At 43.6% G+C, this 57,671-nt stretch carries 48 protein-coding genes and 6 pseudogenes (1 of these 54 cut by a window edge); 7 read left to right on the top strand and 47 right to left on the bottom strand.

Going from position 1 to position 57,671, the window contains the following annotated elements; all coding sequences use genetic code 11:
* Positions 1-761: 761 nt before the first annotated feature.
* The 4 genes from BXP28_RS04070 to BXP28_RS04055 all read right to left on the bottom strand — a co-directional run bounded on the left by BXP28_RS04070 (position 762) and on the right by BXP28_RS04055 (position 5,479).
* Entirely contained in the window at positions 762-2,012 is a 1,251-nt protein-coding gene (locus BXP28_RS04070) for an NAD(P)H-hydrate epimerase (RefSeq protein WP_023484809.1), read from the bottom strand.
* 15 nt (positions 2,013-2,027) lie between these two features.
* Complete coding sequence (locus tag BXP28_RS04065; RefSeq protein ID WP_024094216.1) at positions 2,028-2,987, bottom strand: phosphatidylinositol-specific phospholipase C/glycerophosphodiester phosphodiesterase family protein; 960 nt, start codon at positions 2,985-2,987, stop codon at positions 2,028-2,030.
* Between the two features lie 209 nt (positions 2,988-3,196).
* Entirely contained in the window at positions 3,197-4,285 is a 1,089-nt protein-coding gene (locus BXP28_RS04060) for a M24 family metallopeptidase (protein ID WP_036656585.1), read from the bottom strand.
* Positions 4,286-4,480: 195 nt separating this feature from the next.
* On the bottom strand, positions 4,481-5,479 hold the full coding sequence (locus BXP28_RS04055; protein ID WP_023484806.1) for an inorganic phosphate transporter: 999 nt from the start codon (positions 5,477-5,479) through the stop codon (positions 4,481-4,483).
* Between the two features lie 333 nt (positions 5,480-5,812).
* Here BXP28_RS04055 and BXP28_RS04050 point away from each other — a divergent pair.
* Both BXP28_RS04050 and BXP28_RS04035 read left to right on the top strand, forming a co-directional pair.
* Positions 5,813-6,366: pseudogene (locus BXP28_RS04050) on the top strand (NAD(P)/FAD-dependent oxidoreductase); the annotation flags it as partial.
* A 780-nt stretch (positions 6,367-7,146) separates the two neighbouring features.
* The gene (locus BXP28_RS04035; RefSeq protein ID WP_023484804.1) at positions 7,147-7,479 is read left to right on the top strand and encodes a DUF4064 domain-containing protein; all 333 of its coding nucleotides are present in this window, start codon (positions 7,147-7,149) and stop codon (positions 7,477-7,479) included.
* Between the two features lie 390 nt (positions 7,480-7,869).
* Here BXP28_RS04035 and BXP28_RS23165 read toward each other — a convergent pair whose 3' ends face one another.
* Positions 7,870-8,133: an anthrax toxin lethal factor-related metalloendopeptidase gene (locus BXP28_RS23165; RefSeq protein ID WP_036654075.1), complete on the bottom strand. Its 264-nt coding sequence runs from the start codon at positions 8,131-8,133 to the stop codon at positions 7,870-7,872.
* A 54-nt stretch (positions 8,134-8,187) separates the two neighbouring features.
* Between BXP28_RS23165 and BXP28_RS04025 the strand changes: the two genes are divergently transcribed.
* Positions 8,188-9,233 (top strand): IS630 family transposase gene (locus BXP28_RS04025; RefSeq protein ID WP_104932612.1). Its coding sequence is split into 2 segments (ribosomal slippage): positions 8,188-8,691 and positions 8,694-9,233, totalling 1,044 coding nucleotides; the frame shifts between segments, so codons are not numbered across the junction.
* A 3-nt stretch (positions 9,234-9,236) separates the two neighbouring features.
* Here the strand turns inward: BXP28_RS04025 and BXP28_RS04020 are convergent.
* From BXP28_RS04020 to BXP28_RS23840, 4 genes and pseudogenes are all read right to left on the bottom strand, one after another.
* On the bottom strand, positions 9,237-10,277 hold the full coding sequence (locus BXP28_RS04020; protein ID WP_036654074.1) for an ADP-ribosyltransferase: 1,041 nt from the start codon (positions 10,275-10,277) through the stop codon (positions 9,237-9,239).
* Between the two features lie 330 nt (positions 10,278-10,607).
* The gene (locus BXP28_RS23850) at positions 10,608-12,215 is read right to left on the bottom strand and encodes an RICIN domain-containing protein (protein ID WP_257125665.1); all 1,608 of its coding nucleotides are present in this window, start codon (positions 12,213-12,215) and stop codon (positions 10,608-10,610) included.
* Positions 12,182-12,693 (bottom strand): annotated as a pseudogene (locus BXP28_RS23845) (binary toxin-like calcium binding domain-containing protein); the annotation flags it as partial. The pseudogene BXP28_RS23845 and the gene BXP28_RS23850, both read right to left, overlap by 34 nt.
* Entirely contained in the window at positions 12,657-13,643 is a 987-nt protein-coding gene (locus BXP28_RS23840; protein WP_235430752.1) for a binary toxin-like calcium binding domain-containing protein, read from the bottom strand. The gene BXP28_RS23840 and the pseudogene BXP28_RS23845, both read right to left, overlap by 37 nt.
* 257 nt (positions 13,644-13,900) lie before the next feature.
* On the opposite strand from BXP28_RS23840, the gene BXP28_RS04010 reads away from it, so the two are divergent.
* Complete coding sequence (locus BXP28_RS04010; protein WP_023483236.1) at positions 13,901-15,124, top strand: IS256 family transposase; 1,224 nt, start codon at positions 13,901-13,903, stop codon at positions 15,122-15,124.
* Positions 15,125-15,144: 20 nt separating this feature from the next.
* On the opposite strand, the gene BXP28_RS04005 is transcribed toward BXP28_RS04010, so the two are convergent.
* The 3 genes and pseudogenes from BXP28_RS04005 to BXP28_RS03995 form a co-directional block, all read right to left on the bottom strand.
* Positions 15,145-15,810, bottom strand: coding sequence for a hypothetical protein (locus BXP28_RS04005; RefSeq protein WP_077584896.1), 666 nt, complete (start codon positions 15,808-15,810; stop codon positions 15,145-15,147).
* Positions 15,811-15,906: 96 nt separating this feature from the next.
* Positions 15,907-16,299, bottom strand: coding sequence for a hypothetical protein (locus tag BXP28_RS04000; protein ID WP_036654071.1), 393 nt, complete (start codon positions 16,297-16,299; stop codon positions 15,907-15,909).
* Positions 16,300-16,439: 140 nt separating this feature from the next.
* Positions 16,440-17,664 (bottom strand): annotated as a pseudogene (locus BXP28_RS03995) (IS256 family transposase).
* 313 nt (positions 17,665-17,977) lie between these two features.
* On the opposite strand from BXP28_RS03995, the pseudogene BXP28_RS25500 reads away from it, so the two are divergent.
* From BXP28_RS25500 to BXP28_RS03980, 3 genes and pseudogenes are all read left to right on the top strand, one after another.
* A pseudogene (locus tag BXP28_RS25500) lies at positions 17,978-18,407 on the top strand (IS30 family transposase); the annotation flags it as partial.
* A gap of 673 nt (positions 18,408-19,080) precedes the next feature.
* Positions 19,081-19,284, top strand: a complete 204-nt coding sequence (locus tag BXP28_RS03985; protein ID WP_036656580.1) for a YqaE/Pmp3 family membrane protein — start codon at positions 19,081-19,083, stop codon at positions 19,282-19,284.
* A gap of 201 nt (positions 19,285-19,485) precedes the next feature.
* Positions 19,486-19,917 carry a universal stress protein gene (locus tag BXP28_RS03980; RefSeq protein ID WP_051427803.1) on the top strand — a complete coding sequence of 144 codons (432 nt, stop codon included), beginning with the start codon at positions 19,486-19,488 and terminating at the stop codon, positions 19,915-19,917.
* Positions 19,918-20,155: 238 nt separating this feature from the next.
* Here BXP28_RS03980 and BXP28_RS03975 read toward each other — a convergent pair whose 3' ends face one another.
* The 35 genes and pseudogenes from BXP28_RS03975 to BXP28_RS03805 all read right to left on the bottom strand — a co-directional run.
* Positions 20,156-21,457, bottom strand: a complete 1,302-nt coding sequence (locus BXP28_RS03975; protein WP_051427802.1) for an LCP family protein — start codon at positions 21,455-21,457, stop codon at positions 20,156-20,158.
* 487 nt (positions 21,458-21,944) lie between these two features.
* Positions 21,945-22,367, bottom strand: coding sequence for a YlbF/YmcA family competence regulator (locus BXP28_RS03970; RefSeq protein ID WP_172423310.1), 423 nt, complete (start codon positions 22,365-22,367; stop codon positions 21,945-21,947).
* Between the two features lie 31 nt (positions 22,368-22,398).
* Positions 22,399-23,880: a tRNA (N6-isopentenyl adenosine(37)-C2)-methylthiotransferase MiaB gene (gene miaB / locus BXP28_RS03965; RefSeq protein WP_036654069.1), complete on the bottom strand. Its 1,482-nt coding sequence runs from the start codon at positions 23,878-23,880 to the stop codon at positions 22,399-22,401.
* Between the two features lie 131 nt (positions 23,881-24,011).
* Entirely contained in the window at positions 24,012-24,581 is a 570-nt protein-coding gene (gene pduL, locus BXP28_RS03960) for a phosphate propanoyltransferase (protein WP_036654067.1), read from the bottom strand.
* A 123-nt stretch (positions 24,582-24,704) separates the two neighbouring features.
* Complete coding sequence (locus BXP28_RS03955; RefSeq protein ID WP_036654066.1) at positions 24,705-25,571, bottom strand: 2-oxoacid:ferredoxin oxidoreductase subunit beta; 867 nt, start codon at positions 25,569-25,571, stop codon at positions 24,705-24,707.
* Positions 25,559-27,307: a 2-oxoacid:acceptor oxidoreductase subunit alpha gene (locus BXP28_RS03950; protein WP_036654064.1), complete on the bottom strand. Its 1,749-nt coding sequence runs from the start codon at positions 27,305-27,307 to the stop codon at positions 25,559-25,561. The genes BXP28_RS03955 and BXP28_RS03950 overlap by 13 nt, the downstream gene beginning before the upstream one ends.
* A gap of 204 nt (positions 27,308-27,511) precedes the next feature.
* Positions 27,512-28,447 carry a dipeptidase gene (locus BXP28_RS03945; RefSeq protein WP_024094233.1) on the bottom strand — a complete coding sequence of 312 codons (936 nt, stop codon included), beginning with the start codon at positions 28,445-28,447 and terminating at the stop codon, positions 27,512-27,514.
* A gap of 156 nt (positions 28,448-28,603) precedes the next feature.
* Positions 28,604-28,864, bottom strand: a complete 261-nt coding sequence (locus BXP28_RS03940; protein ID WP_005550495.1) for a stage V sporulation protein S — start codon at positions 28,862-28,864, stop codon at positions 28,604-28,606.
* Positions 28,865-28,976: 112 nt separating this feature from the next.
* Positions 28,977-29,771: a TIGR00282 family metallophosphoesterase gene (locus tag BXP28_RS03935; protein ID WP_036654061.1), complete on the bottom strand. Its 795-nt coding sequence runs from the start codon at positions 29,769-29,771 to the stop codon at positions 28,977-28,979.
* Between the two features lie 107 nt (positions 29,772-29,878).
* Positions 29,879-31,420 carry a ribonuclease Y gene (gene rny / locus BXP28_RS03930; protein ID WP_077584894.1) on the bottom strand — a complete coding sequence of 514 codons (1,542 nt, stop codon included), beginning with the start codon at positions 31,418-31,420 and terminating at the stop codon, positions 29,879-29,881.
* 495 nt (positions 31,421-31,915) lie between these two features.
* Positions 31,916-32,572, bottom strand: coding sequence for a RecX family transcriptional regulator (locus BXP28_RS03925; RefSeq protein WP_023484653.1), 657 nt, complete (start codon positions 32,570-32,572; stop codon positions 31,916-31,918).
* A gap of 98 nt (positions 32,573-32,670) precedes the next feature.
* A complete protein-coding gene (recA, locus tag BXP28_RS03920) occupies positions 32,671-33,714 on the bottom strand; it encodes a recombinase RecA (RefSeq protein ID WP_036654057.1) in 1,044 nt (347 codons plus the stop codon).
* Positions 33,715-33,903: 189 nt separating this feature from the next.
* Positions 33,904-35,160: a competence/damage-inducible protein A gene (locus BXP28_RS03915; RefSeq protein ID WP_023484655.1), complete on the bottom strand. Its 1,257-nt coding sequence runs from the start codon at positions 35,158-35,160 to the stop codon at positions 33,904-33,906.
* Positions 35,161-35,289: 129 nt separating this feature from the next.
* Positions 35,290-35,868, bottom strand: coding sequence for a CDP-diacylglycerol--glycerol-3-phosphate 3-phosphatidyltransferase (gene pgsA, locus BXP28_RS03910; protein WP_024094239.1), 579 nt, complete (start codon positions 35,866-35,868; stop codon positions 35,290-35,292).
* A complete protein-coding gene (gene rimO / locus BXP28_RS03905; protein WP_023484657.1) occupies positions 35,865-37,193 on the bottom strand; it encodes a 30S ribosomal protein S12 methylthiotransferase RimO in 1,329 nt (442 codons plus the stop codon). Before rimO ends, pgsA begins: the two co-directional genes overlap by 4 nt.
* A gap of 142 nt (positions 37,194-37,335) precedes the next feature.
* A pseudogene (locus BXP28_RS03900) lies at positions 37,336-37,826 on the bottom strand (YajQ family cyclic di-GMP-binding protein).
* Between the two features lie 28 nt (positions 37,827-37,854).
* On the bottom strand, positions 37,855-38,862 hold the full coding sequence (locus BXP28_RS03895; protein ID WP_023484659.1) for a helix-turn-helix domain-containing protein: 1,008 nt from the start codon (positions 38,860-38,862) through the stop codon (positions 37,855-37,857).
* A gap of 52 nt (positions 38,863-38,914) precedes the next feature.
* Positions 38,915-39,679 (bottom strand): DUF3388 domain-containing protein, encoded by a 765-nt coding sequence (locus BXP28_RS03890; RefSeq protein WP_023484660.1) that lies wholly within the window; start codon positions 39,677-39,679, stop codon positions 38,915-38,917.
* Positions 39,680-39,781: 102 nt separating this feature from the next.
* Complete coding sequence (locus tag BXP28_RS03885) at positions 39,782-40,645, bottom strand: hypothetical protein (protein ID WP_023484661.1); 864 nt, start codon at positions 40,643-40,645, stop codon at positions 39,782-39,784.
* Positions 40,646-40,748: 103 nt separating this feature from the next.
* Positions 40,749-41,000, bottom strand: a complete 252-nt coding sequence (locus BXP28_RS03880) for a DUF3243 domain-containing protein (protein ID WP_023484662.1) — start codon at positions 40,998-41,000, stop codon at positions 40,749-40,751.
* Positions 41,001-41,133: 133 nt separating this feature from the next.
* Complete coding sequence (gene ymfI / locus BXP28_RS03875; RefSeq protein ID WP_023484663.1) at positions 41,134-41,886, bottom strand: elongation factor P 5-aminopentanone reductase; 753 nt, start codon at positions 41,884-41,886, stop codon at positions 41,134-41,136.
* On the bottom strand, positions 41,886-43,172 hold the full coding sequence (gene yfmH / locus BXP28_RS03870) for an EF-P 5-aminopentanol modification-associated protein YfmH (RefSeq protein WP_023484664.1): 1,287 nt from the start codon (positions 43,170-43,172) through the stop codon (positions 41,886-41,888). Before yfmH ends, ymfI begins: the two co-directional genes overlap by 1 nt.
* Complete coding sequence (gene yfmF / locus BXP28_RS03865; RefSeq protein WP_023484665.1) at positions 43,169-44,455, bottom strand: EF-P 5-aminopentanol modification-associated protein YfmF; 1,287 nt, start codon at positions 44,453-44,455, stop codon at positions 43,169-43,171. Before yfmF ends, yfmH begins: the two co-directional genes overlap by 4 nt.
* A gap of 166 nt (positions 44,456-44,621) precedes the next feature.
* The gene (gene sleB, locus BXP28_RS03860) at positions 44,622-45,422 is read right to left on the bottom strand and encodes a spore cortex-lytic enzyme (protein ID WP_023484666.1); all 801 of its coding nucleotides are present in this window, start codon (positions 45,420-45,422) and stop codon (positions 44,622-44,624) included.
* A 248-nt stretch (positions 45,423-45,670) separates the two neighbouring features.
* Positions 45,671-48,172, bottom strand: a complete 2,502-nt coding sequence (locus BXP28_RS03855) for a DNA translocase FtsK (RefSeq protein WP_023484667.1) — start codon at positions 48,170-48,172, stop codon at positions 45,671-45,673.
* 92 nt (positions 48,173-48,264) lie between these two features.
* Positions 48,265-48,501 (bottom strand): YlzJ-like family protein, encoded by a 237-nt coding sequence (locus BXP28_RS03850; RefSeq protein WP_036654048.1) that lies wholly within the window; start codon positions 48,499-48,501, stop codon positions 48,265-48,267.
* Positions 48,498-49,235: a ClpP family protease gene (locus BXP28_RS03845; protein WP_036656571.1), complete on the bottom strand. Its 738-nt coding sequence runs from the start codon at positions 49,233-49,235 to the stop codon at positions 48,498-48,500. The genes BXP28_RS03850 and BXP28_RS03845 overlap by 4 nt, the downstream gene beginning before the upstream one ends.
* A gap of 176 nt (positions 49,236-49,411) precedes the next feature.
* Entirely contained in the window at positions 49,412-51,088 is a 1,677-nt protein-coding gene (locus BXP28_RS03840; protein WP_023484669.1) for a ribonuclease J, read from the bottom strand.
* Between the two features lie 190 nt (positions 51,089-51,278).
* Entirely contained in the window at positions 51,279-52,142 is an 864-nt protein-coding gene (gene dapA, locus BXP28_RS03835) for a 4-hydroxy-tetrahydrodipicolinate synthase (protein WP_024094248.1), read from the bottom strand.
* 27 nt (positions 52,143-52,169) lie between these two features.
* Positions 52,170-53,386: pseudogene (gene dapG / locus BXP28_RS03830) on the bottom strand (aspartate kinase).
* 47 nt (positions 53,387-53,433) lie between these two features.
* Positions 53,434-54,474 (bottom strand): aspartate-semialdehyde dehydrogenase, encoded by a 1,041-nt coding sequence (locus tag BXP28_RS03825; protein WP_023484672.1) that lies wholly within the window; start codon positions 54,472-54,474, stop codon positions 53,434-53,436.
* 103 nt (positions 54,475-54,577) lie between these two features.
* Positions 54,578-55,174, bottom strand: coding sequence for a dipicolinate synthase subunit B (locus BXP28_RS03820; RefSeq protein ID WP_023484673.1), 597 nt, complete (start codon positions 55,172-55,174; stop codon positions 54,578-54,580).
* A 1-nt stretch (position 55,175) separates the two neighbouring features.
* Positions 55,176-56,072, bottom strand: a complete 897-nt coding sequence (dpsA, locus tag BXP28_RS03815; protein WP_023484674.1) for a dipicolinate synthase subunit DpsA — start codon at positions 56,070-56,072, stop codon at positions 55,176-55,178.
* Between the two features lie 177 nt (positions 56,073-56,249).
* Positions 56,250-56,636, bottom strand: coding sequence for a dUTP diphosphatase (gene dut, locus BXP28_RS03810; protein WP_023484675.1), 387 nt, complete (start codon positions 56,634-56,636; stop codon positions 56,250-56,252).
* A gap of 58 nt (positions 56,637-56,694) precedes the next feature.
* Positions 56,695-57,671: the 3' portion of a M16 family metallopeptidase gene (locus BXP28_RS03805; protein WP_023484676.1), read on the bottom strand. It continues 274 nt past the right edge of the window; only the last 977 of its 1,251 coding nucleotides appear in the window; its start codon lies beyond the right edge, outside the window — the gene reads right to left on this strand; it ends in the stop codon at positions 56,695-56,697.

Genomic DNA, 57,671 nt, shown 5'->3' with positions numbered 1-57,671 from the left:
GACAATTCGTTTTTTTAACTGGAAGCGGTTGTATAAAATGAACCGCTCCCCACTTTATATAACAATCGAGCGAATATGAACGCCTCAAATCCGTTTGAACTTTAACCTATCCATCTTGTTCGCTTTCGAAAAAAATTTATTGGGGAGTGATTCTAAATGGCCACTTTAATTACAAATGGTGCAATGACAACAGGCTCACCTACTATGTTTATCGTAGGGTTCCTTGTTTACCCAGAATATTCCTAAAGGCAATCAATTCGGCATAATTGCCGGATCCAATGTTACCAACAAGTTTTTGTAGGACGAACCCCGGGAGACTGGTACATCCATGTTTCAGTTAATAAGGGAGGAGTAACGGTAAGGCGTGATTGGATATCCGGGTACTTGGATGTAATTCGTATAAACAACCTTGCTCCTAACGAATCCGAGACATTTTCCTTCTTTGCAGTAGTGCCCGCTATGTAACAACTCCGTTTGTTATTGGCGCCCGTATACCATAACGATTTTTTACATTCCTTCAAGCCATTGCAGTAAATAATGTTTTTACGAAAGTTCATGTATCGGGTATTTATGGCGGGGATGAGGCCGAAAACCCATGTAAGTATTTGTGGGAATATAAAAAGGAACCGGCAGCGCATACGGCTCTTTTCGGTAGCCGGACTAGCTGTCGGTTCTTATATAACAATTCATTACATTTTTGATCTTTAGATCATGAATTTGATATCAGAATTTGGAGACTTCATAGTTTTTCTCAAAATCTTCTATAAAGCTTCAATCAGATCACCGGCCAGAAGAGACCCGGGATTGTCCCGGGCAGCTGCTGCCCGGTCTCCGGCAGCACCATGGCGGTATACGCCGAGCACGGCAGCCTCCTCGGCGGAGTGCCCCTGCGCCAACAGGGCACCAATCAGCCCTGCCAGCGCATCCGCATCAACCAGAAGGGGCGAATCCCCCGCCCCTTCCCATATGCGCCGCAGCCAGCCGCTGTCGCCGTCCCATTGGCCCATTCCAGGGCCGATTACCAGGGCGTCCCGCTGCGGCAGAAGATCAAGGAGAGCGTCCGCAGGTACGCTCTCCCAAGCAGCTCCGCCGGTAAGCGGGGCAAGCATGGCTTCGGGAACACGGCCTGCTACGGCGGCACTCATTTCACCTGGCAGAGCCCAGCTTACAAGGCCGCTGCCACCCCGCAGGGCGGCCCGCGTGCAAAGCAGTCCAGCCCCCAGCATACGCCTGCTTCCAGCCGCAATCAGGACATGACCATAGGTACCTTTGTGCGTATCCTCTTCCCGTTTGTCCACCAGGCTTAACTGAAGCCGCTCCTTGAATAGCTCACCTGACACCTCGAATGTTCGGCAACCGGCTTCCCAGGCCAGGCCGGCAGGAATTTGAATCGGATAAACCTTCACCTTCCCCGCATAAGAAGCAGCGGGAAATTGGAGAAGCCCCCGTTTTTTGCAAGCAAAAGTGACCGTTACATCCGCTTTGATACAAGGGGTATAAACGGCTCCCGAATCCACGTTCACCCCGCTTGGTACATCCACTGAAACCACAGGGAGACCACTTTGTTTAACCCATTTGATCAAAGAGGCATATGGTTCTTTGGGATTACCTATGGTTCCTGTTCCAAGCAAAGCATCCACAACTCCGTCCCACTTCCCCCCGGCCTTTTCCTGGAGTAAAGTTGCAAGCGGAATTTCCGGAAGACCAAGTTGATCCACGATGTTTCTTTGGATTAGGGCATCGCCCTGAAGCCGTTCTTTGGGGACAGCATAGACAAGACCGACATCCAGACCCGCTTCTGTCATATGTCGCGCTGCAACCAGACCATCCCCCCCGTTATTCCCTTTACCTGCAAGGACCAGCCATCGTTGTCCGCTTCGCCGGGCCTGCTCCGCCACTTCCGCAGCCACTGCCCTTCCCGCATTTTCCATGAGCAGTAAAGCCGGAATTCCCACTTCACTTATTATTTTTTGTTCCATTCTTCTCATTTCTTCTGCGGTCACCAAATACATGATCGGCCTCTCTTCCTATGACTTCGGCATTATTTTGGTCATCCATCCTACCATATTTTGAACCATCCGTTTGGAAAATCCGGATTTGTCCTCCGCTGTCCGGGCTTGTCTTATCAAGTCCAGTTCAATTTCCTGTTTATATAAGAAATCACTATAAATACCATGTACACCAAGCTTCTTCAGGCGCTGATAATCCTCTACAGAATTAATAGTATGCACATAAACATGAACATGCTGTTCGTTCAGCTTCCTGAGAAATTTGGCATCCGCCCTGTTCTCCGGAATAGCAATCAACGTAAGCTGATATTCCTGCAGTATGCGGAGCGCTTCATCATCGGGGATATCTTCCATATACACGGATAGCATCATTTCCGGAAAAGCGTATACAGATCTGACAATTTGGAGCATGTCTTCACTGTAAATTTCCGGAACAATCCGGTTGAGCACATCCGGATTGATCTCATTGGCCGTTTTTACGATAATCTCGAATTGTTTGCGAATGATATTGGGGTCCGTTTCTTTCGTATCTGTAACCAGATACGTGTCGGGATACATGTACAGCAAACGGATAAGTTCTTTAATCCCCATCGGTTTATATTTCCCCATTATTTTATGTGATTTAAAATCCCGGAAAGGAATCGGGCCTTCTTTCTCATCGTCGGGAAGTGTCGATTGAATGTAATCGGACAAATAAGAATCCCAATCATGGCGCGCTACTAATACCCCATCCGAACTTAGTATCAGATCGGCTTCAAATCTTCTATATCCTTTTTCGTAATTAGCCAAAAAAGCCTCATAAGAATTAGTGGCTGCTTCACCCGAAATGCCTCCTAGGGCATGGGCGATTAACTCCTCGTCAGCAAAAGAGGAGGTTTTTGCAGATTCATCTGCCTGGGATGCCGCTACAGGATTCGTCATACATGCAAAAAGCAAGCAAATTGCCGATATAACGGATATTCTAACTCTGCTGTTCAACCTGGGTTCTCCTTTCCAAAGAATTATCCGGAATGGGCCAATTAGTGCATAATACCTAAATGACATCGTAAACTACAATACTTACTATATATTAGTTATAAAAAACCATCCTTAGAATAAACTTAATTTGTTCTGAATAAAATGCAAAACGAAGGGCAGATTATTTTTGATTTATATGAAATAGAACATGTTTTTTTAAAGGACCCAAATCAGCCGATTACCGTTAATTCCTTAGGAAAAGAAGTCAATACTTCCGGACCGTTTTGGGATATGTAAACATCGTCCTCAATCCGGACTCCGTGAGAATTCGGCACATAAATGCCCGGCTCAATTGTAAAAACCATGCCTTCTACCAAAAATGCCTCAGCCTGAGCATGCAAGGATGGATATTCATGTACATCAAGTCCCAGACCATGACCGACACGGTGGTTAAAGTAAGGGCCATACCCCGCTTTCTCAATTACTCGGCGTGCGGCTAAATCCACACTGGCCAATGTCGCTCCCGCCCTCGATGCTTCAATCCCGGCCAGATTAGCTTGAAGAACTGTCTGATAAATAAGTTCCTGCTCTTTTGAATAGGATTGAACCGCAAATGTCCTGGTAATGTCTGAAGCATATCCTTCCACGTACACTCCAATATCGAACAGAAGAAATTCACCCGCCTGGATCTTTCTTTGTCCTGGATTCCCATGCGGCATTGCTGCTTTCTCACCCGAAAGAACCGAAGAAGCAAAGGAAGGTCCGTCCGCTCCCAGTTTGGTCATCTGGTATTCAAGCTCAGCAACAAGGTCGGTCTCTGTTACTCCTACCTTGACTTGCTTCAAACCGCGGCGGAGTACTTCTTCAATCATGACTACCGCTCTTTTGATCTTAACGATCTCTTCCGGGGATTTGATTAACCTCATCTCCCGAAGTACACTTTCTACATTTACATAAGTTTCCGCACACAGGATGTCCTGTAAAATTTCAAATTGCCGGACGGTCTGATGGTTCTTCTCGATGCCGAGGCGGGAGAGTTTCCCCGGAAGTAAGGAGTGAAGCACTTCATAAGCATTATCCGTATCAGAATGAGTATGAATTGTCCGAATGCATGATGCTGCTTCCGCCGCCTCTTTATCCAGACTGGGAACAAGGAGAAACGGTTCATCCCCACGGGGTATGACGACAGCCAGAAGCCTCTCATGAGGGTCTGATAAATATCCGGTCAGATAATATACATGCCTTGGAAGAGTCACCAGAAGTGCGTCCAATTGCTCCCATTCCATATAATTGCGGAGTCTTTGTATTCGCTCGTTCATCAGCTTCACCTTCACATTTCCATAAATTTGATCTTTTCTAAGCTTACCATGGAAAGACCGGAATCTGAAACATCTCCTTTACCTGTTTCACAGCGTTTTTTCCCCAAAAAAATAACCTGCCCGAAGGGCAGGTGAACTTGGCGAGAAACCCGTTTCGTGGAGAAATAGCCGCATATGCCAGTGGAGTATCCCTGGTTACAATGTGAAAAACAGTACTTTGAATAATAAAAAAGCAATGACAAAGGAAATGGGAATGGTAATAATCCAGGCCAACACCATCTGTTTAACCATACCCCAGCTAACTCCTTTAGGGCGCATTCCGAATCCAGTTCCAACAATCGACGAGGTTATTACATGCGTCGTGGACAAAGGCATATTAAAAAATGTAAATACCTGCAGAATCGTAGTCGCACAAAGGTCGGAAGTAAATCCGTTGATCGGCTGGATTTTCACAATTTTACTACCTACTGTTTTGATAATTCTTCCACCCCCGATAGCTGTTCCGAGTGCAATGGCGGTGGCTGCAATCAGCTTTACCCACAAAGGAACGTGCATCGTCTCCTGAAAGCCGCCCGCAACGAGAGCAAATACAATAATTCCCATAGCTTTCTGGGCATCATTCATACCATGGGAAAAGGCCTGGCCTCCTGCCGTGAAAATTTGCAAAAAGCGGAATACCCGATTGTACCGCCCCTGGGATCTGTTTCCCAATAAATATACAATTCCTTTCATCATATTTATAAACAGCACACCTGCTATAAATCCGATGACTGGTGAGGAGATGAGCACAATGATAATGCTCTTGAACCCCGTCCAGTTAATAGAGGCAAATCCGGATCCGGCAGCGACAGCCCCGGCTAAAGAACCGATTAAAGTGTGTGTCGATGAAGAAGGGATTCCGAAGTACCAGGTAAAAAGATTCCACAAAATCGTGGAGATCAGTGCCGCTATGACGATTTGCATTCCATGCTCTACTTGGAAAGGGTTAGCGATACTCCCGCCAATATTTTTAGCGACCCCTTCAAAAATAAGTGCCCCAATGAAATTGAGAATGGCTGCATAAATAATGGCAACCCTTGGAGATAACGCTTTGGTCGAGATGGATGTAGCTATCGCATTGGCTGTATCATGAAATCCATTGATGAAATCCGAAATCACAGCCAGCACTACAATAATGGAAATAGTGATGATCACACAATGTTCCTCCCAGTATGATGAGAAACGTAAAAATTCGTTTCCAGATTCTTATTCTCTCTATTCCTTTCTCTCTCTATCCTATTATCATAGCACTTTTTTTCTTATGACAAAAAACTCCGAATTTCGACAAATACGTCCGAAATCGATGTAAAAAGGAATTGGCTTTGCCAAGGCGACCCCTATATTCCGTTCTCGTTCGTTTTAATCCAAGGCTTTCGCAAATCCGCCGATTTTCCAATAACTCATAATGAATTTGGTTTCCCCAAAATTATCCTTTATACTGAAATGGAAAGCATAGGCTTATCTCTTAATGAAGAGGAGAGGTTCGACATGTTTGATATCGCTGTAATCGAAGCAGGTCCTGCAGGAGGAAGCGCCGCTCTCTTCGCTGCAAAAGCTGGTAAGAAAACGTTGCTGTTGGATAGTGGAACAAGCATGACCAAACGGGCATGGATGGAAAATCATTACGGTATTGCCGAAGTTTCCGACCTGACCTGATTGAAACCGGCAAAAGACAGGTTGCGAAATTCGGAGCCGAATTAGTGGATGCAAAAGTGACCGCTGTTGAAAAACAGAATGAACATTTTGTCCTCACTACAGAACAAGGCCCGTACGAAGCCATACACGTGATTTTAGCAACAGGGGCTTTAACTGATCTGGCAGAAGCATCGGGAGTAATTACTATACCAGGCACGGAACCGCGAATCAAAAAGGTCGTGAAAACCGATGCCAGCGGAAAAACATCCGTTGCAGGGATATGGGCCGCAGGCACTTGCGCAGGGGTCAGCGTTCATACTATCATCACCTCCGGAGACGGGGCCAAAGTGGCAGTGAATGTAATTAGCGATCTGAATGGCGAACGTTATGTAGACCATGATGTGATAATGTGTAATATCTTTAACGTATTGTTACAAAATGGCGTTACATCAAAGTTTTTCGCTTTTTTCACTGCAATATCTTTATCGAAAAATTACGCTGATTCACCACCTTGCGTTACCTTTTTGTTACCCATTAATATGCATAAAGGCCTTACGGGAAACTCCCCAGAGGCTCTCCTTTTTATATATTTACGATATTCGCTACATGCGACCCATAAGAGTATTGGTTACTGCACCCTTTGGCGGCCCTTCCCAAGCGTTTATGATTTTTATGGATTGTGTATTATCGGCTGCCACTCGATATAACCCTGCTTTTGCAGACCATCTAATGCCTTGAAGATATTACCCACGCGGGCACCTGTCTTCTTTTCCAGTTCCTTGATGTTAGGCATCCTGCGGTTCAATTTTGAGAAGTTATACAAAATGCGGAGTGTCTTTCTTTCCAAGTCAGACAGCATGACGACTCATCACCGGATGCATTGCTAAGATATTTTCAAGCTTAAACGTTCGGACAGATTTACTGAGCATGCAATAGGCCCGCACCATACTCCCATGGATTGACCTAATCTGTAACTTTCTTTGTGTAATTTGCCCTTTCCGATCTAAGTAAATAATTTCAACAGTCTTGCCTACATACTTACCCATTCAGATCAGTCCTTTCTTAGGAACGTTTGTTTTTATTATAAATTAGGAACATACGTTCTAACAAGATGAATATGCTTCCAAAATAAAACAATCCATAGTAAGATTTTGGATAAGGAACGAAGTTTATTGGGGAGGTCTGACATGTTTGTAATGAGCTTGTTGGGTGGTATATTCGGAATTTTAAGTGGTGTTTGGACATTTTACGTAGGTGAAGTTTCCTATAATGTAGGCTTGATTGATGACTCTTTAACGTTAATGGGCATGGGTGCAGTGCTTTGTGGGGCTTTAGGAATTGCCGCGGCTGCTGTTTCGAAGGCTAACCCTCGCGTAGCTGGTGTAATGTGTGCATATGCAGGTATAGGTGGGTTATTCTGTACGGGCATGTTATTCGCTTTACCAGCGGCTCTATTGATTGTCACTGCCTTCTGGGGTGTTTGTCATAAAGAGAAGTCCTTGGAAGGTGATGTTAGATGAAATTCGGTGTACGTAAACCAAACATAAAAAATCACTTTCTGCTCGGACAAGTATAAAACATCAGATTGTACATAAAGCCGGTATAAAAATGCCCCGGGGGTATGAGGCAATCAGAAACCCTAAGAAAGCGGCCAGAAATAAAGTCTATAACAAAACAACAGTAAGCTTCTAGGGTATGATTAAGAAGTTATTTAAGTAAGCCCTTCGGGGCTTTTTATTTTGCATAAAAATAACCTGCCGCAAAGACAGGTTATTGCATCCACTTAAAATTCCGTTTCTCCATATCAACCTTCATGATATCTAAAAACGGAAATTTGGCCTCTTCTTCCACATAAACTCTGCGTGTTGGCCTTGTTTTATCATAACTATCAAATTGATTAAAGCATTTATTTAAGCAGCCTCTGTACTTTCGTCAGGTTGATAGTTCTCAACTAAATTCTTTATAAATTCACATGTTTTTGGTGCTTCCCTTTGTATTTGTTCTCGTATTTGAGGGTATGGTGAGTATAAATAGCCAAAGATCCCCGCGAAAAATTCTTCTGAATCTATTTTGATATAATCCTCGATCGTAATTTTATCCTTTTCTTCTTCATATATTTCGCTAAACTCTTCTTCTATATAAGTTGAATCAATATTCTTAGCAAACCTTGGCAAGGAAAAAGGAACCATTTGTCGAATAAGAAACAGATCAAGAATAGACAAGTGGGGATGACAATGGATAAACATACCGAACTGGCAAAAGTAACGGCAGCCATGCAACAAACCAAAGAGCGCCGAATGTATGAACGCTACCAAGCGATCTATTTGCATTTGAAAGGCACATCCATGAAGGCGATCGCTGACATTTTGAATCGAAACCGAATGACGGTGAGCAGTTACATTCATACGTACGAGAACGGTGGACTGGGAGCCTTGCAAATCAAGCATTCCTCAGGTGCTCCTACTCGGTTGACGAAGCAGCAGCAGGATCGCTTGAAACAAACCGTCGCCTATTCGGTTCCCCATGAGGTCGGCTTTACGGCAAAGCACAACTGGACGCTTGAACTGATTGCCACGTACGTGGAACGCGAATGGGGCCATTGCTATTCGCTCCGAGGCATTTCCAAGGTCATGGAGCGGCTAGGGCTCAGCTATACGAAACCGACCTACACGCTCGCAGCAGCAGATCCCAAGAAACAACGCCATTTCACCGAAACGACCTTTCCTGAACTGAAAAAAAGCTACTGAACGAGGAGATTGATCACTTGCTGTTCGAGGATGAGTCGATGATCCGGGACTACCAGGCGATTCAGAAGACCTGGTTCCTTCGCGGGAAGCAACGCATCATTCCAACCACGGGCAAGCATCGTGGGGTCAAACTGCTGGCCACGGTTGACTATGAAACGGGACACATCGTTTGGCAAGAAGATGAACAGTACACCGCTGAAACGTTTCTTTCCTTTCTTCAAAAGGTCATGGCGACTTATCCAACAGGGAAACTGGCTCTGGTTTTGGACAATGCCCGGATTCATCATGCAAAGCTGCTTCGGCCGTTTCTGGAAGCGCAAAAAAATCGGCTTGAGCTTGTGTACTTGCCTCCATACAGCCCTCAGTTAAATATCGTAGAAGGACTCTGGAAATGGCTCAAGTCCAGTGTGATCAATAACGTATTCTATTCGGCCGTTTCCGAAATCCGTCTGCGTGTCGGGCAATTTATGGATGAAATCATGAAGCATCCTCATGCCATTATTGACCGGCTGTGCGTGCGACTTTGATTGCTATTTTCTTTCGTTCAACTTATATAGAGATATATTATCAAAAAGTAAATGATCTACTGTATGTCCAAATTCATGAAATAACGTATTTATAACTTCATCTTTTTTTAGGATATGGCCTTCATGATTAATTTGAATGGTGAGATTCTTCTTCCTGGGATTATAAAAGCCTAAATCATCAGGGTTTCCATCATAAAAAACCAAACTATTATCAGTAAATATAAACGCTGCGTCTTGATTCATTTTCTCGACACTACTTACCAAAATATTCCTAGGCATATGGCTAATGAACTGTTCAAGAAGTATTTCAGTTCTATGTGCCATAACTGATGAAGCAAAACCATCTATATTGAGTTCTATCGCATTCTGTTCGATCCCTAATTCACTAGTAAATCTATCATTTAAATTTGTTTGAACTGCTTTAATTCTATCCACTACTTTCTTCTTTGATGTCAATTCTCCTTTTACTTTGATAACTTGTCTTCCTTTTTCAGCAATGATTTTCATAGATTTTACTTCAAATCCCTGATTTCGGCCAATAAAAATTTGATCCTCTTCTAAGTATCCCATACTTTCCCCTTTTGGTACTTTTAAGTGCAGTAGCACAGGGTATGATTGATCTCCAGAATGTGGAGTTAAATTTGCATGCATAAAATCATGAATAACTCCGTACTCAAAAGCATTTTCAAATTGACTGTATTGTTCTCTATCTATCGTATTTTTCCCTTTCTCATAGAATGAATCTGGTACGTCCCCCAGCTCTTTACTTACTAAATTCCTATAAACATATATTGAATCATCCAGTTTAGCATCATTAATTTCTAAAGCTTTATCAAGCCTATCTACATTTTTCCGAATAGATGAAATTTTTATAGAGCGACCACGGTTTTTTTCTAAAGTATTATTTACTCTTTGAAAACTAATAGAATCTTCAAGAAGCCTTTTTTCTTCGAGGCCTAATGATTTCTTCCATTTTTCCGATTTTTCTTTAGCCCAATTTTTTGCTTTCTCTCGATCTTTTATAAAATCCTCTAACCTTAACATTTTACACCTCCTAAGGTTTCTTCCGGTTTTGCTTTCTGAAGATGATTCTATCATAAAAATTTTGTTAACTTTGACATTTGAAATAGGGAGGACAAACCATGCTTAGAAGGTTTGTCCTGGAATCATAAAACTTATCCTTAGGTTTTCTCCGAGCTATTACATCCCAAATAAAGGTCAATGGGCTCCCGACTTTGAGAAATTGATAGACTTGTTATTTTATAAGCTCTTCTAGCACCATTATAATTAAAATTCCATTTCTGTTTAATGGCACCATAATTTTGATTTATTTGAATAGGCTCTTTTTCCAAATGAGCTACTTTATATTTGATATTAGCCGTCTTTTAAAGGCCGATCGCTTGGCGGTTCTATTTTCCATTCCTGTGATGGTTTCCCACTTTCCCACCCTGCGCATAGCGGAGTCCTATCAGATGTATTACCATCCTTTAAATCTAGTAAATAGTTTAGATTTTCAACATTTCTAATTTTATAATATCCATCTTTTGTCGACTTCTTTATTTTCCAATATTGATCATTATATCTATGATCTTCATAGCCAATTATTAAATTTCCTGATTTACTTTTCCAAGTCAACAATAGGTTTGGATTTTGAGAACTTTTTATTTTATAAGCTTGTTTACTACTATCATAAACAAAGTTCCACTTTTGATTAATCAAGTCATGATTTTTAAATGCATGAACTATCGCTCCACTTTTGTTTTCAGATAAATCTGCTAGTACATTCGTATCTTTTCTACTTTTAATTTGATATTCGCCATCCGGAAGTACTGGGGCTATTTCCTGAGGAAACTTGAAGTATTGCGATGGTTTGTTTTCATCTAGTGACGCAATTCGAATTGGCCATCCATCTCCTACTTTTTCATCTTTATAAATGTCATATTCTAATACTTTGCTTCTATCCCAAGCACTTATAATTTGATAGCCCATTTGGTTTGGGTTAGTGGATTTTTTCAAATACCAAAATTGAGTTTTGATACTTTCATCTTCTCTAAAACTTAATATTGAATATCCCTTTTGCAATGTCAAAACCTTATTAGTGGACTTAGACGTATCCATAATTTTAAATGATCCATTATTCAAAAATTGAAGTTCTAACTTTTGTTGTTTAGTCCCATCCTTTTTCTTCATAACAGCAATAGGACTATTATTTGTAATTACCATTTCTTCTCCGGAAATTGCACTAATATAGAATCTATCATCAAATCCAACATTTTTAGCATACTCTATATTTTCTTGTTTCAATTTATCTATACCTTTTCCTATTTTTATAATAGAAAGATTATCAATATATACAGAGTCGTTGGTTTCACTCTTAATATGAAGTTTCAAATGCTCTTTCATGTCGTTAAAAAGTATCATCTTCTGATATTTATAGTTTTTACCAATTTCAAAGTTTCCAATTTCTTTAATTTCTTTACTTTCTGTAATATTGACAGTAACATTCCCTGCTTCCTTTCCTTTAACAGCTATTACAATTAAATATATAGCTTTAGGCTCAAGGCTAAAGTTACTATATACACCTTCCTTTTGTGCGGGTATCTCATAACATTGACCTTTATACAAAGCATGTTCTGTATCATAGTTCCCTCCACTCCACATGCCGGATTTCTTGGTGAAGTCATCATATAATACGGGAACATTGATTTGTATATTCATTCCTGGTCGGATGGTCATACCATAAATGGTTTTTATGTCCGGTTTCCTTTCTTGTTCTTCCTTTATCTTTTTATCAAATACAAGATGCACTAGATCAGGACTTATAATATGTTTGATACCTGTTTCTTCATTTATGAAATAAAAATTTTTGTTCTCTTCATCTAAGTACATCCCTATCGATTTTTCCAAGGCTTCTCCCAGTGTCAATTCCGGAGTTCGATCATTGGGATTCAGAGGGTCTTTTGCCGCAATACGCCGTTCCATGAACCGGTTACCCCCATATTAATCAGGATACCAGCCGTCATACTTTCTATTTGCGGCATATAATGAGCCCACTCATTTTCCTCCAGTACTACTTGCCCGCCAGCGGGAGATCTTTTTGCAAATGCTCCCTGAAATTGAGTCGTTTCTAACTTTAATTTTTCTCCCGATTCTAGTCTATCCAATTGATTGATATTAAGAGCAATGGGAGCCGAACTAAACTGATCTATTGTATTTAAAGCCACCCCATGTAAATGTTGTTTAGGATACGTCTGCCCGGGCGTTAAACTAAGCGATCTTTGATTGAGTTGTCCGGTGACGGTAGCAACGGTTTGTCTTCCTAACACTAAATGGTGGTCGGAACCAGGTTATATACCGGGGCTGTTCCCGTATTATAATAGCGTACATTGGCATTCATATAAGCCGATTGTCCGGTGTTTAACTCTAATTGATGCTGCCAATCTTGCCCTGAAGTATTGGAAGAATCAACGGTATGCGTAGAGGAATGGGAATAATGGCCGGTAACGGATGCTGAAAATCCGGAAAAAGAGAAAACCCCGCATTTACATCGATTCCTTCCGTATTAGAGTCGCTAACACTAGAGGAAGTGGACCGGCTAACGGTCTTTCCCTCTGTCGAGCTAATATTTTTATTATTTGAAAGAATCAGTTCTTCCATGCCAACTGTAATACTGGGATATGCCGCAACAAGAGGGTCCCGGGCTGCTTTGTGAATTGTACGGTCAAACGCGCCGCTTGCTTTTTCTAAATCCGAATAGGGATCCCCAGCCGTATGAGATTCATTCGGATTTGAAACAAACTTTTTAAATCCTTGCTTGATTAATTCTTCTTCTTCCTTCGATCCCTTTTTAGGCCAAGGAAAAACGGCTATATTGTTTTTCACATAATATCCGTTGACTTCCCACTCATCACAAATACCATCATCATCGGTATCTAACATAGGCTGTTTATTTTCTTCCGTTCTAGAATCAGTACCCATTGGAAGACTTTCAAAAGAAATGATTTCAGGAATAGAAAAGGTTTCAACCTCAATCTCTTTTGTTTCTTGTTGATTGAAGGTATAGTGCACGTCTAATTGAAGCAGCTCTTCTTGTTCTGTCATCGGATTTCCAAAGTAAGCTACCACGAATGGATAACTTTTTCCTGCTTCTAACTGTATTTCTTGATCCTTAGCATTTTCGCCGTCAATCAGAATATGCGCAAAACAATGAGGATTAATGGTGAATGTATAAACGCCGCTTTCCTTTGGCGTGAAATTAGCTAACCACCGAACAGATTGTATTGTCGTTTTAAAATCAACGCCATCTAATGTTCTGTTATCTAATTTAAACCCATTGATGCCACGTGCCACAACAAAGGCCAGTTCGTTAAAATTGTCTCCGTAGAAGAATTGACCTACAGCTTTTAGCATTTTCTCTTCTGTCTGTATCATGGGGATTTCTCCTTTTCTTTATGTAAAGTAAGTAAATCTCTTTCATTCCGATCAAATGTTGTGATGTTTACCTATTTAATTCTTTCTAATTTAAAAGAATCAATATATCCCCCTTTAGTTGAGTCCGTATAATTGTGTAAAAAGCTAGGTTCCAAAAAATGAAAGGAGCCATATTCATAGCCCTCAGTTAGAATAATGTTGGGACACAAAATTCTAAATATACGAGGTGTTATGAAATGGCTCAATACCAGATTAACGTAGATTCGCAGCTTTTACATCAACTATTTTTGGGAAATTCTCAGGATGCGGGTGTAGCCAAGCTGCTCGAGTCTGTACTGAACCAAGTCTTACAAGCACAGGTGAGTGAACAAGTGGAAGCAGATCGTTATGAACGAACAGAGAATCGAAAAGCGTACCGGAATGGATCGTATCCACATGGGCTGCATACGCGGGTGGGAACCATTACACTAAGTGTTCCGCGCATCCGTGGCGGGAAGTTCACGACAGAGCTCTTTAGTCGTTACCAGAGAAGTGAACAAGCGTTAATCTTAGCGATGATGGAAATGGTCGTAAACGGCGTCTCTACGCGTAAAGTCTCGCAAGTAACCGAAGAACTCTGCGGAACCGAGTTTTCTAAATCCACTGTTTCAGACCTTTGTAAGCGGCTGGATCCCATCGTAACTGCTTGGAATAATCGAAGCCTGGCAGACAGCCTCTTTCCGTTTGTTCTCGTAGATGCGATGTATCTCAAGGTCCGTGAAGACGGTCGTGTACGCTCACGAGGCATCATGATTGCCATTGGTGTAAACACCGAGGGCTATCGTGAAGTCCTTGGCCTGATGCTGGGTGACACAGAATCTGAAGCAAGCTGGAGTGAGTTTTTCAGCTCTCTAAAAGGACGTGGATTACGAGGTGTGGATCTCATTACCTCCGACGATCATGGCGGCCTTGTACGCGCGGTACGGCAGCAGCTGCAAGGGGTAACATGGCAGCGATGCCAGACTCACTTCACGCGAAATGTATTAGAAGCCTCACCCAAAGCCTTGAAGGATGAGATCCATGGCCGTCTACGGTCGATTCTAGATGCTCCTGATACTGGAACGGCAAGGTTTTTATTAAAACAGACCTTAGCGGCTTATGAAGATAAGGCGGGTAAGGCGATGGGCGTGCTGGAAAGCGGATTTGACGATGCTACCGCCGTCTTAATGCTGCCAGAGCGTTACCGAAAACGGCTGCGCACGACAAATAGCGTTGAGCGTCTCAACGAAGAGGTTAGACGCCGGGAACGTGTCATTCGCATCTTCCCAAACCGTGAATCCGTGATTCGTCTTATTGGTGCTCTATTGATGGAACAGGATGAAAAATGGGCAGCCGGCAAGAAATATCTCGACATGACCGAGTACATGGAATGGCGGAAGGATCGGCCAAAGTCCGATGCCAAAGTGACTCGCATTATGTAGCACAGTCTAGCTGAGGGAATTTACACACAAATTTGGACTTGATCTCCCCCTTTGTCGCGGAAGTTAGCAAAAAATTCAAATGTCAGATTTTCTTCGCCGTCCCCTACAGTAAATTCCTTACTCACTTCTTTGAATCCCTTATCTACGGACGGTAAGTCATACGAGTTTGAAGAAAAGATTTCTCTTTTTTTCGAGGGACTGTTATCTTCAGGTATCAATGAAAGTGCCATTTTATCCCTTGTACTTAAAACATCTGGTTTGATAAAAGCCGTAAATTTGTATGTGGCTCCTTTTTCTAAGCTATAATTTTTTAAAGCCTTAATTGAATCATTAGAATAAATAACGTGGTCGTCTGTCAGACTATTGTCTGGGTCTCTAACAATCTTCCATTGATTTGCAGAAGTAAACTTCCACCCCCTAAGATCATTATTTTTCCAAGTACTCTTATCTACAGCATTGACTACGATATCAAGTATAAGGTTATGTTCTTTATCTGTTTTATCTTCTTCTCCGTATTCGTCCCATGCATGGATTGTAGCGGTGTGCTTACCCAAACCATTAGAATTAAAATTTGGTTTATTTATAAATTCTGCTTCCACTTTGCCAGCACTACTTATTACTTCAAAAAAATCCGTAGCGTTTATATCCGAATCGAGGTTTATTTCGCAATTTGTCTTAGGATTCACCTGTAATTTTGGTGCTTCCTCAAATTGGTCAAACTCTACATCTGCAGTAACCTCTGTATCTCCTTTGACATCCTCATAACGTGTCCATATTTCACGTCAATCCACTGGAGCGTCAGGGAGATCTGGATCCCAATCATCACAGTGAACTGTATAATTCTCTTTATAAAAATCATATGAAGTTTTCAATGTTATGTTTAAATTTCCGGTTAATTTCCCATTTTTAATTCTTTCAATTGTTAATTCCTTAGTGGAAGGATTATATGATACATTTAAATTGGGATCACCACCATTCTCTCTAAAACTTTTAATAACATAATTCCCAGACAAAAAGGCTTGAACATTATCATTCCAATTACGATATAGATGATGTTCGTTGGGGAATTTTTCTATTATTTTACTACCTTTTAAGTAGCCTAGTTTAAAATCTAGATTTTTAAAATATACCTCCAATTCCCTTTTAAAATGCGCCGCAATGCTAGATTTCGCCATTTAATTTTCCTCCTTGTTATTTTTAGTTTTCGGGTCTTTCCCCTTGGCCCAGTCAATTTTTGGGTAGCCACTTTTCTTTGCTTTTTAAAAACTCCCGATCAAGTCCAAATTTGTGTGTAAATTCCCTCAGCTAGACTGTGCTACATAATGCGAGTCACTTTGGCATCGGACTTTGGCCGATCCTTCCGCCATTCCATGTACTCGGTCATGTCGAGATATTTCTTGCCGGCTGCCCATTTTTCATCCTGTTCCATCAATAGAGCACCAATAAGACGAATCACGGATTCACGGTTTGGGAAGATGCGAATGACACGTTCCCGGCGTCTAACCTCTTCGTTGAGACGCTCAACGCTATTTGTCGTGCGCAGCCGTTTTCGGTAACGCTCTGGCAGCATTAAGACGGCGGTAGCATCGTCAAATCCGCTTTCCAGCACGCCCATCGCCTTACCCGCCTTATCTTCATAAGCCGCTAAGGTCTGTTTTAATAAAAACCTTGCCGTTCCAGTATCAGGAGCATCTAGAATCGACCGTAGACGGCCATGGATCTCATCCTTCAAGGCTTTGGGTGAGGCTTCTAATACATTTCGCGTGAAGTGAGTCTGGCATCGCTGCCATGTTACCCCTTGCAGCTGCTGCCGTACCGCGCGTACAAGGCCGCCATGATCGTCGGAGGTAATGAGATCCACACCTCGTAATCCACGTCCTTTTAGAGAGCTGAAAAACTCACTCCAGCTTGCTTCAGATTCTGTGTCACCCAGCATCAGGCCAAGGACTTCACGATAGCCCTCGGTGTTTACACCAATGGCAATCATGATGCCTCGTGAGCGTACACGACCGTCTTCACGGACCTTGAGATACATCGCATCTACGAGAACAAACGGAAAGAGGCTGTCTGCCAGGCTTCGATTATTCCAAGCAGTTACGATGGGATCCAGCCGCTTACAAAGGTCTGAAACAGTGGATTTAGAAAACTCGGTTCCGCAGAGTTCTTCGGTTACTTGCGAGACTTTACGCGTAGAGACGCCGTTTACGACCATTTCCATCATCGCTAAGATTAACGCTTGTTCACTTCTCTGGTAACGACTAAAGAGCTCTGTCGTGAACTTCCCGCCACGGATGCGCGGAACACTTAGTGTAATGGTTCCCACCCGCGTATGCAGCCCATGTGGATACGATCCATTCCGGTACGCTTTTCGATTCTCTGTTCGTTCATAACGATCTGCTTCCACTTGTTCACTCACCTGTGCTTGTAAGACTTGGTTCAGTACAGACTCGAGCAGCTTGGCTACACCCGCATCCTGAGAATTTCCCAAAAATTAGTTGATGCAAAAGCTGCGAATCTACGTTAATCTGGTATTGAGCCATTTCATAACACCTCGTATATTTAGAATTTTGTGTCCCAACATTATTCTAACTGAGGGCTATGAATATGGCTCCTTTCATTTTTTGGAACCTAGCTTTTTACACAATTATACGGACTCAACTAAAACTCCCCATCCTTTCAAACAAAGTATATATCTAATTCTTTTAAAACAAGCATATATTTTTTCACCCATCGACGAAAAAAATGTATTGAAAACGCTGGATTGTAAAATGAATTGCGATACCTAAAAAATAAAAGGCCCATGCGAGTTTCGTGTAAAATGAAGTTGCGCTACCAATCATTCACACAGGAGAAACTAACTTTGGTCACTGGGAACTCGATACCGTGGTGTCCAGACGAGGAAAGAGCAAGGCTTGCGCAGCCACCTTTGTGGAACGTAAAACTCGGATGTATATCGCCCTCACAATGCCCGATCGAATCGCCCATTCTAAGGAAGTAGCCTTTGTTGTTCTCGCCAGCCAGTATCCGGCTTCAGCGGTGCTAACGGCCACAGCAGACCGCGGGAAAGAATTTGCCTGTTATGCCCCAGTCTGGAACATTTCCACGGCGTGCAGGTATATTTCGAGATCCGTATTCGTCCTGAGAGCGCGGCACCAACGAAAACAGCAACGGCCTTCTTAGGGAGTTCTTTCCCAAAGGCCATGATTTTGCGGAGGTTACAGATGAACAACTTGCCAATGCGATTTATTTGATCAACCACCGTCCCCGCAAATGCCTCGGCTAGAGGTCGGCTTACGAAGCCTTCATGGCTGAGTTGTCGCACCTAGCTTGGCAATCCATCACACAAAAATAACCCGCCGCAAAGACAGGTTTACTACATCGTCCTAATATTCCGTTTTTATATTGTCACCCGCATATCTTTCCCCACACACTGTTTAAACCCAAAGAGATCGAGAAATAATAACCAATAAAATAAACAGGACTAAGATGGCTCCTGTACTCGTAAATCCCCCATAACTTGAGGTTCCAGCACCGCATCCTCCATACGACATAAGTAACACTCCCTTCCTTTAGGTTCAATATATTCTATGGCGGAAATCAGAGCATGCTTGGACTATTGTAGCCTATCTTAGAAATAGGCTGCAAGGGATTGTAGGGAGTCGTAAGGTATGCTACTAAACCAAGGGAAGTCTTATTCAAAAAGAAGATAGATGCGAATCTATTTTCTATAAAGTCAGTAAAAGAGCCTGAAACTACTCTTCATAACTTTCAAGTATGAAGTATCTATATAAGTTGAACTAAAGAAATCAGGATCAAAACCTGATACAGAGACGATCAATAATTGAATCGGGGCTTTTCATTATTTCGTCCATAAACTGTCCGACGTTCTTGCAGATTTCGGTAACGGTGTGAAAGAACACGTTGTTAATCACATCGGATTTCAGCCATTTCCAGATATGTATCTTCTAGCTATAATTTGTCCTCCGCTCGCTGTTTTGTTTTCTGGAAAGTCAGGACAGGCAATTGTAAATGTATTACTATGGATTTTAGGAGTAGTTCCAGGGGTTGTTCACGCTATCTTTGTTGTAAACGAGAAGAAAGCCAACGATAGAATGATGAAGCAAGCACAATTAATGAGCATGATGAATAATAGACAGTGAAGTTTTCGCATCATTGATGATCAGTTGCTACGGAGGTTCAGCACTTTTGACAAAGAGAAAGGTATTGCTGTACTAAAAGAAATTTATGAACAAACCGAAAAGCCTGATGTGTAACACCCATTTATTCCCCTGCTCCGGACCGTTTAGGAAGCAGCAGAGCTGTTTAATATAGGAACAAACAAATATTGCGAGGTGTTAATTATGTTTTCTCATATTCTAACCGCTTATGACGGTTCAGAATCCGCTGTAAAAGCTTTGAAACATGCCTCATCTTTATTAAGACAAGAGTCCCAAGCCAAGCTCACAGTCCTGCATGTCTTTAACTTCCCTAATGTCGTTATTGGAGAAGCAATTATTCCCCCGTCTACCGAAGCTAAGAAAAAATCCTACGATGAGGCCCAATCCTTATTGGAAGAAGCCAAAAAACTCGCTCCGCCCGTTTCAAACGAAATTCAGTGGCTTATAGCCGAAGGCGATCCGGCTTCAACCATTTTAAGCTATGCCGAAGAAATAGAGGCAGATTTAATTGTACTTGGCAGCCGGGGTCTCGGGGAATGGAAAGAACTGATGCTCGGAAGTGTCAGCCATCATGTGGTGCAGCATGCACAAGTTCCTGTGCTTATTGTCAAATAAAACTACATAGAAGCTGAGGCGTCTTGTTTGCCCGGCCCGGTTCCGGTCATAAAAGAAAACGGCACTTTTGAAGTGCCGTTTTCTGTATGTTTCCAGTTTATTTTTAAGTCCTGATTCTTCGTATTCTTTAACCCGCAGAATTACTTTCCATGCTTGTTGCCCGGTGCAGGGCTGGTGGAAGTATTCCCGTTTTCCTTATCTCCAACTGCCTTTGATCCATCTTTGTCCCGGATGATGCCTAATCTACTTTAGGAACTCTATCGTCTGCTTCCACTCCGGAGGATCCCTGGTTCGAGTTAGATTTAGAGTTGGATTTCAGGTTATTTGTGGATCTAGGCGTTGGAGTTGCTTTTGATCCGGAACCTGTCGAGCTTTTTTCCTTAGATTTGGAAGAAGCGTCGGTATTTTTGTTCGAACTTTGCGATTTGGACGAATTCGAATCAGATGAAGCATTATTTCCGGATGAACGATAATTCGATTTCATATCGGTACCTAAGCGGGTCTTTGGATCTATCGTTGGGTTAGGATTTGCCGCTGTTCGCATTCGTTCTATTTTTAATGCTCTCTTCGCATTCTCCCATTCCTCATCCGGAATTACCATAAATGGACTAACCCATTCTCCATTTAAGCCTATGAAATTAATTTTTCCACGATCGATGTTCATATAGGACAGAATCAATTGTTTCAAATTATCCGGAGAAATGTCCGTCTCCAAGTTATCCCCTACCACATTCAGAATATCAGTTACTTTGGTTACCATATCAAAAGATTTTAATTTGCTGAATAATTGATCCAGTACTTCCTGTTGGCGCAAATTACGGTCATAATCAGTTGACTCTTTAGTACCGCAATTGGATTTGCGGTAGCGAACATAATCAAGTGTTGCTGCGCCGTCCAGGTGCTGCTGCCCGGCTTTAAGGTTGATGTTGGTGCCATCTGTTGAATCCTGATAACACATATCCATCTTTACATTGACGTCGATTCCGCCGAGCACATCAATTGCTTCACGGAACCCCTGGAAATCTACCGTTACCATGTAATCAATCGGGATACCTAATTTGTTGCTCCAAAATTCTTTCGTTTTCGGAAAAGCATGTTCTTTATCAACAATATAGTAATGAGGGAAAACATAATTGGATTTTCTCGAATTCCCGTCAAAAGTAATCTCCATATCTCTAGGGACAGAAACTAGAGTAGCTGATTTCGTAATCGGATTTAAGGTAAACGGCATAATCACGTCACTGTTAAGCGTTTCTCCATCTCCCCGGGCATCAATGCCCATCAGCAAAATAGTGATCGGCTCGGTAGCCACCGGAATAGAAGCAGCGTTAGCGGTTTTTCCGTTAGATCCGGAAATTTTATTCAAGGTTTGGTCAAATTTAGAATAAAGAAAACCAGCGTATGTACCGGCCCCGCCTAAAAAAAGTAAAAATACGACAAGAACGGATACCCATATTTTTTTCGGTTTCGACCATTTTTTCTTTTTGGATTTTCTGCTTATAGAAGTCGGATCATGTGTAGTAATTTCGGAATTGGACATAGCTGCCACCTCATTTTCTTGACTAAGCTTGCATTGCATAAATCGTACGGATGTTGTTTTCTGGCAAAAAGACATTCTTACTATAGGTCAAATGTTCTTTATTTGGGTTACTAAAAAGTTACAAGCTTCTCTACCAATTTCTCTTTGATGCAATACTTTATTCATATTACGGGATGTTTATACAGATTGCAAATTTCATGTCGATATTAATTGAATCAAGTTCATAACTAGATTTTCATCCGGCCGAATACAAGATATAGATCAATCTAAACCGGATTTATCAACATCTTCAGCATGAAGTGGTATTCCCCAATCAGTGTTCACAGTTGTAGAACGGAATGGCTTTAGTATATAAAATTTTTCTATCAATTTTTATATTATAAATGAATTATTTTATTTACCCTTTGTTTTTTAACCGAAAAAAACACCCTGCTTGTCCGGGACATGTAGGCCTGAACAAACAAGGTGTACTTGGTTGTTTTGTATCTTAAGCTCCAGATTCCACGTTGATCTTTTCAGATATGGTATCCTTAATAACATCCATAACAAGCTGCAGTAAATAGTTAATATCCTGCTGGGTTTGTTTGAATTCACTTACGATGGGGATCTCATCCAGCTCGTCTTGCAGCACTTCTATCTCGCCCTCGATTTTGGAGACCATTTTATCATTTTGAAAAGATTCAAACGCAACAATCTCTTTTTGCTTTTTTTTGATTGCCGAGATTAAGGATTGAACATGTTCATTTTTCGCAATCTGGCGTTCTGCTTTCTGGTAAAACTGTACCTCCCGGGAAGTGGTAAGCAGTTCAGCCAATTCTTTTGCTTTTTTCAAAATATCTTCTCTGACAATCATTTCGGTATTCGTGAAATGCTTGATTGGACATGGCATAGGTTGATGATGATCCGACATCTTTAAACACTCTCCCGACGTTTGAACGTTTTTAGACAGACATTTGCAGCGGGGCTTCCACAATTTCCCCTTTGAGAAGCCACGTTTGCGGTTCCGTGATTTTTACATGTACAAATTCGCCGATTAAGTCTTTGGACCCTTCAAAGTGAACCAGTTTGTTTGTCCGGGTCCGACCGGAAAGCACTTTCGCATTCTTTTTGCTTTGGCCTTCGACCAGGACTTCCAGCACTTGGCCTTTCAATTCCCAGTTGCTTTCTTTACTGAATTCTGCCAACACTTCATTTAAACGGGCAAGACGTTCCTTCTTCACTTCCATAGGAATGTTGTCCTCCATAGAAGCAGCAGGTGTACCTTCCCGCGGAGAATAAATAAAAGTAAAGGCTGAATCATATTTTACTTCTTTTACCAAGGATAACGTATCCTCAAACTGTTCGTCTGTTTCCCCCGGGAATCCGACGATGATATCCGTAGTCAGCACGGCATCCGGAATGGCCTCTTTTATTTTGCCTACCAGTTCCAGGTACCGCTCCCGGGTATATTTCCGGCTCATCTTCTTCAGAATCTCGGTATTCCCGGATTGAACCGGCAGATGGATATGCTCCATCAAATTGCCTTTCTTCGCCAGCACTTCAATCAGACGATCGTCAAAATCCCGTGGATGGGAGGTTGTAAATCTTACCCTCGGAATGTCAATTTTACGGATATCATCCATTAAATCGCCAAACGTATATTCGATGTCGTCAAAATCTTTTCCATATACATTTACGTTTTGTCCAAGTAATGTTATCTCTTTGAATCCCTGACGGGCCAGTTCCCTAACTTCCTGAATTACATCTTGGGGTCTGCGGCTTCGTTCCTTACCTCGGGTGTATGGTACGATGCAGTAGGTGCAAAACTTGTCACAACCATACATGATGTTCACCCAAGCCCGCATCCCTCCCCGTTTCATGGGGAGATTTTCGATAATGTCCCCTTCTTTAGACCAGACTTCCACAACCATCTCTTTGCTGAAATAAGCATCCTGCAAAAGAAAAGGCAGCCTGTGTATGTTATGGGTACCGAAAATCAGATCTACGAATGCATGCTTTTGAAGAATCCGGTTGATAACCGCCTCCTCCTGGGACATACATCCGCAAACTCCCAGGATCAGATTCGGTTTTTCCGTTTTCAAGGTTTTAAGATGGCCCAATTCGCCGAATACCTTGTCCTCGGCATTTTCCCTGATAGCACAAGTATTCAGCAAAATGACGTCCGCTTGATACTTGTCTTCTGTAGAGCGGTAACCCATTTGCTCAAGAAGGCCTTTCATTGTCTCAGTATCGTGCTCGTTCATCTGACAGCCGTAAGTGCGGATCAGATAATGCTTTCCGTTCCCGAGCCCTTTGAGTTCGACCGGGATCTCAAAATCATAATGGACTTGTATACTTTCTTTACCTCTCTTTTTTGCGTCCTTAAGAGAGGGAGGTTGAAAATATATAGAAAAATCCTTTTCGGATTTCACTTGCTGAGACATGTGCTCATTCCTCCTGAACATAAAATACTGTTAGTGATCGTATCTTTCATTATACCATCAGTATCGTCTACAGATCAAAAGGAAAAAGGGGCACACCAAGCAAATTTTTCCTCCACATTAGCCGAAGTTAATTAGCCGATAATTTCTGCGGGATCACCGGTCTTGACGGCTGCTGCATTTCCTTCGTCGGTATCAATATGCATGTCAAGTGCAAATTGATCAGATACACGGGCAATGACATTTTCAAAAATGACCGGACGTTCACTGTTTACTTTCACTTTCAACAGCTGTTTGTCTTGAATTCCCCATTTAGCCGCATCATCTGTATGAAAATGAATATGACGGGCAGCTACAATAACCCCTTTATCTAATTCAACCTCACCTTTAGGTCCTATTACTTTAATCCCCGGAGTCCCTTCAATGTCTCCAGACTCACGAACAGGCGCAGGAACGCCGATAGAGAAAGCATCGGTACGGGATATTTCCAATTGCGATGCCTTGCGCGCTGGTCCCAGGATACGGACTTTAGGGAAGGTCCCCTTAGGTCCGGCAACAGCTACGGTCTCTTCAGAAGCAAACTGCCCAGGCTGGGACAGGTCCTTCATAGGGGTTAACTGATGGCCTTCGCCAAACAGGATTTCAATATGTTCTTGTGTTAAGTGAATATGACGTGCAGAAATGCCTACAGGTACTTGTTTCATAAAACTTTTCCACCCTTCCATATATATTTTGTCTATGTGTTATGAAAAAGCCCTTCAATAGTTTACCCCTATTTGCGACAAAAGTAAAAGGCACACCTCATTTTGTGTGCCCTTTACTTTCATTTATTTAAACTCTGCTACCAATTTGTCAAACTCTTCCTCACTCAGATGAATATCTTGTTTTGCGAGAGCTTCTTCCTTAAATCCAGGAACGAGCTGCTCATAGGAAGGTTTACTTGTATCCTGATAAATAATTCCGGTTAGCATCCCTTCTGTTTCCATGAGCTTTGTCATGGCCTGAATACGGTTTGAAGGATCATAATCAGGTAAATCATCTAAATTCACCACATGTTCTTTGAACCAGTCGTACGTATTTACCTTGTTGAAGGTTACACAAGGACTGAATACATTAATAATAGAAAATCCTTTATGTTTGATACCTTCTTCAATCACGTGCGTCAGCTGCTTCAGATTGCTGGAGAAAGACTGGGCTACGAAAGTCGCTCCTGCCGCAAGAGCCATCTCAAGTGGTGCCAATGGAGTCTCAATGGACCCTTGGGGTGTACTTTTTGTTTTGAAGCCCTCACCGCTTCGCGGAGAGGTCTGGCCTTTCGTCAATCCATAGATTTGATTATCCATGACAATGTAAGTTATATCAATATTACGGCGGATGGCATGTACTGTATGACCCATGCCGATGGCAAATCCGTCCCCGTCACCGCCTGCGGCTACAACAGTCAATTCTCGGTTTGCCATTTTAACTCCCTGAGCGATTGGAAGAGCTCTACCATGAACACCGTGGAGACCGTATGCATTTACATAACCGGATATCCGGCCTGAACAACCGATTCCGGAAATAATAGCAAGCTGTTCCGGTTCCAATCCAACATTGGCCGCAGCACGCTGGATGGACGCCTGTACGGAAAAGTCCCCGCATCCTGGACACCAGTTCGGCTTTACGTTGTTACGAAAATCTTTCAATGTTGCCATGTTACATTCAGCTCCTTGACTTCTTGGTAGATTTCAGACGGTAAGAACGGATTCCCGTTATATTTCAGCAGGTTTTTAATTTTATCCGCAAATCCTACATGAAGCTTGATCAGATTAGCCAGCTGTGCAGTTGCGTTGTTTTCTACAACTACTACAGTTTTGGCTTTTTCCATATAAGGGCGGAGCTCTTCCGCCGGGAATGGGTTCAGCAGGCGAACAGTAATGTGATTAGTTTTTAGCCCGTCTTTGTCAAGACGTCCTCTGGCTTCATCTATCGTACCGCCTGTGGACCCGATTCCAATAATTAGCACATCCGGTTCTTCATGCGGCGCATCCACATGAATCGGATTAGTCACCTTGACATTTGTTAATTTTCTAAGGCGTTTATCCATCATTTTTTTCCGGTTATCCGTTCCCTCATTCGGACGTCCGGTTTGATCATGCTCAACACCTGTTACATGATGAATACCATACTTCGTTCCGGGAAGAACACGCAGAGATATTCCATCTTCCGTAAATTCATAACGTTTGAACATTGTATTAGGCTCGGCAGGCTCTAATTCATGTACCAATTTCCCCCGGTTAATGGAGATCTTGTTATAATCCAGCAGTTCGGATGATTGTTTGCCAAGAGAAAGTTGCAAATCTGTTAAAACGATAACCGGGCATTGATATTCTTCGGCCAAGTTAAATGCCTCTACCGTATCATAGAAACATTCTTCAATCGTACTAGGTGCGATGACAATTTTAGGAATTTCTCCATGAGTTCCGTAAATCATCGCATTAATATCACTTTGTTCCTGCTTTGTCGGCAATCCTGTACTTGGGCCTCCGCGTTGGGTATCCACAATCACGACCGGTATTTCTGTCATTCCGGCAAGACCAATCGCTTCCATCATCAGTGACAAACCCGGTCCCGCAGAAGTGGTCATTGCACGTACTCCCCCGTAGTTCGCCCCGATCGCCATCGTACAGGCGGCAATTTCATCCTCCGTTTGGATAACAGTTCCGCCATATTTAGGAAGCACTTTAATCAAATATTCCATTATTTCGGAAGCTGGGGTGATCGGATATGCAGGCATGAAACGGCAACCCGCCGCAACTGCGCCAAGCCCGATAGCATCATTTCCGATAATAAACAGTTTTTGTTTACCGTCAGCCGGCTCAAGTCTAAATTCTTCAAGAGGACCTCCAGCAAGATCAAGCACATACTCAGCTCCGCGTTTAACTGCTTCAATGTTTTTCTCAACTACTGCTGCACACTTACGGCCATACTCTTCTTCTACCGCTTTGTTGAATACTTCCAATGGAAGACCAAGCAAAGCCCATGATGCGCCTGAAGCGGCCATGTTTTTGAAAAGAGACGTTCCAAGTTCTTCTGCAATCGCTGTAATCGGTACTGGAAACAAGCGCGCATTGATCCCTTCAGGCAATGTCGGGTTAAATTTGGCATCAGCCACAACAACTGCATTCTCCCGAAGCTCATGTGCATTTAAATCAATGGATTCTTGGTCAAACGCTACAAGGATATCCAGATCATCCGAGATCGATCGAATCGGCTTTGTACTGATCCGAATTTTGTTGTTCGTATGTCCCCCTTTAATCCGAGAAGAGAAATGACGATACCCATACAAATAATACCCAAGGCGGTTCAATGCTGTGGAAAAAATACGATCGGTGCTTTCCACCCCTTCACCTTGTTGTCCCCCGATCTTCCACGATAGCTGACTAATCACCTTACGTCCACTCCTTTTGATGGTAGCTGCAATGCGACATAAATGTTAAGTTCCATTTCAATGATGTTCATCACATTATAAAAAATTTTTTTCACTTACACTCAAATTCTATGCCTTGGAGTAGTAAAATGCAAGGGTTTTAGCCAAAAATGAAAGATAGTATTATTAGATGAAATCGATATCAAAATGAGATCGTTCAGGGTTTTATACCGGAAGCGCCCTTTCCAGAAAATCGTACCAGTTCTGAAAAAGAAATTTTTTCACCTGATTGTCCGTGTAGCGCTTAAATAAAGCATCTGCCAGCTTGATATAATCCTCGCACCTTTCTAATACTTCTCCTGAGGAATCAAATCCGTCAAAATCGGAACCAAACCCTACACAGTTTTCTCCTCCAAGTGAACATATATGATCCAGATGAAGAAGCAAATCATCCAGACTAACCTTCTTTTCTTCGCGAATAAACCAAGGTACAAAGGTTAATCCGATGCAGGACTTTCTTTGGATCAGGGCATTGATCTGATTATTAGATAGATTACGCGGATGTGGACATATTGCCTGGCAATTAGAATGAGACGCAAGAATACTAAGCCCGTCTATCTCCATAAGCTCCCAAAATGCCTGCTCCGATAAGTGAGAAACATCGACTATCATACTGAGTCTTTTCATTTCCTGGACAAGCTGGCGTCCCTTTAATGTCAAGCCTCCCTTGCGGGGTTCCATAACCCCGTCTGCCGCCCAGTTTCCGTGATTCCAGGTAAGGCCTATACTTCTGACTCCCAAATAATAAAGAATACGAAAATGAAGCAAATTAGCCTGTAACCCATCTACACCTTCGAGCGTTAGCAAAACTCCCCTCTCACTCCCTTTTTTTACTTCCTTCAAGTCTTGTTTTCTTGTTACAAGCTTAAATCCGGGAGTAGTTAATATCTGTTTGTATAGAATATCTACATACGCTAAAATAGGCTCCAGCGTTGGAGTCATTTTCGTTTCATCTAAAAAGATAGCCATAAATTGCAATTTTACATCTGCCTTCTGCATTGCAGGGACACTGACCGCCAACTCTTTCGCTTCCAGTGCAAAATGCAAATAAGAATGATGGAACAGCTTGGATAAAACATCTGAATGGGCATCAATAATCATTCACTAACTTCCTCCAATCTATAGCTTCAATAAGGATGAACCTGTATTGGCACCAGGATAAGACAGCGGTAGTTAGGGAGAAGTCATAATTTAATTTTTAGAAAAAAACCTGTTTACAAGGGTAAACAGGTCAAAAATTGATTCTGTATGGTTTATTTATCTGGGTTCTACTATCAGTTTTATCGCTGTCCGATCTTCCCCGTCAATAACAATATCGGTAAAGGCTGGAACACAAATCAAGTCAACTCCGCTTGGTGCTACGAATCCCCTGGCAATAGCTACAGCTTTAATTGCTTGATTAAGCGCGCCCGCTCCGATGGCCTGCAGCTCAGCTGCCCCCCGCTCCCGCAGCACTCCAGCCAGTGCGCCTGCTACCGAGTTTGGATTGGACTTTGCTGAAACTTTTAATACTTCCATGAAAAGTACCTCCTCGGGAATGATGGATAGATTCCAGTAACCATCATATTCTAGGAACTTGACAAAAATTCCTTCACCCTGCCGGTTGCTGCGAAAACATTTAGGCCGCTGCCTATTCCATCCAAAAATCATCTTCGTAGTAACGAATCAGTTCCATATGCGTTGCCATTCCCGTTTGATCATCCAAATCCACGATAACAGCATGGAAATGCCACTTCCCCTCATCTACATGAAAGCGGACCGGCAGCTGCGTTTTGAATTTCCGCAGAACAGCTTCCCGTTCCATACCCAAAATACCATCCCGCGGACCGACCATTCCTACGTCAGTGATGTACGCCGTTCCACCAGGCAGTATTCGCTCGTCATGAGTTTGCACATGCGTATGAGTGCCGACTACTGCAGATACTCGTCCGTCCAGATGCCATCCCATCGCAATTTTCTCTGAAGTGGCCTCCGCGTGAAAATCCACAAATATGTATTTGTATTTTTTCCTTGCTTTCTCCAAAATGAGATCCGCTTCCCAAAATGGACAATCAATGGCAGGCAGAAATGTACGTCCCTGTAAATTAATCAACAGCACTTCCTTATCCTTTACCCTAACAACAGTATATCCCCGTCCCGGCGTTCCGGAAGGGAAATTGGCCGGACGTACCATACGAGGCTCATCATCGATAAAATCAAAAATTTCTTTTTGATCCCAAGTGTGGTTTCCCATAGTGAGCGCATGGATCCCCACTTCAAAAAATTCTTTTGTTATTTTATACGTAATTCCTCTTCCCGCTGCCGCATTTTCTCCATTTGCAATGAAAACTGCGTCCGGGTATTGTTTTTTCAGGCGGGGCAATACGGTTTTGAGTGCTTGCCTGCCTACCGAACCTACTATATCCCCAATAAATACAATTTTAATTGTAAGTCACTCCTGTCGTGTTTTCATCATCATTTATAGGCACCGAATCACCTTGTAGAAAAGGAAAAGTGGCGCTTCTGCGGCCACTTTTCTCACGTATTCCAGTTTTATTTAGCATATTCCACGGCCCTGGTTTCACGAATAACGGTAACTTTAATATGTCCGGGATAATCGAGTTCATTCTCGATTTTCTTCGTGATATCCCTGGCGAGCCGGAATGCTTCCGTATCGTCAATTTTTTCAGGCTGCACCATTACGCGGACCTCGCGTCCGGCCTGGATAGCATATGACTTTTCAACACCCTCAAACGATTCGGAAATATCCTCTAATTTTTCAAGTCGCTTGATATAAGTCTCAAGTGTTTCACGCCGTGCTCCCGGCCTTGCCGCAGACAATGCATCTGCCGCACCAACCAGCATAGCGATAACAGAAGTTGCTTCACAATCACCGTGGTGAGAGGCAATGCTGTTCACCACGATAGGATGTTCCTTATATTTTTTGGCGATTTCAACGCCAATCTCTACATGGGATCCTTCGACTTCATGATCCAATGCTTTTCCGATATCTTGGAGTAATCCGGCACGTTTTGCCAGCGTGATATCTTCACCCAGCTCAGCAGCCATTAATCCTGTCAAATAAGCCACTTCCATGGAATGTTTCAGGACATTCTGGCCATAACTGGTTCTGAATTTCAGGCGGCCCAAAATCTTGATGAGATCCGGATGTAAACCGTGAACGCCTACTTCGAATGTAGCTTGTTCACCATACTCACGAATTCGTTCATCGACTTCCTTGCGGGATTTCTCTACCATTTCTTCAATACGAGCTGGATGGATTCGTCCATCTGCAACAAGTCTCTCCAAGGCAGTCCGGGCAATTTCTCTTCGGATAGGATCAAACCCGGATAGAATAACAGCTTCGGGTGTATCATCAATAATTAGGTCGATGCCTGTTAATGTTTCCAAAGCACGAATGTTCCGACCTTCACGACCAATGATACGACCTTTCATCTCTTCATTGGGCAGTGTCACTACCGAAACAGTCGTTTCTGCCACGTGATCTGCTGCACATCTTTGAATAGCGAGAGAAATCACTTCTCTTGCACGCTTGTCGCCTTCAGCCTTCGCCTGTGTTTCGATCTCTTTAATCATCTGCGCTGCTTCATGACGAACCTCTTGTTCTACATTCGTCAGAATCACATGCTTCGCTTCATCCATGGTCAATCCCGAAATCCGCTCTAATTCTGTAACCTGACTTTTGTATAGTTCATCAATTTGCGTTTGTGTCTCTTCGATTCGCTTCTCTTTGTTGGCTACCAGCTCTTCTTTACGTTCGAGAGATTCTAATTTTTTATCCAGCGACTCCTCTTTTTGCAACAATCGTCTTTCTAGTCGTTGAGTTTCATTTCGACGTTCACGAATGTCTTTTTCAGCTTCGGTCCGGAGCTTATGCACTTCATCTTTTGCTTCCAGAACCGTCTCTTTCTTGAGTGCTTCGGCTTCTTTCTTAGCTGACTCCATAATCTGCTGAGCAGCAAATTCGGCACTAGAAATTTTCGCTTCTGCAAGGGACTTGCGGATAAAATAACCAATCCCTAAGCATAGAACGCCAACAACGAGAATGATCGCAACCCAACCAAAAGTGGGCATCATGTTCACCTCCTCGTTGGTTCCTCCAAGGTGTGAGCTTGGGATTCCTTCGGTTTTTTTAATCCGATGTTTCATTTGTGCATCTGTCAAGACTGTTTATCACGAATACCCGACAAACAATTCATGGGTTTCGCACAAGGGGGTATGTGCGTGAGCTCCAAAAACAAAAGCAAACATTGGCGGTTGTTTCTTTTGTTTATATGGAATCATAGAAAATCATAAAACGTATGAATCAATTTTCATAACTTAGATTTCCGTCCAACCTGGTACAAGATATAGATAAACCTGAACCATATTTGTCTACATCTTCTCCATTAAACGCTTAACTAGTTGTTTAATGAAATTGATTCGTATGATTTTTTATGAAAATATACATAAACATTTTATCTTTTGTCGAAGAAGCTTGTCAAGCCATTCCGGCATACTCCGCATCCCTGCGGAAACGCTTTACATAGATGATTTTTATTTCCTCTTTTGTCATAGAATACCTCCTGGTTACTCCCCAGTTTCTGATTGTATTTCCTCCATTACCCTGTTCACCGCTTGGTGAACAATGGAGCTTGGATAGCCTCTACGCAGCAGATAGGCCATTGTCTTACGTTTTTTGTCCGGAATTTCCCCTGAGGTAGTCCGCCATTGTTTTCTGGCCAGGGCCATTGCCCCTTCCAATTCGGACTCTTTATCCAGTTCTTCAAGAGCCCGCCCGATTTGTTCGGAAGATAACCCCTTTTGGGTTAGCTCCTGCCGGATGTAGTGCCTTCCCTTCTTTTGATACAAAGTCCGATGCTCTATAAACAGCTTAGCAAATTCCAAGTCATTCAAATAACCCTCGGTCACCAGTCTTTGAATTACATCATTCACGGTTTCCTCTTCAAAACCGTCTCTTCCCAGCTTCTGCCGCACTTCATGCATAGACCTGGGTCTTATCCCTATTTGCTTAATCGCCTTTAAATAGGCACTCTGGCGCTCTTCATCCAACATTATTTCCTGCAGCCGGGAGGTCTCGACTTCTTCATTTTTCAATAATCTGTGCTTGATCATAATGTCTTCATGAACAGAAAAAGCATATTCTTCATCCAGATAAATGTTATACCGGTGCTTACTTCTTTTTTGCCGTTCGACTTTGGTGATCCGCTGAATCCTTTCCATCATCTGTTACACACCCTTTATCTGCATAGAGGGCACCTTTACCATGTAAAGGTGCCCTGAATTTCTAACTGAATTACCGGGTCCCGGTTGCCAGGTTGAAATTATTCAAAACTAAGCTCCAAATCTTCATTCTCTTCTTCTGTCACGGCGGGAACGGTCGTTGTTAGATTGCTTGCCTCGCGGATTTTTTGTTCGATCTCTTGAGAGATTTGCGGATTTTCTTTCAGAAATTGCTTTGCGTTCTCTCTGCCCTGGCCAAGCCGGTCATTATTGTATGAATACCAGGCTCCACTTTTATTAATGATATCCATCTCGGAAGCAATGTCTACAAGACTTCCTTCCTTGGAGATACCTTCACCATACATAATATCCACATCCGCTTGCTTGAAAGGCGGGGCAACTTTATTCTTTACAACTTTAATGCGGGTGCGGTTACCAATAATATCATTGCCTTGCTTAATGCTCTCCACACGTCGGATATCCAAGCGTACCGATGAGTAAAACTTAAGCGCTCTTCCTCCCGGTGTAGTTTCCGGATTACCAAACATAACACCGACTTTTTCACGAAGCTGATTAATAAAGATAGCAATTACCTTGGATTTATTAATCGCACCAGACAACTTGCGCAGCGCCTGTGACATTAATCGGGCCTGCAGCCCTACATGGGAATCCCCCATGTCGCCCTCAATTTCAGCTTTAGGTACCAGTGCAGCTACCGAGTCGATGATTATGATATCAACCGCACCGCTTCGCACCAGGGCTTCCGCAATCTCAAGGGCTTGTTCTCCTGTATCCGGCTGGGATAAAAGAAGTTCATCTATATTAACACCGAGTTTACTAGCATAAACAGGGTCTAGAGCGTGTTCTGCATCAATAAATGCGGCTTGTCCGCCCGTTTTTTGTACTTCTGCAATCGCATGAAGGGCAACAGTCGTCTTACCGGATGATTCGGGCCCGTAGATCTCAATAATTCTTCCTCTTGGGAATCCTCCAACTCCAAGAGCAATGTCCAAAGCCAGCGAACCGCTGGGGATCGTCTCAACTTGATTATGGGTAGATTCTCCCAATTTCATAATGGAACCTTTTCCGAATTGCTTTTCAATTTGGCGCAAAGCGTTCTCTAACGCGGCACGACGATCTGACAAAACACTCACTTCCTTTTTTCATTATAGATATATGATACCTGTTTTCCAGGTTGTTGCCAAGCATTTTTTCGAACATACATTCGATTTTGATGTCAAACAAAAACCGCAACAAAGGTCTTGCTTTGCTACGGTTCTTCCATTAACCTTACTTTTATTATATATAATTTCATACAGATGTACAAGCATGACCTACATCCTTTTCACATGCTTCCATACATGATAGAAGGCGCTTTTGGCCGTCCTTATTTTGATTGTTTCCCGGCCTCCGCTGAGCTGAAGCTTGACAACTTCCGTCGGTGCTTCTTTAAAAGCAATGCCTACATAAACAAGCCCGACAGGTTTTCCTTCCTGCTCGGCTGGCCCTGCTACTCCGGTCGTGGATACGGCTACATCCGCTCCCGATAAATTTCTCATGTTTTCAGCCATGGAACGAGCTGTGTCCGAACTGACGGCACCTGGAGCATTGCTTCCCTCAAGAAGCCGGGGATCAATGCCAAGCAGCGCTTGTTTCATTTCATTGGAGTAACTGACAATGCCTCCAACGTATACATCTCCGCTTCCCGCATTGGCTGTTATCATATCGCCCAGCATCCCTCCAGTACAGCTTTCCGCTGTTGCCAGGGTCATTTCCTTGTCCCTAAGCAAATTAATAACCGCTTCCTCAACGGTTATATCCGAACCAGTCGCCGCATACATATGTTCATTCAGGCGCCGGCTGATTTCGTCAATGGTTGGCTGCATGATCCGGTCCGTTTCTTCTTTACTAGAGGCGGAGGTAGTTACACGAATTGTAACTTCTCCTTCTTTTGCATAAGGAGCAATGGTGGGATCAGACTGGGTTTGGATAAGCTCAATAAGCCGGTCTTCCAATGCAGATTCACCGATTCCGGCAAACTTAAGCATCCTGGAAAACAGCGGTTTTTTCTCCCCCATAATACTGAGCAGCCACGGTTTTGCTTCATGCTCAAACATGGGCTTCATTTCCCTTGGTGGCCCGGGAAGGAGTAAATAATGCGTATCCTTATCTGTCAGGGCCGTGCCGATTGCCAGACCCGTTTTATTCTCAAGGTTTCGTGCTCCTTCAAGCGTAAGGGCCTGCCTTTTGTTGCTCTCTACCATATGGATGCCCCGGTCTTTAAACTGCCGGGCGATCTTTTGGAGAGAGGGTTCATGCAGAAAAATCTTACGTCCCAGCATTTCACCCAGTACTTCTTTCGTAAGATCATCCTGGGTCGGCCCAAGTCCGCCAGTGCAAATGATAAGATCCGCACGTCCAGCCGCCTGCTTGAATACATTGAGCAACCTTTGCCTATTATCCCCAACTACGGTCTGGAAATACACATGGATCCCCATCGAAGCACATTCATGAGCCAGATACTGGGCATTCGTGTTAACAATTTGCCCAAGTAAAAGTTCCGTACCGATTGCAATGATTTCTGCTTTCAAATCATATTCCTCCCAAAAAAGGAAATGGCTCGCCGCTGGAAGGGTGAGCGTTTCCTATATGAAATGGATTCTCAAGTAAGGCTTTCCGCATGCTTTTTCAATACCAAGAGCAGGAAACCTAATCTATGTTTAATCCGTAAAGTTAAGCAGCTGTTTGTTTTTAACAAAGTAATCGATACCTGAATAAATGGTAATTAAAGCGGCTGCCCAGCTTGCAATTACGTCAAATGGGATGTGGATAAATGTAAACGGAAAATTATTCAGCAACAGGAAAATAATCGCATTGATCTGGGCTGCTGTCTTGATTTTCCCCCATTTGCTCGCCGCTATAACAGCTCCGTCAAGGAGTGCAATCTGGCGCAAACCCGTAACGGCAAACTCACGGCCAATCATAACAATGGCTATCCATGCATCCATCTTGCCCATTTCAACCAGAGACACAAAGACTGACGTAACCAGCAGCTTATCCGCCAAAGGGTCCAATAATTTACCGATATTCGTTACCGTTTTGCTCTTTCTGGCTATGTATCCGTCCAAACTATCCGTGCTGGCCGCAATAATAAAAATAATTGCCGCCGTAATCTGACTGTAGGATATCGAGAACTCTCCTAATTGCAGATAGGGAACGGGCATCTTGACGAGAAGAAAGAACATGATAATCGGCACAAGGAAGATTCTCGCCAGTGTGATGCGGTTCGCTAGGTTCATGAAACAACCTCCCCGGAAAGATCAAACTCAAATGAGTGAGTGATCCGGACACGGGCAATCCTTCCAATCTCCAGACGTTTGGCGGAAACGAATACTTCTCCGTCAATCTCCGGAGCATCAAACTGGGAGCGTCCGATGAAGACATCATTACGGCCGTCATATCGTTCAATCAGTACAGGAATTTCCATACCGATTCTCTTTCCGTTGCGCTCATGGGAAATTTGACGCTGGACTTCCATCAGCACATTAGCTCGATATTCCTTAACATCATCAGGTATTTGATCAGGCAATCTGGAAGCTGGGGTATCCTGCTCCCTAGAATAAGTAAACACACCTAAACGGTCAAAGTTTATTTCTTTCACAAAATCAACCAGACTCTGGAAATCTTCCTCTGTTTCACCGGGAAATCCGACGATAATGGAAGTACGCAGGGCGGCATCCGGAATGCGGGAGCGAATTTTTCGGATCAATTCCCTTGCATCTTTTTGTCTTCCGGGTCTTCTCATCCTCTTGAGCACCGAATCTTCACTATGCTGAAGCGGAAGATCGATATATTTACAGATCTTTGGGTTGGTTGCGATTGTTTCAATCAATTCATCTGTAAAAAAACCTGGATAGGCATAATGAAGCCTTACCCATTCAATTCCCTCAATCGCGCTAACCTTATTCAGAAGTTCAGGAAGCACATAAGAGTCATAAAGATCGATTCCGTAATTGGTTGAGTCCTGGGCAATGAGGCTGATCTCTTTTACCCCCTGTTCGGAAAGCTGACGAACTTCTGCCAGGATCGATTCCATGGATCTGCTGCGGAACTTCCCCCGCATAATTGGAATGCTGCAGAATGTACAGTTGTTATCACACCCCTCCGCAATCTTGACATAAGCGGTATATCTAGGGGTGGTGATCCGTCTTGGCAGCGCTGCCTCGTAATTAAATACAGGATTTCCAACCAGAATCGGTTTTTTTCCATTCAGCGCCTGGTCAATGATATCATTGATTTTATGGAAATCTCCTGTGCCTACAATTCCGTCAATCTCAGGAAGTTCTTTCATTAACTCTTCTTTATATCTTTGAGTCAAGCAGCCCGATACGATCAGAGCCTTGAGATGTGCGGTTTGTTTCAATTCCGCCATATCCAGAATCGTATTGATGGATTCTTCTTTAGCTGCATCAATAAACCCGCACGTATTCACGATAATCACAGTAGCCTCTTCCGCTTGATCTACAAGCGAAAAACCCCGCTCGTTAATGAGACCACCCATAATTTCGGAGTCGACCAGGTTCTTTTCACAGCCAAGGGTGACGACTTTCACTTTCTCTGACATGTTGAAACCTCCAATTTCCCTCCTAGCCATTCCATACAAGTATAATACAAGCGGATGAACAGTGTCAAAACAGCAGAAACCCAGAACGGAGAAGGAATCTCACGTTCTGGGCTTATGATCGGATACCACGATGTAAAACGGTTCAACGCATATTTATAAATTGTAATCCAATGGCAGATCCGCCTGTTTCAAAAGCTGGATAACCCGTTGCAGATCATCCCGGCTTTTGCCGCTTACCCGGATTTGGTCACCTTGAATTTGGCTTTTGACTTTCAGTTTGGAATCACGGATCAGGATATTGATTTTTTTGGCATTTTCCTGGTCAATGCCCTGCAGCAGGGAAATTTTTTGGCGTACCGTTGCAGCTGCCGCCGGCTCCACTTTCCCGTAATTCAAATGTTTCAAGGATATTCCGCGTTTTGCCATTTTGGTAATCAGGATATCCAGTACATTTTGAAGTTTAAATTCATCATCAGACGTAACAATAAGGCCCTCTTTTTCTAGTTTGATGTCACTTTTGCTATTTTTGAAGTCGAACCGGTTATCAATCTCCCTTAAAGCTTGCTGGACCGCATTGTTAAGTTCTTGCATATCCAGTTTTGAAACAATATCAAATGAATTTTCGCTGCTCATACCAACACGTCCTTTCCCATCAGAACCTTTAGCGGCCAGATTTGGTTCCGCTGGTAGAATTTGAGTTCGAAGAACTGTTTTTAGAACCCGATGAATTGGTTTTGTTTGCAGAGCTATTGGTTGTATCCGAGTTCGAGCTACTATCCGTTCCGGTTGAATCTGTGGATAAGCCGCTATCCGATTCAAGCAGAAATTTCACTTTTTTGGGATTGCTGGCATTACCCAGATCGATTTTTTGCCCGTTCACGGTTACTTCAATGGAGTTTTGCTTCCCTACATTGATGAAAACCCCTCCTTCTACTGTATATGAAGCCGAAAGCCCCTGACCTAAGGTTTCAGTTTTGATCAGTTTCTTCTTGGTCCCTTTTGTATCAAGAAGTTGATCTATCTGATACCAAACTTTATCCTTAGCTTTCAGTTCGATCTCCAGTTTGTTCGTTCCAGAAACTGTGTACGTATCCAAGCTTTTTGTCGTTTCCGTCTGTTTTAAAGATGCCTCCGGTGTAGGTGTAGGGGTTGGTGTTGGCTGAGGCGTGGCAGAGGCTTCCGGACTTGAGCTTGGGCTAGGGGATTCGGATTGCTTCTCCGTTAAGCGGTTTGGAGATGCTTCCGGCGTATTTCCGCCTGTTGAGCCGCTGCTTCCCTGGTAAGCAAAAAAGTACACGATTCCCACGATAAGAGCTACGAAGCAAACCACCATGACAGTGGAAGCCCATTTGCTGGTCTGGTCTGAAGATCTCGGCCCACCTCCAGATCGGCTTCTTGGCCGGAGCGGTTCAGGTGCGTGTTCCGGTTCCTCGGGAACGGGATTCACCTTTTGATACATATCTAATACTTCATTAGGATCAAGGCCCATGGCTTCAGCATAACTTTTTATAAACGCTCTTACATAGAAACTGCCGGGCAGTACTTTGTAATCTCCTTCTTCGATCGCTTCCAGATAGCGCACACGAATTTTCGTCATCTCCTGAAGTTCTTCCAGGGAAAGCTTCTTTTCCAATCTGGCATTGCGAAGAAATTGGCCCAGTTCAGACATGTCATCACCTCCGTTTAGTAATTCCTAAGTAGCTTGTCATCATAATTCGGAGTTAAAATGGCTCCACATTATAAGTGAAACTATCGTAATTGATCTCCTCATCCGGATTGTTTCTGAGTTCAATAATATAGGTAAAATCATCGTATGTGTAATGCGACTCCTTCACAAAAATATCCGGATGCTCAATTACTTTGGTCGCAGGCATTGCCATAATCTCCTGCAGCAGGCTGAAATGCTTCTCGTTGGAACGAAGTGTCGAGACAATTCCATCTATAATAAACACATTATTGGAAGACATCTCATCTTCAGAAAGCTGACTGCGCACGGTTTGGCGAAGCAAAGTAGACGAAACAAACGTCCAGCGCTTATTGGAACATACACTGCCTGCAATGATGGATTCTGTTTTTCCAACCCGGGGCATTCCCCGAAGGCCTATTATCTGGTTGCCTTCCCGCTTGAACACTTCCCCGAGAAAGTCAACAAGCAGTCCAAGTTCTTCTCTGGTAAAACGAAAAGTCTTGCGGTCATCGGAATCCCTGTCTATGTATCTTCCATGCCGTACTGCCAGTATATCAACAAGCTTAGGTGCCCTCAAGGCAGTGATAGTAATATTATCCACTTTTTTCAGCATTTTACCCATTAATTCGATTTTTTCATCATCGTTGGTTTGCAAAAGCATGCCGCGCGTCCGGTCTTCAACCCCATTGATGGTCACAATGTTTATATCGAGCATTCCCATAAGAGAAGCGATATCTCCCAGCAAACCCGGACGGTTTTTATGGATTCTGTATTCCATATACCACTGTTTTACTTCCATTACGATCACCCTCTTCGTCCAAGATGCTGTCATTCTCCTATGTTATATTCCAAAACACCCACACTAGTTCTACAAAATGATCCAAAGTCCTCCCAATATCTTTTAATTCTTATCAAATTTTAATTGGGAAAACTCCTGTTCCGTATACGATTGTATGCCTGGACGGAACTCCTGGTTCATTTTTCCTAACTGGTTGTCTAGAACCGCATCCCATTTCATTTCAGCGGAAAAGGAAGAACTCGTATCGATTAATGGTAGATTCAGTGCTTTTAGCTTGGAGCTTTTAGTTTCATCCGCACCCGCATACAGTACAACCCAATTAGGCCGATATTTGGTTACCTGCTGTTTGACCCTATCGAGCCATTTATCGTCCGTATCCAAGTATACTACACGATCGCTCTCATTTGAAATATTCCATTCTTTTGGTATCGGCTTATCTTTTACCGTAAGCCAAATAATGGAATCCCCAAGCTTATTATGTAGTTTTACCCAACTCTCCATTTGATTGTCAATGTTTTGCTGGTTCATTTCGACGATCTGCACATTATCTGCTTTTTCCGGTACAGCATTAGTCAGGCTGCCATTCGGTTTGTTTTGAAGAAGAATGAATTTCGTTTTCTTAACAGCCTCCGCCTGCTTAGCGGCTCCATCCAATAATGAATCACCCATAACATAAACGTAATCATAAGGTTTGGCCTCGATTTCTTTAGCAATTTCATCACTCCAGCTGTCCGCATTCTGTTTCCAATTGAACACAAGCTGATTATCCTGATGCCATCGCTCAAGCACTTCACTTATTTTTGTTTGATCTTCCTTTATTTTGCCGCTTGTCACCAAATAAACAGCATGTTTATTTGCCATCACTTCAGGCTTGATTTCGGGCAATCCACGGTTGCCGCACCCGGCAAGCACAAGCAGACAAACACTGATGAGAGCGGCTTTGGCGCTTTTTCTGCTGCTTTTCATTTTCTAGTATCCTTTCATTTCTAGCAAACATAGTGAGTCCGAGTACATATTTAAGAAACATGGAAAAGCCTCCATAAGGAGGCTGATTTGATTGTACCATGTTTTAAGATTTGTCTACAAGTTTCACCATTAAGCGGGCCAATACACGTTTTTCGTCCTCATTACCAACATCCCATAATTCTTTAAGCAAACGCTCCTCTTTATTTTTGGGGTCGACTTTATCGGCTAAGAATTCACCGATTTGGAAGGCAAGCTTGGAAATGGTTTCTTCGTTCATGCCCGACTTTTCTGCCGCATTTACACGCTCCGCCAGAAATTCTTTCCATTTATCGAATACAGTCAGTACCGTAGCCATCCGGGGTAGCCTCCTTTCGTATTTGTAGAAAGTAATTACAGCTTTACTTTCTGCAACGAAGAAAGCAAATATGCGCCTCAGCCGGGGGCCAAAATACGGCAGACCTCGCCTTTAGTCGTTATAAGTAACGGTTTTAGGTTAACCAGCCGCCATTTGGACTTATGATTTGTCCGGTTATATATCCGGATTCCGGCAGTGCTAGAAAATAAACCAGAGATGCCACTTCATCCGGGTAACCCAAACGCCCTATTGGAATCTCTTGTTCGATTTCCATTTTTTCCTCACTTCTAAATCCGCCCATCATGTCCGTATCCACTGCTCCGGGTGCGACAGCATTTACTGTAATTCCCGAAGGGGCAAGCTCCTTGGCCAATGCTTTGGTAAAAGTATTTATGCCCCCTTTGGTTGCGGAGTAAAGCACTTCACAAGAAGCCCCTGTAATCCCCCAGATGGATGAGACATTGATGATACGGCCATATTTGCGGCTGATCATGGAAGGCAGGAAGGATTGAGTACACAAAAAGGTACCTTTAAGATTTACGTCCATCACTTTGTCCCATTCCTCTTCCGTAATGTTGGTAAATAATCCGTAATGGGCAATTCCAGCATTGTTTACGAGAATATCCGGAAAGAATCCGTGGACACTGAGCTTATTCTTCATGGATTCGATCTGTTGCTTGTCTCTGAGATCAGCTGTTACTGTCATTACATTGGCGCCTGCTTCCATGCAATCACGGGCTACCTGATTGGCCGCTTCATGGGAATGCCGATAATGAATCACCACATTCAAACCAATTGATGCAAACCGGCGTGCTATTGCTGCCCCAATACCCCTGCTGCCTCCTGTAATCAGAACCGTTTGCTTAGGAAAAGAGCGTTCTTCCATCAAAGGATATCACTCCGTACTATAGATATAGCCATCTGGTCCCAGTTGAAATGTTCACGTAAACGCTGTGTCGCCTGCTGCAGGGAAATCTGCTTGTAGACTTCTAAAAAATCAAACAGATCGATTTGTTTCATCCGGTACTTCGTAAACTCATTGGCTATGGCCTCAGGTGAATTCAGCATCCGAAGGAAATTGCCGATTTTCTTTTTTCTTGTCCGCTCAAATATTTTCTCATCAAGCCCTTTTTCAATCACCTTATTTACTTCTTCTTTAATCCGATCAAGAAGCTTTCCCGGATCCCTGGTATCTCCACCCACCATGGAGAATGCATATTCAGCGGTAGAATTATACTCGTACCCGAAGGAATCGGAAATCAGGCCTTCATCATATAGCTGCTGGTATAGATCAGAGCTTGAGCTAAACAAATAATCAAGCACAAGCTTGGTGGTTAGTTCTTGGACAAGCAGTTCCCTGCCCTTTACTCCGGGGGCCATCTCCTTGATGCCAAATAAACATTTTGGAAGAGAAACAGGAAGAACTATTACCCTTTTTTTCTCTTGTATTTCATAAGGTTCCTGCTCAAAATAACGGCGGATCATGCCTTGGGGTTCAAATGTTTTGGCCGCTTGATTACTGCGAATAAGCTCCATGATGCTTTCCGGATTGATTCCGCCCACTACAAAGAGAATCATGTTGCTTGGATGGTAAAACGTGTTATAGCATTCATACAGTGTCCCTTTCGTTATTTTCGAAATAGATTCGACGGTTCCCGCGATATCAATGCGTATGGGATGTTTGCTGTACATAGCTTCAATCAGGCCGTAATAAGATCTCCAATCCGGATTATCGCGGTACATTTGGATTTCTTGCCCAATAATTCCTTTTTCTTTTTCCACGTTCTCGTCGGTAAAATAAGGATGCTGAACAAAATCAATCAGCGTTGTCAGATTATCTTCAATGTGTTCAGTCGCGGTAAATAGATATGTTGTCCGGTCAAAGCTTGTAAAAGCATTGGCAGACGCTCCCTTATTAGCAAAATTAGAAAAAATGTCCCCTGTCGGCTCTTCAAACATTTTATGCTCCAGGAAGTGGGCAATTCCATCGGGAACCCGGATCTCTTCCCTGCCCTCAACCTGAAAATGATTATCAACAGACCCGTACCGGGTGGTAAACGTGGCATAGGTTTTTTTGAAGCCCGCTTTGGGGAGGATAAAGACCTGAAGCCCTCCCGGCATCTTTTCCGTATACAAGGTTTCTTGTAAATGAGGGTATGGGATTTGTTTCATGCCTGGTCTCCTTTCCGGTCACGCAGAAAATAGATCGTATCCAGCTGCACTTCCTCCGCGACAGCCCTGATATCCGCGATTTGAATATCTTCAATCGAATTGATCAGTTCGCTTACGGAACGTTCTTTTCCAGATAATACGGCATTAAAATCAAAGGCCACTATGTCAAATGCCGAATCCTGCATCTCCCGCAGCTGATTGGCAATCATGGCTTTGGTCTGAAGAAGTTCGGTATCATGAATATTTCCCTGCTTCATAATTTCGAGTTGTTCCTTAATAATTCTCACCGCTTTATCAAAATTGCCTATTTCGATTCCGGATTGGATGATAAGGATTCCTTTATGCCCGTCAAACCTGGACGCTGCATAATAAGCAAGACTCGCTTTCTCGCGTACATTGGTAAAGAGCTTGGAATGTGGATATCCCCCCAAAATACCGTTATACATTAATGCGGCCGGATACTGGTCATCACTGTATGTAACGGGTATACGAAGACCCATGTTCAATTTCCCCTGATTTACATCAAGCCGTTCAATCACTGTTTTGGCCGGTTCCTGTTTTTGGAACAGCTTTGGACGATTATAGGTTTGGGGAGTATTAGGCTTGAACCGGAAAAATTTCCTTGCCAGCTTTTCAACTTCCTTCAGAGAAGTATTTCCCGTTACATAAATATCAACGGGAGCTTCACTCAGCCAGGATTCGTATTGCTCATATAGACTTTGCGGTGATATTTTATCCAGGTCCTGGGTTCTTCCCAAAGGATGCAGCCGATACGGTTCTCCTTCGCACATTTCTTCTAAACAGCGTTCACTGGCGTAACGGATTTTATCGTTAACAATAGACTCCAGTTTTTTGCGAAGGGTCTCTTTCTCGGCATCCACATACTTTTCACGGAAACCACCTTGTTCCTTTAAGGGATTGGTGATGGTATCCCCTAAAAAGGCTATAGCTTGCTCCAAAAGGGATTCTCTTGATTCCACGAAACTATCCTGAATGATATCCATTCGGAACTGTACAATTTGATAATCGCCCCGCTTATAAATATCGAAACCGAATCCCGCGCCATACATTTCATCCAGTTTTTCCCGAAACAGACGGGTCTCGGGCAACCGCCCGGTTCCCCTTCGGAGTACAAATGGCATTAAAGCGGTAGGTGTTACAGTGCTTTCCGCAAGCAGGCGTCCCATATAGACGGAAATACTGAATGTTTTAAACTGGTCAGTGGGCAGTACATGAAGACGAACCCCTCCTGCTATGCCGCGTTCAAATTCAATTTGCTTCAAGAATCATGCTCCCTTCACCAATTCTTATTTGGACGAATTGCCGTCCGAATTGTTTAAATGATTAATCCAAAACACTCGGGTATTAGCTAATTGATTTAATTCCATTATATTCATATATAAAGAGAGGAAGCAACCGGAGTGGTTGTTCCTCTGCTGGCGAAATGTATTATTTACAGAAGATATGCTTTCCGATTTGTTTTACCTGGGGTCTGGACCAGATCCATTTGGATGTTGCCGTTTCCGGGTTAAAGTAATAAGTACATCCTCCAGACGGGTCCATACCGTTCAGTGCATCCCGTACCGCCTTCTTTGCAGTCTCGTTGGGCACTAGCCAGATTTGGCCGTCTGCTACAGCCGTGAAGGCTCCTGGTTGGAAAATCACACCCGAAATGGTGTTAGGGAAGCTTGGCGAATCCACCCTGTTAAGGATAACTGCGGCAACTGCAACCTGCCCGATATAAGGTTCCCCTCTTGATTCTCCGTAAACCGCATTTGCCATCAAGTTAAGATCCTGCTCAGAAAAGCCTTTATGATTGGATGGGGTGAGCTTCGTACTTGTATCCGGCTTGGCAGCACCTGCACCAGCTCCTGCTCCTGGACCAACCTTTTCTTTCTTTGCAGTCGGAGGTAATTCCTCAGCAGTAGGCTTATATTGTTTGGTAGCTTCCCATAACTTCAATTTCGTTTTAGGTCCTACTAACCCATCCACCTGCAATCCAAATTCACCTTGGAAACATTTCACACTTTGCAAAGTTTGATAGCCAAAATCTCCATCCACTTTTCCTTTATAGAATCCCAAAAATTTCATACGGCCTTGAAGCTCATAAACGTCGGAACCTTTCGTCCCGTATTTGACCAGATTTTTACTAAAAGTCTCCTCTGTTTGTCCGGTATGCTGTTTGAATTGGAATGCAACAAAAAGTGCGAATACCACACAAACTGTGATCAGTATCAGCCGTTTATTCATAGTAGTTAATCAACCTTTCTTTTGTAGTGGCAGCCTTTTATTGCTTATTATGAGAAAGGATGAAAACTTCTATGCACCACGATTAGCGAATGGGCTGTCTTAAGACGAATTGGACTACGAATAGTTGTATGAATGGAAAATGCAAGCAATTTGCTGGTATTCAAAAACGGCACCCCCATTATTGGGATGTGCCGCTTTGCATATAGACAAAAGATATTCTCAATAGAATCAATTTCATCATACAACTTTTAAGAGGAAATACGGTTTTGCTGGTATTGTTCCAATGAAATAAGTACCTCACGCGGCTTGCTTCCCTCATAAGGACCGATGATACCTTTTGCTTCCATAGCGTCAATCAGTCTTGCCGCCCGAGTATATCCAATCCGCATTCTGCGCTGAAGAAGAGAGACCGAAGCCTGGCCTCCTTCCAGTACAATTTGTACAGCCTGGTCATACAGCTCGTCCTCAAATTCCTCATGGGTATCTGATTGTTCTTCTACCTCAGGTACCATTTCCTCCTGATAATTGGCTTGCTGCTGGTCCCTGCAGTAACGAACGACTGCTTCAACCTCCTGATCGGACAAAAATGCCCCCTGAACACGGATCGGTTTAGATGCACCAACGGGCAAATAAAGCATATCTCCCCGTCCAAGAAGCTTTTCCGCTCCTACCATATCCAGGATGGTACGGGAGTCCACCTGGGAAGATACGCCAAAAGCAATACGCGAAGGAATGTTAGCTTTGATAACGCCGGTGATGACATCAACAGAGGGCCTTTGAGTAGCGATAATCAAGTGAATCCCTGCAGCCCTGGCCATTTGGGCCAGACGGCATATCGCATCCTCCACGTCATTCGCCGCAACCATCATCAGGTCTGCAAGTTCATCTACAATCACTACATAGTACGGCAGGGGAGCTTCCGTTCCGTTCTCATTCAGCATGGCATTGTAGCCCTCAATATTTCTGGTCCCGCTTTTTGAGAATAATTCATAACGCCGTTCCATTTCACTGACAATTTTCTTCAGGGCCAGTGATGCTCTTCGCGGATCCGTGACCACCGGGGCAAGAAGATGGGGAATGCCATTATATACGTTGAGTTCTACCATTTTGGGATCAATCATCATAAACTTTACTTCGTTCGGCTTTGCTTTGTACAAAATGCTTGTAATAATCCCGTTAATACAAACCGATTTGCCCGATCCTGTTGCTCCGGCAACCAGTAAATGCGGCATCTTGGCAAGATTTCCGACAATAGGCTGACCGGAAATATCCCTTCCGAGCGTAATAGAAAGCTTCGAGGCTGATGATTGAAAAGCAGAGGTTTCCATTACTTCTCTCATTGTCACCACAGAAACTTCTGAATTAGGAACTTCAATCCCTATGGCTGATTTTCCGGGTATTGGAGCCTCCATACGGATATCTTTGGCAGCAAGGGCAAGGGCAATGTCATCTGTCAAACCCACAACACGGCTAACCTTCACCCCTACATCCGGCTGGATCTCGTATCGGGTAACCGCAGGCCCTCTGACAACAGCAAGCACTTTAGCTCTTACTCCAAAACTTTCCATGGTAGCTTCAAGTTTACGAGCATTAGCTTTATGATCAGTGCCTTCCCCGTTTTTATTTGAAGCAGGTTGTGACAATAAGGAAAATGGCGGGAGCACATACGGCTTTACCTGTGAGGCCGGAATGTCCGCTTCAAGCGCTCCGGCCTCCTCTTCCCTCATGGCCTGATGCTCATGGGAGATCGGCTGTGATTGGACGGATTGGACGGATTGGGCGGATTGCCCTGATGCCGTTTTAGTATTTATATCAGGGTGATCCAGAAAATCTGTAATGACCGGTTCTGTAGGGATTTCATTCTGTCCGGCCTGATAAACTGTTATTTCTTCCGCTTCTTCATGCGCTTCTATCCAATCCGTGTCCTCTTCCTCTATATGGTCTTGAGCTGCTTGTTTTGGCTGGAAAAGCTCCAGGAATACCGGTTTTTTCCTTTTCTTTGATGGTAATTCTTCTTCGTAATCCTCATAGAATTGTGCTTCAGGTTCGTCAGCTTCAACGGCTCTGCGGCCTGCTTTTACTTTACGTTCGGAACGCTCCGCCGCCTTGCGAACCAAGCGGTTTTTCCTGCTTGTCCGAAAACGGGCAGTCAGTTTTTCAAAAAAGGCTGTAGATCCGATGCGTACTTTTTTCCCGGCGTCCACATATGAGAGGCCGGTTATTAGAATAAATCCGATGGCAAACAGGGCATACATCACAAGTTTGGCCCCAAGTGTATCGAACAGAAAATACAGTACACTATATTCGGCCGCACCTATCATGCCGCCTCCCACTTTGTCTGTAAGTATGTTTCCGTGTTCGGGCTGAATTCCCTGCACCATAAGCTGCCATGAGTACCTAAATATATCCGCGGCTGTAAACTCTCCGTCAGGAAACAAGTTTGCAAACAATCGAATGTGATTCATCACAAGAAGTCCCAGGATGATAAGAACAATCCCAGTTTTCTTGGTTGTCCAAGTTCTTGGCCAATCTCTTTTAATCATTACGTGCAGAGCTATGTATATACAGATTAAAGGGATAATAAAATCCCATGTTCCCACAAAAAAACGGCACAAATAATTAAAGGAGCGGCCTACATGGCCTTCTCTTGCCAATGCGATGACTGCGAAAATGAGGATCAGAATTCCGTACAATTCATAAATTAGTCCGGTTCTGACCGACTTTTTCCTTCTTCTTCTCCTTTTGGCCACGTTTCGTCACCCCCAATGTGTAATTATAACACAGGAACAGGAGCTGGCATACAGGACCATGGAAGGAGAAATGCGCACACCTGTTTCCTTTTTTATTCCCGACCCTTCCTGTCCAAGGAAATATAGGAAATAACTGTGCCCGGATGCAAGCTGCTATCCAGATAATCTAACGGATTACAGCTGTACAGGCGGACGATTTTGGCTTTTCCTTCCGGGAGTGTCTCTATCTGCATATCTACACCATTGATCTTTACATCTCTGTATTCAGGTTTCTGCTTATCCCAATCCCGGAACACGTCTTCCGGATTCACCGCAGTATAAAAAATCAAGAGAATTTCCCTCCTTGCGCTCCGGCTTTTTTCTCATCAATACGCCGATATAACTCCCGCATAGCTTCTCCTATACCTCCGACCGCATTGATTAGTCCGTAACGGACCGCATCTGCTCCAATCACCGTAGTCCCGATATCTCTTGTAAGTTCCCCTGTTTTAAACATCAAATGTTTGAATTGCTCTTCGGTTACATTTGAATGCTTGGTTACGAAACGAACAACCCGATCCTGCATTTTATCCAAATATTCAAATGTTTGAGGAACCCCAATAACCAGACCTGTCAACCGGATAGGATGAATCGTCATAGTTGCGGTTTCAGCTATAAACGTAAAGTCAGTCGATACGGCAATAGGAACTCCGATACTGTGCCCTCCCCCTAAAACTATGGAAACAGTGGGTTTGGACATGGTAGCAATCATTTCCGCTATGGCGAGTCCTGCCTCCACATCACCGCCAACGGTATTGAGGATAAAGAGCACTCCTTCAATTTTAGTACTTTGTTCTGCTGCAACAAGCTGGGGGATAATATGCTCATACTTCGTTGTCTTATTTTGGGGAGGAAGGACCATGTGGCCCTCTACCTGACCGATAATGTTCATACAAAATATATTGCTCTCCGGTGAAGTCGGCAAGCTGGTTTGGCCTAAGTCTTGAATCGTTTCTACGGCTGCATTCTTTCTATTCTCTTCTGGTGTCTCGCCTTCCTGCTGATTAGTAAAAAAAGGATTCATTATTTTCATCTAGCTCCTTTTCCATCGACATATACTTGTAGTATGGATGGAAAGAGCAGGAATATGTATGGTTTTTCAACTGAATTCTGCAAAATGGCCATAAATGAAAAAACCTCCTTAGTTGTTAAACTAAGGAAGTTTATAAAAGTTTATAAGGCTAAGTGACTAGGTGAAGTTTAGACCTCCATGATGATTGGAAGGATCATTGGTCTTCTTCTGGTTTGCTCATATAAAAATCGTCCCAGAGCATCTTTTACATGAGTTTTTAAAGATGCCCATTCATTTACATTATCGTTCATCAATTTATTCAGTGTGTTTGTTACAATTCGGTTAGCCTCATCAAGCAACCCTTCGGATTCGCGGACATATACAAAACCACGTGAAATAATATCCGGCCCGGACAAAATAGTACCTTCCTGCTTGCTCAGGGTAACCACCACAACCAAAATGCCATCCTGAGACAGTAATTTGCGGTCGCGGAGTACGATATTTCCTACATCACCTACACCTAAACCATCAATCAAGATGTTCCCCGCCTGTACTTTACCGGCTTTGCGGGCAACTCCATTTTGGATTTCGACTGTGTCTCCGTTGTCTATGATGAAAATATCTTCTTTGTCCATACCTACGGATTCGGCCAACTGTCCATGCAGCCTTAACATCCGATATTCCCCATGGATGGGAATAAAGTACTTAGGTTTCATTAGGTTCAACATCAGTTTCAATTCTTCCTGGCTGCCATGTCCGGAAACATGGACTCCCGTCACAGATCCCGGGCCATAAATCACATGAGCCCCCAGGCGGAACAGTTCGTCCACTGTACGTCCTACATAACGCTCGTTCCCCGGAATCGGAGTTGCAGCAATTACAACCGTATCTCCAGGCAGAATATCCACTTTGCGATGAGTTGAACGGGCCATGCGGGTTAGAGCCGACATCGGTTCTCCCTGGCTGCCCGTACAGAGAATAACTACACGATCAGCTGCTAATCGATTCACCTCTTCAGGTTCGATCAGTATGCCGTCAGGTACTCTAAGATAACCAAGCTCCGAGGCAATTGTCACAACGTTAACCATGCTTCTGCCGATGACAGTCAGCTTCCGATTGGTTGCATACGCTGCATCAATAACCTGCTGAACCCGGTGGATATTTGAGGCAAAAGTAGCCAAAACGACCCTTTGCCGAGCTTTGCGAAAAACTTCTTCAATTGTGATACCAACACTTTTTTCCGATCCTGTATAGCCAGGGCGTTCCGCGTTCGTACTATCGGAAAGCAAGGCAAGTACACCTTTCTTCCCGATTTCGGCCATGCGGTGGAGATCAGCATATTGGTCATTCACCGGTGTCTGGTCAAACTTGAAGTCTCCAGTATGAACCACGTTACCTTCCGGGGTTTCCAAACAAACTCCTACGGAATCCGGGATACTGTGATTGGTTTTAAAGAAGGTCGCCGTCATGGTTCCCATCTTGATCTCGGAGTCCGCATTAATAAGAATGCGCTTAGTTTCTCCCAAAAGGCCAGCTTCCTTGAGCTTGGTTTCAATAAGCCCAAGAGTCAGCTTGGTTCCGTACACCGGAACATTCAAGTGCTTCAATACGTATGGAAGTCCTCCGATATGGTCCTCATGTCCGTGAGTAATCAGGATTCCACGAACTTTATCCTTATTTTCAAGCAAATAAGAGATGTCTGGAATCACAATGTCGATACCGAGCATATCCTCTTCCGGAAATTTCAAACCGCTATCAATGACTACAATATCATTGTCATATTGCACCACATACATATTTTTACCGATCTCTCCCACGCCGCCAAGGGCAAAGATCGTCAATTTTTCATTATTCTTTTTAGACAAGTAATGTACCTCCCATAATAGTTTGGCGACGAATTTTGTATGATGAAACCGAACTAGTCACTTACCACCATTATACAAGAATGTCATGTGTCTTTACAAGTTGCTTTTCTCTGGGCGCTCTGAATCCTTGTTTTTACTGTTCCCGGATAAAACAAAATCGATGCCAATCGGCACCGATTCATATGAACTGTCATTTAAACAAGGTTCTAATGTACTGTCCTTCTTCTTCGGTCACGTTGACAAGCGGCAGACGGACACCGCCGACTTTCATATCACGGTCATTCAGGGCAAATTTCACAGGTGCCGGACTCGGAACCTGGAACAATCCTTTGAATATTGGCAAAAGTTTGCTCTGCAACTTCACAGCCTGCCTGATATCACCTTGTACATAATAAGATATCATATCCTGCATTTCTTTTCCAACCAAATGACTAGCGACACTGACAATTCCTTGGCAGCCAACCGCCACCGCCGGAAGCGTCATCGAATCATCCCCACTATACACCAGAAACCCTTTTTTTGCATTGGTGAGAATCTGGGTAAGCTGATCGGTGTTACCGCAGTCTTTGGTTCCGATTATGTTGGGGATTTTTGAGAGCCTTATGGTCGTGTCTGCATCGATATTAACCCCTGTCCGGCTTGGTACATTGTATAAGAAAATAGGTACTTCAACGGATTCAGCAACCGCCTTGAAGTGCTGATACAGCCCTTCCTGGGAAGGACGATTGTAATAAGGAGCCACAATCAGCAGGGCATCTACACCAAGATGCTGCACCTTTTGAGAAAAATGAATCGTATGCTGTGTAGAATTGCTGCCAGTCCCCGCAATAATCTTGCAGCGTCCTTTGGCAAACGTTACTGCCAATTCAATAAGTTTAAGCTTTTCTTCTTCGGTTAAAGTCGGTGACTCACCGGTTGTACCGCAAATAACCAGACCATCACTATGCTGTTCTTCAATAAGATAGTCCACCAAAGGTTCAATCTGATCCCAGTTAACTTGCAAGTTTTCATCAAAAGGTGTCACCATTGCTGTTATTACTCTACCGAAACCCACCGTAAACGCCTCCTAATAGTTCACTGATTACTTGTGCAGGCTGAATTTTTTATGAAGCGCTCTTACAGCACGCACCATGTCAGAATGGTGTACAAGGACCCAAATCGTTGTGTTGGAATCCGCTGACTGTAAAATCTGTATTTCTTCCTCAGTCAAGGCTTCTACAATTTTTGCCATAATCCCCGGCACTCCATTAATGCCTCCGCCAATGACGGATACTTTCGCACAATTTCTGAGAATCGTTGGCTCATAGCCTAACTCCCTAAGAAGCTTCACCGCTTTGTCAGCTACGTGGCTGAATACCGTATATACGACTCCCGAAGGATTAACATTAATAAAGTCAACACTAATTTGATTCTCTGCCATTGTTTTAAACACTTTCAGCTGCAGATCATATTGACCTTCTGCAGCAGCTACTTGAATCTGCGTAATGTTGGCAAAGTTCGCAATTCCGGTCACGAACCGGTCTTCAACCGGCTTATCTCCCAATTTCAGAGCATCTATGCTCGTGACAAGAGTCCCTTCGTCCATGGAGAAAGTGGAACGGACACGAATCGGAATATTGGCATGCATGGCCACCTCAACGGCTCTCGGATGAATCACTTTGGCACCATTATGAGCCATATTGCAGATCTCTGTAAATGTCACGCAGGAAAGTGCCTTGGCATCTTCAACAATTCTTGGATCTGCAGTTAAAATTCCTTTCACATCCGTGAAAATATCGACAACTTCCGCTTTAAGAGCTGCTCCAAGAGCTGTTGCCGACGTGTCACTTCCTCCGCGTCCCAATGTTGTAATTTCCCCGTCCTTGGTCATTCCCTGGAAGCCGGTAACCACAACAACTTTGCCTTGTTCCAGATGCTCGATTATTCTTTTGGGTTTAATCGTTTGAATCTGCGCATTCCCAAAGCAGTCGTTGGTCTGAATACCTGCCTGCCCTCCGGTTAGAACGACAGATGGGATTTTTTCATTGTGAAGCATGCTGCATAAGTTAGCTGCGGAGATCAGTTCTCCACAGCTAAGCAGCAAATCTCTCTCGCGGTCGGGAGAATGTCTCCATTTCCGCGGATTAGATCAAGTAAAGTATCAGTAGCGTAAGGCTCGCCTTGTCTACCCATGGCAGAAACAACAACAACCACTTTATAATTCTCGGATAAAGCATCTTTTATATGCTCTAGAACGTGATTCCTTGCTTCCTTGGTGGATAGGGAAGTTCCTCCAAATTTTTGAACGATTATGCGCATGTGTTTCCCCCACCTATCAAAATAATATAGCTAAAATGACTAGTAGATTACTTATCTTCAGAGATCAGGTGCTCGGCAATCTGTACAGCGTTCCATGCCGCCCCTTTCAGCAAGTTGTCGGATACAATCCAAAGGTTAAGAGCTTTAGGATTACTGAGATCCCGGCGGATACGTCCAACAAATGTCTCCTTTTTGCCAGCGGCCTCGGATGCCAGCGGATACTGCTGCTCTTCGGGATTATCGACGACGGTAATTCCCGGGGTCCGGGACAATAGCTGTCTTACTTCTTCCACCTCAAAATGATCTTTGAGTTCTACATATACGGATTCGGAGTGTCCCTGAATTACAGGAATCCGCACGCAAGTTGTCGTAATTTGTAAGTTTTCGTCTTCCATAATTTTTTTGGTTTCACGAATCATCTTCATCTCTTCAAGAGTAAAGCCGTTGTCCTGAAACTTGTCAATCTGCGGGATGGCATTAAAAGCAATCTGATGTTTGACAGGCAGAGAGGACACAGGCAGCACATCCGGCTTAACCTCTTTTCCTTCCAGAACTTCACGCGATTGTCTCAACATTTCTTTGGTGGCTTTGTTTCCTGCTCCGGATACAGCCTGATATGTAGATGCAATAATACGGGAAATGCCGTACCGGTCATACAGTGGTTTTAAGGCGTGTACCATCTGGATAGTAGAACAGTTCGGGTTTGCGATTATGCCTTTATGATTTCTTGCTGCATGCATGTTCACTTCAGGAACTACAAGCGGGGTGTTCTCATCCATGCGGAAAGCATTCGTGTTGTCAATACAAACTGCTCCGGCAGCAGCCGCCGCAGGAGCAAGCACTTTACTGACATCGCCCCCGGCACTGAACAGGGCAAAATCTATTCCTTCAAAGCTGTTTACAGTAGCTTCTTCCACGATAATTTCCTTGTCTTTAAAAGGAATAACGGTACCTGCAGAACGCGCAGACGAAAGAAGCTTAAGCTCTTTAATGGGGAAATTCCGTTCATCAAGCAAACGGACAATCTGTTCTCCTACTGCTCCTGTAGCACCAACTACAGCAACGTTGTATAACTTTTGGTTGGACATATTCACTCTCTCTCCTCAAGATGTGTATCTGAAATAAACGTCTATGAGAACGTTGTTAGACTCTATCAATCTTTTATCGTTCTATCAATGGAGCGCCGGGCTATCAAGCATATTGAAATCTCTCAATAATCAAGGGCTGAAGCTGTTTGCCCTGAAGTGCAGCTGCACAAGCCTCCGGTACAAGGTCCATCCTGGCAACCAGCGAATTCGGTTTTGCCTCCGGGGCATCCTGGCCAAAGGGTACAAAATAAACATGTTTGGTTATCAGCAATTTGGCAATGTTCATTGCATTTAATCCAAGACCATCGTTTGTTGAAATGGCAAGAACAAGAGGCCTCTGGTTTCTCATCTGGGCCTTTGCTGCCATTAGAACCGGGCTATCGGTCATGGCATTGGCCAGTTTGCTTGTTGTATTCCCTGTGCAAGGAGCAATCACCAAGACATCCAGTAATTTGGATGGACCTAAAGGCTCAGCCTCCGGTATTGAGGTAATGAGCTCTTGACGGGTTATTTCCTTGACCTGTTCCAGCCAATCTGCCGATTTTCCAAAGCGGGTGTCGGTTGCTTGAACCGAATGGGAAACAATAGGAATTACCCTTGCTCCTTCATCCACGAACCGCTTTATTTGCGGCATGATTTCTTCCAGAGTACAGTGTGAACCTGTTAAAGCATAGCCTACAGTTATCCCCTGCCAATTCATGTTAGCCTTCACTCCTATTTCTGGCCTCTTCTTCAAGAAGCTCGGATAAAGTGTTCGCTATGATGCGTCCAGCTGTCTTAGGAGCAACAATCCCAGGCAATCCAGGCGCCAGAATAGCCTTCACCCCCCGTTTTTCAGCGAAGCGGAAATCTACTCCGCCCGGCTTGGAGGCAAGGTCTATAATAAAGGCACTGTGAGGGATATTGGTGATAACCTGCGCTGTGACTATCATAGTCGGAATTGTGTTAAAAAGCAAGTCAATATTGCCTACTTCAGCATACAAATCCCTTGTGTAGAAAGGCTTGAACCCCATTTCCTTCGCTCTGGCAAAATGCTCTGCCCGGCGGACTCCCACCTTCACATCTGCCCCTAACCCCTGAAGTACCCTGGCCATTGTAAAACCCGTTCTGCCAAAACCGAGCACCATGGATGTAGAGCCATGGATCGTAATATCCGTATTTTGAATAGCGATCATGATGGCGCCTTCCGCTGTAGGGATGGAATTGTAAATCGCGACATCGTCCCTGTCAAAGACTTCGATTAATCCAATCTGGTGTGTGGAACAACGTTCACGTAAATAGGTTTTAGCCATTCCCGTGTATATCTTGGCATGCTTAGGCAGGGAAGCAATATGAGATTCGGTTAGAACCAGTTCGTTGGTGGAAAAAATGGAATCCACCCTTCCATGATCATCGGTTCCTACGGGAGGGAGGATGACCGCATCCGTCTTGGCCAGCAGATCTTCCGATAGCTCTGCCTGCACAGCCCCATAAAAAGACTGCTGCAAATTGTCAAATCCCACCAAGGTAACTGCAGCATCCAGCTCCAACATTTTTTGAATCACTTCAAGCTGTCTGGCATCACCTCCGATAAAGACGACCTCGACTCCTGTCAGCATGGTTGAGGCACTCCTTTCTATATCAATTCCGTCCTGATTCCCCGGTTTCGATACTCTATGGTATGCCTTTGCCCAACGCGAGGTGACAATGCCTGAAGAAGTGGTGTAGACGCAAAAAGCTGCCTGTAAGTCATGAACATGACCTCCAGACAGCCTTCTTCGCCAAAACTTCCTTTACTATTTAGTTCCAGTATGACCGAATCCTCTTGATCCGCGCACCGTCTCCGTTAGCTCTTCTGTCTCGACTAATTCAACCGTAGGTACAAGTTGGAAAACCATTTGCGCAATCCGTTCTCCCCGTTCAATCCTGAAGGGCTCGTGGCCATGATTGATAAGCAGAACCTTAATTTCCCCACGGTAATCGGCATCAATAGTGCCTGGAGAATTTAATGTGGTGATCCCGTATTTATATGCCAGTCCGCTTCTTGGACGAATCTGGGCCTCTAATTCCTCCGGCATGCTAATGGCGTATCCCGTCGGAATTAATTGCCGCTCGCCAGGCTGCAAAATTACGTCCTGCTCTATGGCAGCATGAAGATCATACCCGCTTGCCGCTACGGACATTTTTACCGGTAATGGGAGTCCCTCCGCGTGCGGAAGACGTTTAATTTGTATTTGTAAATCAGACAAGTAAATCCCTCCTGAAGTGATGTAAAGCCTCGTTTGAACTGCCCACCATAGACAAAGCAAAAGGTCTGGCAAAAAGCCGTCCTACAAGACTGCGTATATGGTCTATATTTACGCTTTCGATCCGTTCAATCATCTCGTCCAGACTGTAATGTTTACCAAATATTAATTCATTTTTGCCAAGCCGGTTCATGCGGCTATTCGTACTCTCCAGACTAAGGATCAGGCTGCCTTTCAGTTGTTCCTTCCCTTTTTTCAATTCCAGGTCAGTCAGGCCGTGTTCTTTTACATTTTCCAAAATATCCATGGTTACCTTAAGCACTTCCTCAGTCTGTTTTGGAGCGGTTCCCGTATAAATCGTGAACAGTCCTGTATCCATATGGGAAGAATGGTAGGAATAGACGGAGTAGGCAAGTCCCCGTTTTTCCCGGATTTCCTGAAATAAACGCGAGCTCATCCCTCCACCAAGTGCATTGTTAAGCAGCACCATCGGGTAAAGATTATCCTCCTCAAGAGCCATGCCCGGTAATGACATACAGATGTGATTCTGTTCTGCCTTTTTTTCTTCGAAAATCAAATCCCCCACAAATTCGGGAGTTGTGTAACTCGTTGGGCTGCCGGAGTTGGTGAATTCGCCAAAATGCTTTTCGATCAGTTGGATTACTTTATCATCAATATTCCCAGCAATACTGATCACAGTATTCTCGATATTATAAAACTGCTCCATATAAGCGCGAAGATCATCCGGATTCATCGCCGAAAGGGTTTCTTCCGTTCCAAGGATTGTCCGTCCAAGAGAATGCTCTCCGTAAGAGGCTCTTGCCACCAGATCATGAACCAGATCATCCGGCGTATCTTCATACATGGAAATTTCCTCGAAAATAACGTTTTTTTCTTTTTCCAGCTCTTGTTTATCGAACACGGAATTGAAAAACATATCAGAGAGTACATCCACCGCAATCGGCAAATGCT

The sequence above is a fragment of the Paenibacillus larvae subsp. larvae genome, assembly GCF_002003265.1.
Taxonomy (GTDB): domain Bacteria; phylum Bacillota; class Bacilli; order Paenibacillales; family NBRC-103111; genus Paenibacillus_H; species Paenibacillus_H larvae.
This window is presented reverse-complemented; position numbering and strand designations above follow the sequence as displayed.

Bases quoted from the DNA above. Each gene is read 5' to 3' on its own strand.
- BXP28_RS04070 (WP_023484809.1), bottom strand. From the start codon at position 2,012: ATGTATTTGGTGACCGCAGAAGAAATGAGAAGAATGGAACAAAAAATA.
- BXP28_RS04060 (WP_036656585.1), bottom strand. From the start codon at position 4,285: ATGAACGAGCGAATACAAAGACTCCGCAATTATATGGAATGGGAGCAA.
- BXP28_RS04035 (WP_023484804.1), top strand. From the start codon at position 7,147: ATGTTTGTAATGAGCTTGTTGGGTGGTATATTCGGAATTTTAAGTGGT.
- BXP28_RS04020 (WP_036654074.1), bottom strand. From the start codon at position 10,277: ATGTTAAGGTTAGAGGATTTTATAAAAGATCGAGAGAAAGCAAAAAAT.
- BXP28_RS23850 (WP_257125665.1), bottom strand. From the start codon at position 12,215: ATGGAACGGCGTATTGCGGCAAAAGACCCTCTGAATCCCAATGATCGA.
- BXP28_RS23840 (WP_235430752.1), bottom strand. From the start codon at position 13,643: ATGCTAAAAGCTGTAGGTCAATTCTTCTACGGAGACAATTTTAACGAA.
- BXP28_RS04010 (WP_023483236.1), top strand. From the start codon at position 13,901: ATGGCTCAATACCAGATTAACGTAGATTCGCAGCTTTTACATCAACTA.
- BXP28_RS04000 (WP_036654071.1), bottom strand. From the start codon at position 16,299: ATGGCGAAATCTAGCATTGCGGCGCATTTTAAAAGGGAATTGGAGGTA.
- BXP28_RS03985 (WP_036656580.1), top strand. From the start codon at position 19,081: ATGTATCTTCTAGCTATAATTTGTCCTCCGCTCGCTGTTTTGTTTTCT.
- BXP28_RS03980 (WP_051427803.1), top strand. From the start codon at position 19,486: ATGTTTTCTCATATTCTAACCGCTTATGACGGTTCAGAATCCGCTGTA.
- BXP28_RS03975 (WP_051427802.1), bottom strand. From the start codon at position 21,457: ATGTCCAATTCCGAAATTACTACACATGATCCGACTTCTATAAGCAGA.
- BXP28_RS03970 (WP_172423310.1), bottom strand. From the start codon at position 22,367: ATGTCGGATCATCATCAACCTATGCCATGTCCAATCAAGCATTTCACG.
- miaB (WP_036654069.1), bottom strand. From the start codon at position 23,880: ATGTCTCAGCAAGTGAAATCCGAAAAGGATTTTTCTATATATTTTCAA.
- pduL (WP_036654067.1), bottom strand. From the start codon at position 24,581: ATGAAACAAGTACCTGTAGGCATTTCTGCACGTCATATTCACTTAACA.
- BXP28_RS03955 (WP_036654066.1), bottom strand. From the start codon at position 25,571: ATGGCAACATTGAAAGATTTTCGTAACAACGTAAAGCCGAACTGGTGT.
- BXP28_RS03945 (WP_024094233.1), bottom strand. From the start codon at position 28,447: ATGATTATTGATGCCCATTCAGATGTTTTATCCAAGCTGTTCCATCAT.
- BXP28_RS03940 (WP_005550495.1), bottom strand. From the start codon at position 28,864: ATGGAAGTATTAAAAGTTTCAGCAAAGTCCAATCCAAACTCGGTAGCA.
- rny (WP_077584894.1), bottom strand. From the start codon at position 31,420: ATGCCCACTTTTGGTTGGGTTGCGATCATTCTCGTTGTTGGCGTTCTA.
- BXP28_RS03925 (WP_023484653.1), bottom strand. From the start codon at position 32,572: ATGATGGAAAGGATTCAGCGGATCACCAAAGTCGAACGGCAAAAAAGA.
- pgsA (WP_024094239.1), bottom strand. From the start codon at position 35,868: ATGAACCTAGCGAACCGCATCACACTGGCGAGAATCTTCCTTGTGCCG.
- rimO (WP_023484657.1), bottom strand. From the start codon at position 37,193: ATGTCAGAGAAAGTGAAAGTCGTCACCCTTGGCTGTGAAAAGAACCTG.
- BXP28_RS03895 (WP_023484659.1), bottom strand. From the start codon at position 38,862: ATGTCTGAACTGGGCCAATTTCTTCGCAATGCCAGATTGGAAAAGAAG.
- BXP28_RS03890 (WP_023484660.1), bottom strand. From the start codon at position 39,679: ATGGAAGTAAAACAGTGGTATATGGAATACAGAATCCATAAAAACCGT.
- BXP28_RS03885 (WP_023484661.1), bottom strand. From the start codon at position 40,645: ATGAAAAGCAGCAGAAAAAGCGCCAAAGCCGCTCTCATCAGTGTTTGT.
- BXP28_RS03880 (WP_023484662.1), bottom strand. From the start codon at position 41,000: ATGGCTACGGTACTGACTGTATTCGATAAATGGAAAGAATTTCTGGCG.
- ymfI (WP_023484663.1), bottom strand. From the start codon at position 41,886: ATGGAAGAACGCTCTTTTCCTAAGCAAACGGTTCTGATTACAGGAGGC.
- yfmH (WP_023484664.1), bottom strand. From the start codon at position 43,172: ATGAAACAAATCCCATACCCTCATTTACAAGAAACCTTGTATACGGAA.
- sleB (WP_023484666.1), bottom strand. From the start codon at position 45,422: ATGAATAAACGGCTGATACTGATCACAGTTTGTGTGGTATTCGCACTT.
- BXP28_RS03845 (WP_036656571.1), bottom strand. From the start codon at position 49,235: ATGAATCCTTTTTTTACTAATCAGCAGGAAGGCGAGACACCAGAAGAG.
- BXP28_RS03825 (WP_023484672.1), bottom strand. From the start codon at position 54,474: ATGTCCAACCAAAAGTTATACAACGTTGCTGTAGTTGGTGCTACAGGA.
- BXP28_RS03820 (WP_023484673.1), bottom strand. From the start codon at position 55,174: ATGAATTGGCAGGGGATAACTGTAGGCTATGCTTTAACAGGTTCACAC.
- dpsA (WP_023484674.1), bottom strand. From the start codon at position 56,072: ATGCTGACAGGAGTCGAGGTCGTCTTTATCGGAGGTGATGCCAGACAG.
- dut (WP_023484675.1), bottom strand. From the start codon at position 56,636: ATGTCCGTAGCGGCAAGCGGGTATGATCTTCATGCTGCCATAGAGCAG.